Genomic DNA, 54,809 nt, shown 5'->3' with positions numbered 1-54,809 from the left:
TCGGATTGGTATCGGCGTTGAGCTCCAGCCCCCGGGCGATCACGCCCAGGCGGCGGTCCAGCCGCGAGAGCACCGGCTTGAAGTCACGCAACAGCACGGTGGCGAAGTTGCGCACCGCCAGCCGGGACTCCAGCACGTGTTCAGGGACCAGGCTCAGGCCATCTTCGATCTGACCGGCCAGGGTGGCTTCGGCCGACACCGGGTCGCCCCGCTCCAGCCCGTCCCAGCCGTGCTCCAGGTGAGCACGGAACCCGGCCACGATGTCGTCCCGGCGGCGGCGCAGCTCGCGCATGCCATCCAGGAACAGCAACTGCGACGCGCCGGCGGTACCGGCACGGTCGAACAGCACGTCATCAAAGCGCGCCAGCACCGCCGAGAACGACTCGACCAGCCCAGGCAGCACGGCCTCACGGGCCATCTTCAACAACGCCGGGTCACGGCCCGGGTGCCCCCCTACATTGGGCGTGGCGATCATGCGAGAAGGCTCCCCACCTTCACAGGTACTGAGTGCAACATGGATACAACGAACGCCGGCGCACCCCATGCGCCCACGTTCGGAGGATAGGCCGGCCGACCGGTCAGAGACAGTGAAACAGTCGACACTTTAGACCTCATTACCGGTGACCCGGCAGGCCTTGTATCGTAAGCGCAGCAGGACGTGGAAGCGAGTACAGCCACGTGAAGGAAGTCCGCTGATTAGGTGATATTCATCACGCTTTGTCGCAAATTGCACCGAGATCGCCCAAGACCGTGTCACAAACACGGACGACTATAATCGGGGCATCGTGAAGCCTGATTGAGAGACCATGTCCGTTCCCCCCGCGCTGCATGCCCTGGACGCCCGCCGTTCGGTCCCCGCCAAGCAACTCGGCGAACCCGGTCCGGATCCGGACACCCTGCTGCGGATGCTCACCTCCGCCGTGCGCGTGCCCGACCACGGCAAACTGGTGCCGTACCGCTTCCTGCGGATCGCTGGCGATGCGCGTCACAGTCTGGGAGCGTTCCTGGCCGAGCGCGCCTTCCAGCGCGACCCTCAGGTGTCCGCTGCCCAGCTGGACAAGGATCGCCAACGGTTCTCCCATGCCCCGCTGATCATCACCGTCATCGCCAGCCCGCGCCCGAACCCCAAGGTGCCCGAGGCGGAGCAGTTGATGACCGCCGGCTGCGTCTGCTTCGCCCTGCTGCAGGCCGCGCAGGCATTCGGCTTCGGCGCGCAGTGGCTGACCGCCTGGATGGCCTTCGACCCGGCCGTGCATGCCCACCTGGGCCTGGCCGAGGGCGAGCAGATCGCCGGCTTCATCCACATCGGCACGCCGAAGACCGCCGTTCCCGAACGCGAGCGACCGGACCCGGCCGCGCTGCTGCAGGACTGGGAGGGCTGAGATGTCCGCCCTCGCTGCCGGCCCCGGCATGACATCACCGCCGCTGCGCGCGCCGTTGTACCTGGTCGATGCCAGCCTGTACGTGTTCCGCGCGTGGCATTCGATGCCCGATGAGTTCCAGGATCAGCAGGGTTGGCCGACCAATGCCGTGCACGGCTTTGCGCGGTTCCTGCTCGACCTGCTTGAGCGCGAGCGCCCGGCGAACATCGCCATCGCCTTCGATGAAGCCCTGGACAGCTGCTTCCGGCACCGGATCTACGCCGCCTACAAGGCCAACCGCGACCCCGCGCCCGACGCGCTGCGCCGCCAGTTCGCGCACTGCAAGGCGCTGTGCACCGCGCTTGGCCTGCCGGTGCTGGCCCACCACGAATACGAAGCCGACGACCTGATCGGCAGTGCCCTGCATGCGCGCCGCGATGCCGGCATGCGCGGGGTGATCATCTCCGCTGACAAAGACCTCTCGCAGCTGCTGTTCGAACATGACGAACAGTGGGATTACGCGCGCAACCAGCGTTGGGGCATGGCCGGGGTCAAAGCCCGCCACGGCGTGCATGCGCACCAGATCGCCGACTATCTGGCGCTGTGCGGCGATGCGGTCGACAACATTCCCGGCGTGACCGGCGTAGGTGCCAAATCCGCTGCGGTACTGCTGGCCCATTTCGGCAGCCTGGACGTCCTGTACGAGCGCCTGGATGAAGTGCCTTTCCTGCGCCTTCGCGGTGCGGCGCAGATGGCCGTGCGCCTGCGTGAACAGCGCGAGCATGCACTGCTGTGGCGCCAGCTGACCACCATCGCGCTGGATGCGCCGCTGGACGGCGCCGCCGTCGATTTCAGCCGGGGCGTGGCCGATGCACAGATGCTGCAGGGCCTGTGCGATGCACTGCGGTTCGGGCCGTTGACCCGGCGCCGCCTGTTCACCGCCGCCGGCCTGTCCGATTCCTCTTCCGTTGCCAGTGAGTTCGCATGAGCCCCGATACGCAAGCCCCGAAGGTCGTGTTTGAAGGCAAGTACCAGCGCATGGTCGTGCGCGGCACGTGGGAGTACAGCGAGCGCACCCACGCCGGCGGCCTGGCCGCGATCATCATCGCGGTCACCCCGGATGACACGGTGCTGTTCGTCGAACAGTTCCGCGTGCCGCTGCAGGCCAGGACCATCGAAATGCCGGCCGGCCTGGTCGGCGACATCGATGCCGGCGAGTCGATCGAGGTCTCGGCCGTGCGCGAGCTGGAGGAAGAAACCGGCTGGACCGCCGATCACGCCGAGGTGCTGATGATCGGCCCGACCTCCTCCGGGGCCAGCAGCGAGAAAATCGCCTTCGTGCGTGCCACCGGCCTGCGCAAGGTCGGTGAGGGCGGCGGCGATGCCAGCGAAGACATCACCGTGCACGCGATTCCGCGCGTCCGCGCCGCGGCGTGGCTGGTCGAGAAGATGGGCCAGGGTTACCAGCTGGACGCCAAGCTGTGGGCCGGCCTGTGGATGATCGAACACCATCTGGACGGCACCCCGCGTGGCTGACGCGCTTGCCCATCCGCACACGGGTGCGCCACTGCTCGGGCCGGCCGACCCGGCACCGTTCACCGTGCATCAGGCGCAGGGCCGCTCGTCGTTTGTGCTGATCGCTGACCACGCTGGCCAGCGGGTGCCGGCGGCCTTGGCCGACCTTGGCCTGTCGCAGCACGAACGGGACCGCCACATCGGCTGGGACATCGGCATCGCCGGCGTCACCGTTGAACTGGCGCGCCTGCTCGATGCGTGGGCGATCACGCAGACCTACTCGCGGCTGGTGATCGACTGCAACCGGCCGTTGACTTCGCCCACGCTGATGCCGGCGGTCAGCGACCTGACCGTGGTTCCCGGCAACCAGCACCTGTCACCGCTGCAGCGTCAGCAGCGGATCGAGGCGATCCATGCGCCCTACCATGCGCGCATCGATGTCGAGCTGGAGACGCGCCAGGCGCAGGCCCGGCCGACGCTGCTGGTGATGATGCACAGCTTCACCCCGGTGATGAACGACGCTGTGCGGCCTTGGCATGCCGGCGTGCTGTACCACCGCGACACGCGCTTTGCGCTTCCGCTCCTGCAGGCGCTGCGCGAAGAAGGTGACCTGGTGGTCGGCGACAACCAGCCCTACGCGGTCAGCAGCACCAGCGACTACGCCGTGCCGGTGCATGGCGAAGGGCGCGGGCTGGTGCACGTGGAGCTGGAGATCCGCCAGGACCTCATTGCCGATGCCGCCGGCCAGCAGGCCTGGGCGCAGCGCCTGGCGCGCATCTTCACCGCCCTGCAGCCGCAGCTGGAGGCACTGCCGCGCCCGTGATGCATGCGGTGAGCGTGCGATGGCAGCTGGTTCGCCAGACGGGCCAATAGGTCCCGATCGCTGCGGCCTCCGTCGATGGGTTCAACGGCCCGGCCGCAGCCACAGCGCCACGCCCACACCCAGCAGCGCGAACAGGGCCGCGCCGTACTGCGCATGGATCATGCCCTGCAGGGCCGCCTCACTGCTAGCGGCGGCGCTGCCGCGACCGGCGTTGGCCAGCATCACCAGCAACGCCAGGCCCAGTGCGCCGCCAATCTGTTGTGCGGTGGCGGCCATGCCCGAGGCCACGCCCTGTTGCGCGGCGGGCACGCCCTGCCCGGCCACGATCCACATCGCCGTCCAGGTGATGCCCTGGCCGAGGCTGAGCACCACGATGCCCGGCAGCAGCGCCCAGTAGGAAGCGCCATACGGCAACGCGGCGGCGACCGCGGCGATCCCGATCGCGCCGGCCAGCATGCCCACCGTCAGCACCTGACGCGGCGAACGCTGCGCGAGCATGCGCTCGGCGATGCGGATGCCGAACGTGCACACCAGCGTCGGCGGCAGGAACGCCAGGCCCGCCTGCAGCGCGCTCCAGCCGTAGCCATCCTGGTAGTACAGCGCCAGGAAGTAGTACTGCACACCGTAGCTGCTCATGAACAGCATCGTCAGCAGCATCGCCGCACGCAGGCTGCGCAGGCGCAGCAGCGAGAACTGCATCAGCGGGTCGCGGCTGCGGCGTTCGATCTGCACGAAGGCGGCCAGCATCACTGCCGACACGACCAGGCAGATCAGCGTGCGTGGTGCCAGCCAGCCCCACTCCGGGCCCTGCACCAGGGTGGTCACCAGCAGGCTGCCGCCGAGGGTCACGGTGATGCAGCCAGCCAGATCGAACGAGCGGCCCGCCAGCGGCGCCGGATCGCGCGGCAGCCACCAGCCGCCCAGCAGCGCGCAGCCGCCGGCGAACGGCACGATCACCAGCAGCACCGAGGCCCAGCCGAAGCTCTGGGTCAGCACGCCGCCGAGCAGCGTGCCCAAGGCCAGGCCGCCGGCGCTGGCCATCGACCAGATCGCCAGCGCGCGATTGCGTGGCGCGCCTTCGGCGTAGATGGTGTTGATCAGCGCCAGCGTGGCCGGGAACAGCAACGCCGCGCCGATGCCCTGCACCGCGCGGGCGGCGATCAGCAGCCACGCACTGTTGCTGAAACCACCGACCAGCGAGGCCAGCGCGAACAACGCCATGCCCAGCCGATAGACCCGGCGGCGACCCAGCAGGTCAGCCGCACGGCCGCCCAGCAGCAGGCACCCGCCGAACGCCACGGTGTAACCGCTGACGATCCACTGCAGCTGCTGGGCATTGATGCGCAGCTGCGCGCCCATCTCGTGCAGGGCGACGAAGATGATCGTGGAGTCCAGCGCGATGATCAGCTGGGCGGTGGCCAGCAGGGCAAGGGCCAGGCGTGGAAATGCGGGCGCCGGCGCGCCAGCGGGGGACAGGGGGGAGGTCATGCCGACTCGGTACTGCGTAAGAAGGTGGGCAGTCTCATTGATGACGCTGCAGAAATAAACCCGGATACTTCGATATCTGTCATGCATATCCGCATGAATTGGAGGAGCGATGGATCTGAACGCTGTGCGCATGCTGGTGCAGGTGGCCGAAGCACGCAGCTTCACTGTCGCCGCCGGCCAGCTGGGGATCAGCCAGTCCGGTCTGTCACGGGCGATCAGCCGCCTGGAGAGCGCCCTGGGGGTGCGGCTGCTCCACCGCAACACCCGCAACGTCAGCCTGACCCCGGATGGCCGCCAGTTCGTCGAGCACTGCGCGCCGCTGCTGAGCGGGCTGGAGGATGCCGAGCGCCGCCTGGGCGATCGCCCCTCCATGCCGTCGGGCGTGTTGAAGCTGACGGCGCCCTCGATGTTCGGGCGCAAGGTGCTGGTGCCGCTGGCCGGGCAATTGATGGCGGCGCATCCGCAGCTGCAGTTCGAGCTGGTGCTCAACGACCGGCTGGTCGATCTGGTCGAAGAAGGCTTCGATGCCGCATTGCGCACCGGGCCGATCAGCGACGTGCGCATGGTGGCGCGCCCCCTGCGACCATTGAACTGGGTCACGGTCGCTTCCCCGGCCTACATTGCGCAACACGGGCAGCCGGCCACGGTGGATGCGCTGCACGACCATGCCTGCCTGGCCGTGCGCAATCTGCGCAGCGGGCGGCTGGTGGATTGGCAGTTCCGCGAGGCCGAGGGCCAGCTGCGGGAGTTCACCCCGCCGGCGCGGATGGTGTTCGACAGCGGCGATCCGCTGGTGGAAGGGGCGCTGGCCGGGATCGGCATCGTGCAGGTGATGGATTTCGCGGTGGCCGATGCGCTGGCCGACGGGCGGCTGCAGCGGGTGCTGCAGCCCTTTGAGGGCCGCAGCCGGGTGCTGTCGCTGGTTTATCCACCTTCTCGGCAGGCCTCCCCGAAGCTGCAGGTGCTGGCGGAGGCGTTGCTGGGCGGTGATTGGTAACCCGCCGCATCACGACCAACGCTCGTGATCCACCGCGCGACATCACGGGGTGCCACGGTAGGTGCCGACCGCTGGTCGGCACGCGCCATCAACCCGCGAAACGATCCGTCGCCCGCACCAGCGCGTCGACATTCTCCGCTTCGAACGCGGAGTGACCCGAGGCCGGGCTGATCTCCAGCGTCGAGCTCGGCCACGCCTTGTGCAGTTCCCACGCATTCTGCAGCGGGCAGACCACGTCGTAGCGGCCGTGCACGATCACGCCGGGGATGTCGGCGATGCGGTGCGCGTCGCGCAGCAGCTGTTCTTCCACCTCGAAGAAGCCACCGTTGACGAAGTAGTGGTTCTCGATGCGGGCGAAGGCCAGCGCGAACTGCGGGTCCTGATGGCTGTTCACGAAGTCGTCGTCCACGTGCAGGAAGCTGGTAGCGCCTTCCCACACGCTCCACGCCTTGGCTGCGGCCAGGCGGGTGGCTTCATCGTCACTGGTCAGGCGGCGGTGGAAGGCCGAAATCAGGTCGTGGCGCTCCACGGCCGGAATCGGCTCGAGGTAGTGCTCCCACGCATCCGGGAACAGGCGGTTGGCGCCTTCCTGGTAGAACCACTCCAGCTCCCAGCGGCGCAGCATGAAGATGCCGCGCAGCACCAGTTCGGTCACGCGCTGCGGGTGGGTCTGCGCGTAGGCCAGCGCCAGGGTCGAGCCCCAGCTGCCGCCGAAGACCTGCCAGCGATCCACCGTGAGGTGCTCACGCAGTTTCTCGATATCGGCGACCAGGTCCCAGGTGGTGTTGTCCACCAGATCCGCATGGGGTGTGGAACGGCCGGCACCGCGCTGATCGAACAGGATGATCCGGTACTTGGCCGGGTCGTGGAACTGGCGCATTTTGTCGCTGCAACCGCCGCCCGGGCCACCGTGCAGCATCACCACCGGCTTGCCATCGGGATTGCCGCACTGCTCGAAGTACAGCGTGTGGCGGTCATCGACCTTCAGGCTGCCGACGTCGTAAGGGGTGATGGCGGGATACAGCGTACGCATGACAGGAACTCCATGTGGAATGACAGTCGCCGCATCACGCTGCGCGGCGGCCCGGTGGACAGGTCATTCTAGCCTCGGGGTCGCCGCGGGGCCGGCACGCACTCAAGCGGGCAGACAGCCCAGGCTCACCCGGTCGCGCTGTTCAAGATCGCGTTCGGTGGCGACCGACTGGAAACCAGCCTGCTTCAACAGCGCGCGGATCGCATCGCCCTGGTCCCAGCCGTGTTCGATCAGCAGCCAGCCAGACGGCCGCAGGTGCGCTGCCGCACCGTCGATGATCAGGCGGATGTCATCCAGCCCATCGTGGCCGGAGGCCAGCGCGGTGGGCGGTTCGAAGCGCAGGTCGCCCTGGGCCAGATGCGGGTCGTCGCTGGCGATGTAGGGCGGGTTGGTGGCGATCAGATCGAAACGCTCGCCCGCCAGCGGTGCGTACCAGGCGCCCTGGCGGAAGCGGACGTTGCCCAGCGCGTGACGCTCCGCATTGCGCGCGGCGACCGTCAGGGCTTCCTCGCTGAGGTCGGTCGCGACCACCTGCGCCTGCGGACGCTCGCTGGCCAGCGCCAGCGCGATCGCGCCACTGCCGGTGCCAAGGTCGGCGACCCGCAGCGTGGTGTCTTCGGGCAATCGTGCCAGCGCCAATTCGACCAGCAGCTCGGTCTCCGGGCGCGGGATCAAGGTGGCCGGGCTGACCTCCAGATCCAGCGTCCAGAATCCGCGCCGGCCCAGCAGGTACGCCACCGGCTCACCGGCCAGGCGCTTGGCCAGCAGCGCCTCGAAGGCCGCCGCGTGGGCCGGCTCGACCGGATCGGTGGCATGTGCGAACAGCCAGCTGCGCTCACGTTCCAGCACATGCAGAAGCAACAGCTCGGCCTCGTGCCGGCCTTCCACGCCGGGCAGTCGGGAGGCGGCATCGGCAAGCAGCTGGCGGAGGTCTGGCGTGGCGGCGGTCATGGAGGATCAGAGCTGCAGCGGGGGGGCGCAGTGTAGTCCACGGCAGCGCGGGGCCGCTGGCCGGGTGCGGCCATCCGCGACCCGGGCCGCAATTGAATCCAAACATCGAAACACCAATGCGTATTGGTCCCCGCTATCGGTTTCCACCCGAAATCCCGGGTATGTGCCGCCGCCTCCGTCGCGACCGTTCAGGTTGCCATCCCTGCGCATATGCGCAGGCTATTGCGCCGCGGCGCGTGTTCTATCGGAAGGTCATTGCGCTGCAACGGTTCTGACCGATCAGCCGCGCACCATTCAGTGCAGGATCAGTCCACTTTGATAGTCTTTGTCTATCGCATAGATGCAATCAATGGATTGTCCTTATGGGAATGGAGCCGCTAACCTGTGTTGGTCGCTTCACCCACCCCCTTCACCAAGAGGAACAACGATGTCGCTCATCAACACCCAGATCCAGCCGTTCGAAGCCAACGCCTACCAGAACGGCGAGTTCATCAAGGTCTCCGACAGCACCCTGAAGGGTCACTGGTCCGTGCTGATCTTCATGCCGGCCGCGTTCACCTTCAACTGCCCGACCGAGATTGAAGACGCCGCCGATCATTACGCCGAGTTCCAGAAGGCTGGCGCCGAGGTCTACATCGTCACCACCGACACGCACTTCTCGCACAAGGTGTGGCACGAAACCTCGCCGGCCGTCGGCAAGGCCCAGTTCCCGCTGGTCGGCGATCCGACCCACCAGCTGACCAACGCCTTCGGCGTGCACATTGCCGAAGAAGGCCTGGCCCTGCGCGGCACCTTCATCATCAACCCGGAAGGCGTGATCAAGACCCTGGAGATCCACTCCAACGAGATCGCCCGTGACGTCTCCGAGACCCTGCGCAAGCTGAAGGCTGCCCAGTTCACTGCCGCCAACCCGAACCAGGTGTGCCCGGCCAAGTGGAAGGAAGGCGAAAAGACCCTGACCCCGTCGCTGGACCTGGTCGGCAAGATCTAAGCCCCTTCTCATCCCCATCCCCGTCCGCCGGGGATGGGGGTGAACCCAAGCCGGTGCCCCACGCGCCGGTTTCGGTTCACCCCCATGTCGCGCAGATGCACCCGCGGGGTGCGTCGACGCTGTCCCCTTGCCTGATTCAAGGAGTTTTTCGATGTTGGATGCCAACCTCCAGTCCCAGCTGAAGACCTATCTGGAACGTGTCACCCGTCCGATCCAGATCACGGCGCACGTGGATGACGGCGCCAAGTCGCAGGAGATGCTCGAGCTGCTGAACACGCTGACGACGCTCTCCACGCAGATCCGCCTGGACGTGCGTCGCGACAGCAACGAGCGCACGCCGTCGTTCGCGCTGACCACGCCGGGCCAGGACATCCATCTGGTGTTCGCGGGCCTGCCGATGGGGCATGAGTTCACCTCGCTGGTGCTGGCGCTGCTGCAGGTCGGCGGCCATCCGTCCAAGGCCACCGCCGAGCTGATCGAGCAGGTGCGCAATCTTGAGGGTGAGTACCGCTTCGAAACCTATTTCTCGCTGTCCTGCCAGAACTGCCCGGACGTGGTCCAGGCACTGAACCTGGCGGCGGTGCTGAACCCGCGCATCCAGCACGTGGCGATCGACGGCGGCCTTTTCCCGGCCGAGGTCGAAGCGCGCCAGATCATGTCCGTGCCGACCGTGTACCTCAACGGCGAAGTGTTCGATCAGGGTCGGATGTCGCTGGAGCAGATCGTGGCCAAGCTCGACACCGGCAGCAGCAAGCGCGATGCCGAGAAGCTCAGCGCCAAGGCGGCCTTCGATGTGCTGGTGGTCGGCGGTGGCCCGGCCGGTGCGGCCGCGTCGATCTATGCCGCACGCAAGGGCATCCGCACCGGTGTGGCCGCTGAACGTTTCGGTGGCCAAGTGCTGGACACCATGGCGATCGAGAACTTCATCTCCGTCAAGGAGACCGAAGGCCCGAAGCTGGCCGCCGCACTGGAACAGCATGTGCGCGAATACGAGGTGGACATCATGAACCTGCAGCGGGCCACCGCGCTGGTGCCGGCCGGCGATGATGGCCTGGTCGAGATCAAGCTGGAGAACGGCGCGTCGCTGAAGTCGCGTTCGGTGATCCTGTCCACCGGTGCACGCTGGCGCCAGATGAACGTGCCCGGCGAAGATCAGTACCGCAACAAAGGCGTGGCGTACTGCCCGCATTGCGACGGTCCGTTGTTCAAGGGCAAGCGTGTCGCGGTGATCGGCGGTGGCAACTCCGGCGTGGAAGCGGCGATCGATCTGGCGGGCCTTGTGACGCATGTGACCCTTCTGGAATTTGATGACAAACTGCGCGCCGATGAAGTGCTGCAGAAGAAGCTGCGTAGTCTGGGCAACGTCACCATCATCACCAGCGCCCTGACCCAGGAAGTGCTGGGCGATGGCCAGAAGGTGACGGGCCTGGTCTACCAGGACCGCGTCGGTGGCGATTCGCACCGGGTGGAACTGGAGGGCATCTTCGTGCAGATCGGTCTTCTGCCGAATACAGAATGGTTGAAGGACACGGTGGCGCTGTCACCGCGTGGCGAGATCCTGATCGACGACCGCGGCCAGACCAGCGTGCCGGGTGTCTTCGCCGCAGGCGATTGCACGACCGTTCCGTACAAGCAGATCGTCATCGCGATGGGCGCCGGTTCCACTGCGGCACTGAGCGCCTTTGATCACCTGATCCGCACCTCCGTTCCCAAGAGCAGCGGCGCTGTCGCCGAAGCTGCCTGAAACGTTTCGGTTCCCGGTTCGCCGGGAATCTTGTCTGTCTGCTGGGTAGCCACGCCATCACCCGGTCCATTGCCGTGAGAGGTCCAAGGAAATGAACCTACGTGATTTGAAGTATCTGGTGGCGCTGGCCGACCACCGCCATTTCGGCAAGGCGGCCGCCGCCTGCTTCGTCAGCCAACCCACCCTGTCCACCCAGATCCGCAAGCTCGAGGACGAGCTGGGTCTGCCGCTGGTGGAACGCGCACCGCGCAAGGTCATGCTGACCCCGGCCGGGGTGGAAGCGGCCGCGCGTGCCCGCACCATCGTGGCCGAGGTGGAGCAGATGAAGGAAGCCGCACGGCGCAGCCGCGATCCGGAAGCCGGCACGGTGCGGCTGGGAATTTTCCCCACGCTGGGCCCGTACCTGCTGCCGCATGTGATCCCCAACATCCGCGAACGCTTCCCGCAGCTGGAGCTGCTGCTGGTCGAGGAAAAGAGCGACGAGCTGCTGGCGCGCCTGCGCGAAGGCAAGCTGGATGCGGCGTTGTTGGCGCTGCCGCTGGACGATGACCAGCTGCATGCGGAATTCCTGTTCGAGGAGCCCTTCCTGCTGGCCGTGTCCGGGCAGCATCCGCTTGCACGCCGCCAGCATCTGGATGTGCAGGAGCTGTCCTCGCAGAAACTGCTGCTGCTCGAAGACGGGCACTGCCTGCGCGACCAGGCGTTGGCGGTCTGCCGGTTGTTCGGTGCCAATGAAAAATCGGAGTTCCGCGCGACCAGCCTGGAGACGCTGCGCCAGATGGTGGCCGCCGATGTGGGCATCACCCTGCTGCCCACGCTCTCGGTCAAGCCGCCGGTGCCACGATCGGAGAACATCCGGCTGCTGGATTTCAGCGGCGATGACCGTCCCAGCCGCCGCATCGCGATGGTCTGGCGCCGCAGTTCCGCGATGACCGGCTTCCTGGAGCAGCTGGCCCAGCAGTTCAAACGGCTGCCGCGGGGCCTGCTCGCGCTGGAGACCACCGATGTCCCGGGTGCCGGTGAGACACGCAGCGCCCGCGCTGTCTGAGCCGGACTGAACCGCCCGGCGGACCGATACGCCGGACGGGTCGCATCCGTCCACGATTGTCAGCACAATAGAACGAGGCGGTGCCAGCAGGCGCCGCCTTTTTACATGGGTCTTCCACACACGCAAGGAGCTACATCATGTCCACTTCCAGCGGACTGCCCCCCTCGATCATCGTTTCAAGCCACGACATGGACCGCCTGGATGCCATGCTCGAATCCCCCGCCGTGGCGCAGACACCTGCCGCGCTCGCCCTGGCCCAGGAACTCAACCGCGCGACCGTTGTGGCGCCGGACGCGATGCCCGAGGGCACCGTCATGATGCATTCGCGCGTGGAGTGCGAAGATGAGCTGCAGAATGAAAAACACGTGCTGACGCTGGTCTATCCGCGCGAAGCCGATGTTGAACAGGGCAAGGTCTCCATCCTTGCGCCGGTGGGCACTGCCCTGCTGGGCCTGTCAGTCGGCCAGACCATGGATTGGGACGCTCCGGGTGGACGCAAGCTGCGCCTGCGCGTGACCGCCGTCCACCATCAGTCCCACGCCTGATCCCTGCCTGCTGCGTCGCCGCGCAGGCTCCACCGTTCGTCTCAGGAGTTGTAATGAGCACCGTTTCGCTGTCCAAACTCTCCCAGTTGCGTGATCTGTCCGTGGTGGTTGCCGATACCGGCGATTACGAGGCGATCAAGCGCTTGAAGCCGGTCGACTGCACGACCAATCCCACCCTGGTGAAGAAGGCGCTGGATCTGCCGGTCTATGCCGACCTGATCGAGAGCGCGCTGGCCTGGGGCCGCGAGCAGACCGGTGAGCGCGAGACCCTCGTGCACGCGGTGGCCGATCGGCTGACCGTGGGCGTGGGCACCCTGCTCAGCACGCTGGTGCCGGGCCGTGTTTCGACCGAGGTCGATGCGGACCAGGCCCACGATACGGGGGCGACGGTGGCCAAGGCGCGCCAGTTCATCGCGATGTACGAGGCGGCCGGCGTGCCGCGCAGCAAGGTGCTGATCAAGATCGCCGCGACCTGGGAAGGCGTGGAAGCGGCGCGCCAGCTGCAGGCCGAGGGGATCGACTGCAACCTGACGCTGATCTTCAATCCGACCCAGGCCTTGGCATGCAGTGAGGCCGGGGCGTTCCTGATTTCGCCGTTCGTCGGCCGCATCCTGGATTGGTATGTGGCCAACGGGCAGGCGCCGGCCACCATCGATGAAGACCCGGGTGTGGTGTTTGTGCGCGGCGTGTACGCCGAGTTCAAGCGCCGCGGTTCGCCGACGGTGGTGATGGGCGCATCGTTCCGTTCGACGGCGCAGATCGAGGCGCTGGCGGGCTGTGATCGCCTGACGATTTCACCGGAGCTGCTGGAGAAGCTGGATGCCGATCACGGTGAGTTGCCGCGCAGGCTGGTGGCCGGTGCGGCGGAATCCGTGCAGGTGACGCCGATCGATGGGGCGCGGTTTGCGGCCGATCTGGCGGCCGATCCGATGGCGACGGAGAAGCTGGCCAGCGGCATCGATGCGTTCGCGAAGGATCTGGAGGCGTTGCGGCAGACGATCCGCGAGCGGTTGTAAGGGCTGGCGGTTGGATGTACGACAAAAGGCTCCGTTCTGCGGGGCCTTTCGTTTTTGGCTCGTACGGCAACCGCAACCGCTCACTTTCGTTGGGGTTGGCGCGGTGTGGGTGGGTTTGCTGGACGCGCCGTAAACCCATCCCTGGGGGCTCGTGAGCGGCTTGCTCGTTTGTGCAGTCCTGCACAAACGGCAAGACCGGGGTTGGGCGTCCTGCCCAACCCGTCCGGCGCATGCGCCGGACCCATGCCGCTCCAACGGTCCTGCAAACCCACCCACACCGCGCCGTCGACACTTGGCTGGTGCGTTGGGGAGAGCGGTTGAGCAGCGAACCCTTTGCTGTCCGTTGGGCCTGGTAGAGCCGACCTTTGGTCGGCTCTGGGGTATCAGGCATCCACGCCGATGGGGCAGCTGACGCCGGTGCCGCCGATGCCGCAGTAGCCATTGGGGTTCTTGGCGAGGTACTGCTGGTGGTAGTCCTCGGCGTAGTAGTACTCGGGCGCGGGGAAGACGAGCTCGGTGGTGATGGCGCCGTAACCGCTGTCGTTGAGGCGCTGCTGGTAGGCGTCGCGGCTGGTCAGGGCAGCGTCGTGCTGGGCCTGGGTGGTGGCGTGGATCGCGGAGCGGTACTGGGTGCCGGTGTCGTTGCCCTGGCGCATGCCCTGGGTGGGGTCGTGGCTTTCCCAGAAGACCTGGAGGAGGCGCTCGAGGGGGACGATGGCAGGGTCGTAGACGACCTCGACGATTTCGGTGTGCCCGGTCAGGCCGGAGCAGACTTCTTCGTAGGTGGGGTTCGGGGTGACGCCGCCGGCGTAGCCGACCGAGGTGGAGTAGACGCCGGGGATGGTCCAGAATTTGCGCTCCGCGCCCCAGAAGCAGCCCATGGCGAAGCGGATGCGCTCCAGGCCGGTGAAGCTGTCTTTCAGCGGGTGACTGTTGACGTAATGCTGGTTGTGCAGCAGCGGCAGGGGCTGGTCGCGGCCCGGCAACGCTTCTTCCGGGCGCGGCAGGCGCTGCTTGAAGGCGCCGATGCCCAACAGACCGTTTCCAATACCCAACATGGCGTTCTCCTAGGCCGGCAACAGGCCGGCGCTTTCGTCTCCGTCCAATATGGGGTCGTCCGGGGCCGCGCCCAAGTCCAGTTGGGCGACGATGTCTTCCGCTTCAGGACGGGCCAGATCGGGGACGCACACGCGCAGGACGCCGAACAGCGGGAGCTCGCCCATGCCGCCCAGCAGCGATTCGCCGAAGACGAAGGCGGGGATGCCGGCGTCCTCCAGGGCGTGTTTGACCAGATGGGCGTCGAACAGGTTGTCGGCCTGGTAGACCACGTGCATGGGGCGGCTCCGCAGGGCATGGGCCCAGCATACGCCCGGGGGCTGAAGGCGTGCCGACCCACGCGGCCGGGCAAGCCCACCCCCGACAGGCTAAACTGTTGGTCTTTCTGCCTTTTAACTGCGACCGCGCATCATGTCCGAGCCTACCGCCGCCCCCACCGACGCCCTTCCGGAAACCCAGGAAAAACGGGATTTCATCCGTCAGATCGTCCGCGAGGACCTGGCCGCCGGCAAGCATGCCGCGATCAAGACGCGCTTCCCGCCCGAGCCGAACGGCTACCTGCACATCGGCCATGCCAAGTCGATCTGCCTGAACTTCGGTATCGCCGGTGAGTTCAACGGTGTGTGCAACCTCCGTTTCGATGACACCAACCCGGCCAAGGAAGACCCGGAGTACGTGGCCGCGATCCAGGACGATGTGCGCTGGCTGGGCTTTGAGTGGAACGAGCTGCGGCATGCCTCGGATTACTTCGATGCCTATTATCTGGCCGCGCAGAAGCTGATCACCGATGGTAAGGCGTATGTGTGCGACCTCTCGGCCGAGGAAGTGCGCGCCTATCGCGGCACGCTCACCGAGCCGGGCCGTCCGTCGCCGTTCCGCGACCGTAGTGTCGAAGAGAACCTGGATCTGTTCCGCCGCATGCGCGCGGGCGAGTTCCCGGATGGTGCGCGCACCGTGCGCGCCAAGATCGACATGGCCAGCGGCAACATCAACCTGCGCGACCCGGCCCTGTACCGGATCAAGCACGTCGAACATCAGAACACCGGCAACGCGTGGCCGATCTACCCGATGTACGATTTCGCGCATGCACTGGGCGATTCCATCGAAGGCATCACCCACTCGCTGTGCACGCTGGAGTTCGAAGACCACCGCCCGCTGTACGACTGGTGCGTGGACAACGTCGATTTCGCGCACGACGATGCGCTGACCCAGCCGCTGGTCGATCGCGGCCTGCCCCGGGAAGCCGCCAAGCCGCGCCAGATCGAATTCTCGCGCTTGAACATCAACTACACGGTGATGAGCAAGCGCAAGCTGATGGCGCTGGTCACCGAACAGCTCGTGGATGGCTGGGAAGACCCGCGCATGCCGACCCTGCAGGGCCTGCGTCGCCGTGGCTACACCCCGGCGGCGATGCGCCTGTTCGCCGAGCGCGTGGGCATCAGCAAGCAGAACTCGCTGATCGACTTCAGCGTGCTCGAAGGTGCGCTGCGCGAAGACCTGGACAGTGCCGCCGCGCGCCGCATGGCCGTGGTCGATCCGGTCAAGCTGGTGCTGACCAATCTGCCAGAGGGTCACGAAGAGACCCTGACCTTCTCCAACCATCCCAAGGACGAGGCGTTCGGGACCCGCGAGGTGCCGTTCGCACGCGAGCTGTGGATCGAGCGCGAGGATTTCGCCGAGGTCCCGCCGAAGGGCTGGAAGCGCCTGGTACCGGGCGGCGAAGTGCGCCTGCGTGGCGCCGGCATCATCCGCTGCGATGAGGTGATCAAGGACGCCGACGGCACCATCACCGAGCTGCGCGGCTGGCTGGATCCGGAATCGCGCCCGGGCATGGAAGGCGCCAACCGCAAGGTCAAGGGCACCATCCACTGGGTCAGCGCCGTGCACGCGGTGCCGGCCGAGATCCGCCTGTACGACCGTCTGTTCTCGGTGGCCAACCCGGACGATGAATCCGACGGCAAGACCTACCGCGATTACCTCAATCCGGACTCGCGCCGCACCGTCACCGGGTATGTCGAGCCGGCCGCGGCGAGCGCCGCGCCGGAACAGTCGTTCCAGTTCGAGCGGACCGGCTACTTCGTCGCTGATCGCCGCGATCACACCACGGCCAAGCCGGTGTTCAACCGCAGCGTGACCCTGCGCGATACCTGGTCGGCGTAAGCTGCTCCCGGCCGGTGCCTGGCACCGGCCGCCCGATGTCACCTACGCAACCCTGCCATGGCAGGGCCTGCGCTCCAGCTCCCCTGCGACCGGCGCAGCCCTGCGCCGGCGTGCGCGTGGCCGTGTTCAGCGCGGGCACGGCATCCGTGGGCGCGGCCCGATACACTGCCGCTGCTCCATCTTTGAAGAGGTTCATGTCCCGATGCTGTACGCGCAAGTCCATCTCACCCTGCCCGCCTGGATCCACGACCAGATCGATCTGGGCCGTGTCTATCCCGAAGACGCCGACAAGGTCGCGCTGGCGATCGAACTGTCGCGCCTGAACGTCGAGGCGCAGACCGGTGGCCCGTTCGGCGCCGTGGTGTTTGGGCCGGACCATCGCGTGATCGCCGCCGGTGTGAACCGCGTGGTCCCGCATACGACCTCGCTGGCGCATGCCGAAAACATGGCCTACATGCTGGCCCAGCAGCGCCTGCAGACACCGCGCCTGAACGATGTGCTGTCGCCGATCACCCTGGCGACCTCCTCGCAGCCGTGCTGCCAGTGCTACGGCGCGACCATCTGGGCCGGCATTGATCGGCTGCTGATCGGCGCCAGTGCACAGGACGTGGAAGAACTGACCCCGTTCGATGAAGGCCCGCTGCCAGCGGACTGGATCGGCGAACTCAACACGCGTGGCATCGAGGTCGTGCGCGACATCGAGCGCGACGCAGCGCGCGCGGTCCTGCACCAGTATGGAGAAACCAACGGTGCGCATTATTGATACCCGCGCTTCGGGCGCACGTTCGTGAGCGGCCTGCTGTGCCTGTGCAGGCAGGGCTTTGAACCTGAACTGGCCGCCGAGCTGTCCGAACGCGCCGCGTATGCCAACGTGGCCGGCTATGCGCGCACCCAGCGCAATGACGGCTACGTGGTGTTCGTCACCGAGGAAGGCGCGGCGCTGTCCAAGGCCCTGTCCTGGCGCTCGCTGATCTTCGCCCGGCAGAAACTGCAGGTCCTGGCCGAGCTGCCGCAGCTCGATGCCGCCGACCGCATCACCCCGATCATTGCCGCGCTTCAGGGGCAGCAACGCTTCGGCGACATGTGGGTCGAGCATCCGGATTCGGACGAAGGCAAGCCGCTGGCCGGCCTGGCCCGCGCGTTCGGCAATGCCCTGCGCCCGGCGCTGCGCAAGGCCGGCCTGCTGACCGACAAGCCCAACACCGGCCTGCCGCGCCTGCACATCGTGTTCGTCGATGGTCGCCATGCCTTTGTGTGCGTGGCCGATACCCGCGACAGCGCGCCGTGGCCACTGGGCATTCCGCGCCTGAAGCTGCTGCCCGATGCGCCTTCGCGCTCGGCACTGAAGCTGGATGAAGCCCTGCTCACCCTGATGACGCCGGAAGAGCGCGAGTTGCTGGTCAAGCCGGGCATGCGCGCGGCCGACCTGGGCGCTGCACCGGGTGGCTGGACGTGGGTGTTGACCCGCCAGCACGTCAAGGTGATCAGCGTGGACAACGGCCCGCTGCGCGAGCACGTGCTGGAGACCGGGCTGGTTGAACATCTGCGCGCGGACGGCTTCCACTGGCAGCCGGAGACCCCGCTGGACTGGATGGTCTGCGACATGGTCGAACAGCCGCGCCGCGTGGCCGAACGCATGGCGACCTGGTTCCGCGAGGGCTGGTGCAAGCACGCGATCTTCAACCTCAAGCTGCCGATGAAAAAGCGCTGGGATGAAACCCGCCTGTGCCTGGAGCTGTTCCAGGAGCAGGCCGGCAAACCGCTGCACCTGCGCGCCAAGCAGCTGTATCACGACCGCGAAGAAATCACGGTGCTGGCTTCGCCGCTGCGCTGACCGGTAGAGCCGGGCCATGCCCGGCTGGCCGCGCAACGCGCGGCAATGATCGAAGCACGCGCCGGGCACCCGGCGCCCCCACGTCAGATATACGGAGTTTCCATGCGCCGCCGATCCCGCCTCACCCTGCTGCTGACGTTGCTGCCCACGCTTGCCCTGGCCCAGGTCCGCACGCCGCCTGCGGCGGTCAGCGAACCGCTGCGGGAGGTACCGGCCAGCGTGCGCGCGCAGCCGCTCTCGCAGGGTGAGGTGACCCATCAGGTGACGCTGGCCGCACCCGCCGGCGAAGCAGCAGTAACGGTGCGTTCGGTGCAGCCGGTAAGCGTGGTCGGCCAGTACCGCATCGCGTTCGCGGCGCTGGATGTCGACGGCGATGGCTTCATCAGCCGCGCCGAGGCGCAGGCCAACCCGACGCTGGCCGATGAATTCAACGCGCTGGACGTGACGCGGCGCGGCAAGCTGGACCGCGCCGATCTGGCCGGCTGGCTGATCGACTGAGCGCGCCGGTCACAGCCCCGCCGCGCGCTTCCAGAACATGGACACCAGCGGCGGCAGCTTGCCGGCGCAGCCCAGCGCGCGACCGCGCGCCAGGGTCAGATGCATTTCATCGTTGGAGAACACCGTGTTGATCGCATCGAAGCTGTACGCAGCGACGGTGTTTTCACTGCGGCGTTCGCGTGCCCAGCGCTGCAGGCGGTGCGGTGACATCCAGTCCTGGCGCCGCTGCTGTGCGGCCAGCACCATCGTCCGCAATGCGGCGACATCGCGCAGGCCGAGATTGACGCCCTGCCCGGCCAGCGGATGCACCACGTGCGCCGCATCGCCGAGCGCGAGCACGCGGCCAGCGACGTAACCCGTGGCCAGCTGTCGGCGCAGCGGAAAAGCGGCGCGCTTGGAGGCCAGTCTCATCGCCCCCAGCCGGCCGGCAAAGGCATGGGTGAGCTCACGGCCGAAGGCGGCCTCGTCGAGTGCCAGCACGCGCTCGGCCTCGGCATCGGGCAGCGTCCACACGATCGAACTGCGCTGCGCGCTGATCGGCAGCACCGCCAGCGGCCCGGTCACCAGGAAGCGCTGCCACGCAGTGGCTTCATTGTTCTTTTCGGTATCCACGTAGGCAACCACGCCGCGCTGGGCGTAGTCATGCCGGCTGACCTCCAGGCCCGCCAGTTGGCGCAGGGTGGATTCGGCGCCGTCGGCGGCGATGGCCAGCGAGGCCTCGAGCCGACGGCCGTCGTCCAGGCGCAGGCGCACCCCGTTGGCATCCTGTTCCAGCGCTTCCACCCGCGCCGGGCAACACAGTTGCACACCCGCAGCCGGCAGCGCCGCCCACAAGCGGTCCACCAGCAGATCGTTCTCCACGATCCAACCCAGTTGCTCGCGGCCAAGCGTATCGGCATCGAAGCGCAGTTCATCGCCACCGGCCGCGTCCCAGACCCGCATGCGGCGGTAGGCACAGGCACGCGCGGCGGTCACCGCCGGCCACACGCCCAGCGCTGCCAGCAGCTGGGCATTGTCCGGCGCGAAGGCATACACACGCAGATCCGGCTGCTGCGGCTGCCAGGCGGCTGGCTCCCGGCCTTCAACCAGCGTCACCGACAGCCCGGCATCGGCTAGGGCCAGCGCGCAGGCTGCGCCGACCACACCGCCGCCGACCACCACCACATCCTGCGGGCGGCGGCTCACAGGCCGCCCCCGCGGCACAGCGCCGGCACCTGGCCGCGGAAGCCCATCGCGCCGCCGACCAGCATCGACTGCATCGGCGTCGCCTGGGCGGCCAGCAGGCCCAGCGAACGCAGCGGTCGCATCAGCGGCGCCGGGTTGCTGGTCAGCCGCGCCAGCCCACCAGAGAAGGCGATGGTCTGCTCGCGATCTTCGATACGCCGCGTCACGTGTTGCTGCAGCAGCGCATCGCTGCCGACATCGTCGGCCTCGGCAATCAGCTCGGCCAGCGTCAACGCATCGCGCAGGCCCAGGTTGAAGCCCTGCGCACCCAGCGGGTGAATCGTCTGCGCGGCATTGCCGAGCAGCACTGCACGTTCGCCAACCAGCGCCCGCGACAGCACCTGGATCAACGGGTAGGCGCTGCGCGGCCCACTCTCCAGCAGCCGACCGGCGCGCCAGCCGATTGCGCCCTGCAGTCGGCTGACCCACGCCGCATCGTCCAGCGCCATCACCGCCTCGGCCTGGTCACGGGCCACGCCGTGCACCGCGCCGAAGTGACGGTCGCCACGCGGCAGCAATGCGGTCGGGCCGGTGTCGGTGAAGCGTTCGTAGGCCGTGCCATCCGGCGCCCGGGCGGCACGCACGCGCGAGACGAACAGTGTCTGCTCGAAATCATGTTCGTCCACCTCGATGCCCAGGGCCTCGCGCACACCGCTGCGGGTGCCGTCGGCCCCCACCACCAGGCGCGCCAACAGGCAACGCTCGCCACCTTCATCGGCGATGAAGACCTGGCGATAGCCGTCCACCGTCTCGCCGAGGCGCACGAAGCGGGCCGGGCGATAGCGGGTCAGGTGGGTCAGCGTGTCCAGCCGCGCCTCCAGCGCCTGGCCGAAGTCGCGGGCCACCACCACCTGCCCGAACCACGGCCGCTGGTACTGCGCGGCCTCCATCTGCACCCGGCCGAAATCGCCGGCGCGACTGACATGGATACGGGTGATCGCGCCGGGCGCACCGGTCAGCTTCTGCATTACGCCCAGGGCAGTCAGCGCATTGACCGTCGCGGCGGCGAAGCTGAGGTTGCGCTGGTCGAACACCGCCGGCAGCGTGCCCAGCGGCGAAGCCTCGACCAGGCCGACATCACGGCCGGCACGGTCCAGGGCGATGGCCAGGCTGGCACCCACCAGCCCGCCGCCTACGATCACTACATCATGTCGTTCACTCATGCCCGCCATGATAAGGGTTCGCCCGTTCCGGCGGCGTGCGGCGGGCTGCCGCAGCAGGCGCTAGAATGAACGCCTGCCCTCATCCGTCACCGCCATGACCTCCACTGCCCAACGCGCCTTCGTCCTGTCCGTGCTCGTGCTGTTGATGGCGGCCACGCGGGTCAACCATTTCGCGGCGATTCCGGATGCGTCCTGGGCGGTGTTCTTCATCGGCGGCTTCTACCTGCGCCAGTGGACCCGCTGGGCGTTCCCGTTGCTGATGGCGCTGGCGGTGCTGGTCGACTGGATCGTGATCCGCCGCAGCGGGCTGGACTTCTGGCAGCACTACTGCGTCTCCCCCGGCTACTGGATGCTGCTTCCGGCGTACTTCGCGATGTGGAGCGGCGGCATGCTCCTGCGCAGCGGCTACCACGGTGCTACCTGGGCGGCGCTGGGCAAGGGCGCCCTGCTGCTGGTCGCCGCTGTGGCGGTCTGCCATCTTTTCGCACAGGGCGGCTTCTACTGGACCAGCGACAGCGTGGCCGCCCCTACCGTCGATGGCTGGGCAAAGAACTATGGCGACTGGTTCCTGCCGTACCTGTGCACCGCAGCGGTCTACGTCGGCCTGGCCGCGGCGCTGCAGCTGGCGACCGAGCAGGTCGGCAAGCTGCTCCAGGCGCGCCGCGACGTGCTGCACTGAGCGCGGCCGGGCTCCCCCATGGGCAACCGCCTTTCCCGTATCTATACGCGCACCGGTGACGATGGCAGCACCGGCCTGGGCGATGGAAGCCGCGTGGCCAAGGACGACGCCCGGGTGGCCGCCTACGGGACGGTGGATGAAGCCAACTCGGCGCTGGGCGTACTGCTGGCCGTCGGGCTTCCGGACGATGTGCGCACGCTGCTGACGGTGATCCAGCACCAGCTGTTCGATCTGGGCGGCGAGCTGTGCATCCCCGGCCATGCCGCCATCCACGCCGTCGACATCGACGCGCTGGAGCAACAGCTGGACCACTACAACGCCGACCTGCCGGTGCTCAGGGAGTTCATCCTGCCGGCCGGCGGTGAAGCGGCCGCACGCTGCCACCTGGCCCGCACCATCGTGCGCCGCGCCGAGCGCGAGACGGTCACGCTGGCGCGCCAGGAGACGGTCCGCCCGGAAGCGCTGCACTATCTCAACCGCCTGTCGGACCTGCTGTTCGTGCTCGCGCGCGTGCTGGCCCGCGCCGACGGCCACGGCGAGGTGCTCTGGCGCCACGAGCGCCGCCACGCCTGAGCGGCCCTGCCGCCCCACCGGATATTCTGCCCGCATGCTGGTTTTCACCCACCCCGCCTGTCTGCAACACGATCCCGGCCGCGGCCATCCCGAATGCCCGGCCCGCCTGCAGGGGGTGCTGGATGCACTCAAGGCGGCCTATCCGGACCAGCTGGACTGGCGCGAGGCCCCGCCGGCCAAGCTCGGCGAGCTGGCCCGTGTACACGACAGCGAGCTGATCGATCTGGTGCTCATGCCGCAGACCGAGCCGCTGCGTCTGATCGACATGGACACCATGACCTCGCCCGGCTCGGCCAGCGCGGCCCTGCATGCAGCCGGTGCAGGGGTGGCGGCCGTCGATGCGGTGATGCTCGGCAGTGACCCGGTCGCGTTCTGCGCGGTGCGCCCACCCGGCCACCACGCCAGCGCCAGCACGGCGATGGGCTTCTGCCTGTTCAACAACATCGCCATCGCGGCCGCCTACGCCCGCGACCGCTACGGGCTGGAGCGGATCGCCATCGTGGATTTCGACGTCCACCACGGCAACGGCACCCAGGACATCTTCATCGCCGATCCCGGCGTGGCCTACTACAGCACCCACCAGGCCGGCCTGTTCCCCAATTCCGGCCTGCGTCGCGACCGCGGGGCGGGCAACCTGATGAACATCCTGCTGCCGCCGGGCAGTGGCGGCTTCCGCTTCCGCAACACCTGGGCCGACGAGATGCTGCCGGCCATCGACGATTTCCGGCCCCAGCTGCTGCTGATCTCGGCCGGCTTCGACGCGCACATGCGCGACCCGCAGGCCGACCTCATGCTGGAAACCGAGGATTTCGCCTGGATCACCGCCGAGCTGCGCGGCCTGGCCCGGCGCCACGGCGCCGGCCGGATCGTCTCCATGCTCGAGGGCGGATACGACCTGCAGGCCTTGGCCGAGTGCAGCGTGGCCCACGTCGGACAGCTGCGCTGAGGCCGCCCGTTCCGGGCGGTGAATGAACCCGGCCCCCTGCGTCGGTGCGACCTTCATTGCCCCTATGCAAGGGATGGGGCAAGCTACGATCCGTTTTCGCCCGAATCCGATACCGCGTGCGCCGAGCCCTCCGCCTGCTGCCCCTCCCCCTCAGTATCGCCATCTGCCTGCCGGCCCTGGCCGACGACAAGCCGGTGAACTGGGGCCTGTGCCCGGTTACCGACGTGCTGCCCGTCTTCGACGATGCGCCCAAGGCCGACAAAGCCGCGGCCGCCACGCGTGACCAGCAGCCGACCGATATCGAGGGTGACCAACTCACCGGCACCTCCGTGGTGCCCAACTACCAGGGCAATGTCGCGCTCAAGCGCGGTGACCAGTTCCTGGGGACCGACAACCTGAGCTTCGATACCGAGAGCGGCAATTACGTCGCCGAGGGCAACGTCCGCTACCAGGACTCCTCGATCCGGATGAAGGCCCGTCGCGCCGAGGGCAACCAGGAAAGCGACACCCACAAGATCAGCGACATCCAGTACCAGCTGGTGTCCCGCCGCGGCAATGGCGGTGCCGAATCGATCGACCTGCAGGGTGCGGTCGGCCAGATGCATCGTTCCACCTACACCACCTGCGATCCTTCGCAACCGGTGTGGAAGCTCTCGGCGCCGCAGATCGAGGTCGATAACGACGCCGGCTTCGGTACTGCGCGCAACGCCGTGCTGCGCATCGGCAAGGTGCCGGTGCTGTGGGCGCCGTACTTCAAGTTCCCGATCGATGATCGCCGCCAGACCGGCCTGCTCTACCCGCAGCTCGGCCTGTCCGGGCGCAACGGATTCGACTACGCGCAGCCCATCTACTTCAACCTGGCGCCGAATTACGACGACACACTGACGCCGCGCTACATGAGCAAGCGCGGCCTGATGCTGAACAACGAGTTCCGCTACCTGTACGGCGGCGGTCGCGGCGAACTGGTTACCTCCTATCTGCCCAACGACAAGCTGCGCGACAAGGATCGCGGCCAGGTCCAGTATTTTGGCTACCACAACATCGATGCCAACTGGCAGGCGCGCGCCAATCTGGCCTGGGTCAGCGATGAGCGTTATACCGAGGATTTCGCCAGCAAGCTGCTTGGCGTGACCGCATCAACCGTGCACAGCGAAGTGGGGCTTTACGGCACCGGTGAGAACTGGACCGCGGGCCTGATGGCCGACTACTGGCAGCTCACCGATTACACGCTCACCGAAGGCGCGCTTCCGTATGCCCGCCAGCCGCGCGCGTACTTCAACTGGGACAAGCCGCTGCTGCCGTGGCTGGAAGTAGGTGTATATGCCGAAGCAGTGCGCTTCACCCACGACGACATCAATGAAAAGACGACCGACGCCGATGGCGAATATGTGCGCACTGGCGACGTCTACCCGATGTACAACGGCTCGCGCCTGGACGTGAAGCCATATGTGACGCTGCCGTTCGCCGGCGCGTCCTGGTATGTCACCCCGACGCTGGCCTACCGCTACACGGGGTATGAGCTGGACCGCGGGCTGGCCGACCAGACCCGGTTGCGGATGCTCTATGACACGCCGGGTATCGACCCGACCACGGCTACCCCGGAGCAGCTGCGCGGCAACACCTCGCCGCACCGAAGCGTGCCCATCGCCAGCCTCGACGCCGGCATGTTCTTCGACCGCGAAACCGAGATCGGCGGCACCTCCTACCTGCATACGCTGGAGCCGCGCCTGTTCTACCTGCGCACGCCGTACCGCGACCAGGACGACCTGCCGATCTTCGACACGCGCGACTTCACCTTCAGCTGGGGCCAGCTGTTCCGCGATTCGCGCTATACCGGTGCGGACCGCCAGAACGACGCCAACCAGCTGACCATGGCGGTGAGCACGCGCTTCATCAACCAGGAAACCGGCCGTGAGCGCTTCTCCGGCAGCATCGGCCAGATCCTGTACTTCGACGATTCGCGGGTGAGGCTGCCCGGTACCACCTCGCAGGTGGAGCAGGGCAAGTCGGCCTGGATCGCTGATGCCAACTACGCCATTAACGACCGCTGGAACCTGGGCGCCACTTACCAGTGGGACCCGAAGTACAAGCGGGAGGATCTGGCCAGCGTGCGTGCGCGCTACTTGATGTCCAACGATGGCATCATCAACCTGACCTACCGCTACCGCATCAATGCGGCCGCCTCGAGCGCGGCGACCAAGGCAGAGCGCACCCTGCTGGAACAGGCAGACCTGTCCTTCCTGTACCCGATCAACGAGCGCTGGAGCGTGGTGGGCCGTTACTACTACTCCATCGCAGAGAAAGCGCCGCTGGAAATCATCGGTGGCGTGCAGTGGGACAGCTGCTGCCTGGCCGTGCGCGCCCTGGCCCGCCGCTACGTGCGCAACCGCGAAGGTGAGTTGAATAATTCCTTCCAGATCGAGTTCGTGCTCAAGGGCCTGAGCTCCATCGGCCAGAACACGGACCGCACTTTGCGCCGTGCTATTCTCGGGTACTACCGAGACGACCTCTATCTCGTGCCGCCCAGCAACACGGGCGCCCCCACGCGCGACGACTACGATCCGAACCAGATCCCATGACCAAGACCCTTCCCGTCCTACTCGCCTCCCTGCTCGCGGTCTCTACCGTCTCCGCGCCATTGCAGGTGCTGGCCCAGCAGTCCCAGCCGCTGGACCGCATTGCCGCCATCGTTGACGAAGACGTCGTGCTGCAGAGCGAACTGGACCGTGCCGTCCAGAACATCAAAGCGCAGTACGCCGGTCGCGAAAACCAGCTGCCGCCCGATGACGTGCTCAACCGCCAGGTGCTCGAGCGTCTGGTGCTGGTCAAGCTGCAGGTCGCCCGCGCCGAGAGCAGTGGCATCAAGGTCAGCGATCAGGAACTGAACCAGGCGATCAACGCCATCGCCCAGCAGAACGGCTCCACCCTGGATGCCCTGCGCCAGCGGCTGGCCAGCGACGGCCTGGATTTCAACGATTTCCGCAATTCGGTCCGTGACGAGATCACCGTGCAGCGCCTGCGCCAGAGCTTCGCGCAGAGCCGCATCTCGGTCAGCGAAGGCGAAGTGGACGGCGCGCTCAAGCAGCAGGCCACGGTCGGTACCCAGTACCACCTGGCGCACATCCTGATCGGCCTGCCCGAAGGGGCCACCGCCGAGCAGATCACCACCGGCCAGAAGAAGGCCGATGGCGTGAAGGCGCTGCTGGACAAGGGTGAGATCGACTTCAACGCCGCGGCGGTCCGTTATTCGGACAGCCCCAACGCGCTGGAAGGCGGCGACCTGGGCTGGCGTTCGCTGGATGAAATCCCGAATGCGTTCGCCCAGATGATGAAAGACATGAAGACCGGCGACGTGGTCGGTCCGCTGCGTGGCCCGAGCGGCTTCCAGCTGCTGAAGCTGGTCGAGGTGCGTGACGCCAATGCCACCGCCGGCGGTGGTCAGAGCATCACCGAGTACCACGCCCGCCACATCCTGGTCCGCGTCACCGACCAGCAGGACAATGCCGCGGCCAAGGCCAAGATCGATACCCTGCGCGCCCGCATCGTCGGCGGCGCCGAGTTCGACGCGGTGGCCAAGGAATCCTCTGAAGACAACAACAGCAAGGGCCAGGGCGGCGATCTGGGCTGGTTCCCGGTCGATGCGTTCGGTCCGGACTTCGGCAAGCAGGTTGAAGGCGTGGCCGACGGTGGCATCAGTCAGCCGTTCCGCACCGATGCCGGCTGGCACATCGTCCAGCGCGTCGCCACGCGCCAGACCGATGCCACCACCGACAACCAGCGCGCCCAGATCCGTGAAACGATCGGCCGCCGCAAGCTGGAGGAAGAGTACAACCGCTTCCTGCAGGAACTGCGTGGCGAAGCCTACGTGGACATGCGCGGCAACACGCCTGGTGGCGCCGCAGCCTCCACTCCGCCCCAGTCCTGATCGATGCTCCCGCAGCTCGCGCTGGTCCCGGGCGAGCCGGCGGGGGTCGGCCCGGAGCTCTGCCTCCGCCTGATCCAGCAGCCGCGCATCGATTGCCGGCTGCTGGCCTTCGCCGACCCGGATACCCTGCACGCCGCGGCCGCGGCGCTGTCGCTGCCGCTGCAGCTCCTGCCTGAAGACGCCATCGCCCGCCAGCCGGGCGATCTGCCGTTGCGCGCAGTTCCCAATGCGGTGTCCTCGCGCTTCGGCACGCCGGACCCGGCCAACGCCGGGGCGGTGATCGGCGCACTGCGGCTGGCGGGCCAGGCCTGCCTGTCCGGTGAGCTGGCCGGCGTGGTCACCGGCCCGGTACACAAAGCGGTCATCAACGAGGGTGGCATCGCCTACAGCGGCACCACCGAACTGCTGGCCGACCAGGCCCGCACCCCGGTGGTGATGATGCTGGCCAATGACATCGTGCGGGTCGCGCTGGCGACCACCCACCTGCCGCTGCGGGCGGTCGCCGATGCGATCACCGCCGATGGCCTGGCGCTGACCCTGCAGATCGTCCACGACGCCCTGCAGCGGGATTTCGGCCTGGCCTCGCCGCGCATCGCCGTGCTTGGGCTCAACCCCCATGCCGGCGAAGATGGCCATCTGGGCCGGGAAGAACTCGACCTGATCATTCCGCTGCTGGAGCGCCTGCGCGCCCAGGGCATGGACCTGGTCGGACCGCTGCCGGCCGATACGGCCTTCCTGCCGGCCAAGCTGGCCGGGTTCGACACGGTGCTGGCGATGTATCACGACCAGGGCTTGCCGGTGCTCAAGTACAGCGGCTTCGAACAGGCCGTCAACATCACCCTGGGCCTGCCCTACCCGCGCGTTGCGGTCGACCATGGCACCGCCCTGGATCTGGCCGGCCGCGGCGTGGCCGACCCTTCCAGCCTCCTCGCTGCCACCGCGCTGTGCGCCCGGCTGGCGCGCCAACGTACACTGGTGTCATGACTTCTTCGTACTCCTCCTCCGGCGCCCCCGGTTTCTCCGGCCCCGCCAAGAAGCAGCTCGGCCAGCACTTCCTCGCCGACCGCAGCTACATCGACAAGATCGTCCTGGCGGTCAGCCCGAAAGACGGCGACCGGCTGGTCGAGATCGGCCCGGGCCAGGGCGCCATCACCCTGCCGCTGCTGCGCCGCCACCCGAAGCTGACCGTGATCGAGTTTGATCGGGATCTGGTCGGCCCGCTGGCCGCCGCCGCCGAACCGCTGGGCGAGATGACCATCATCCACCGCGACGTGCTGCAGGTGGACTTCACCGAGCTGGCCGCCGGCAGCCCCATCCGTCTGGTCGGCAACCTGCCCTACAACATCTCCTCGCCGATCCTGTTCCATGCGCTGGACCACGCCGCGGTGATCACCGACATGCACTTCATGCTGCAGAAGGAAGTGGTCGACCGCATGGCCGCCGATCCGGGCAGCAAGGTCTATGGCCGGCTGAGCGTGATGCTGCAGGCGTTCTGCAAGGTCACCTCGCTGTTCGTGGTCCCGCCAGGTGCGTTCCGTCCGCCGCCGAAGGTCGATTCTGCGGTGGTGCGGCTGGTGCCACGGGATCCGGCCACGGTCGGCATCCTGGACCGCAAGCGCTTCGCCCACGTGGTCAAGGCCGCCTTCGGGCAGCGTCGCAAGACCCTGCGCAACGCGCTGCAGAACGTGTGCACGCCCGAGCAGTTCGAGGCGGCCGGGGTGCGCAGCGATGCCCGCGCCGAGCAGCTGGACGTGGCGCAGTTCATCGCCCTGGCCAACGTCCCGTACGAGGCGGACGCGCCGCAAGGATGAGCGCGTCACCTCGCGGCCCTCTCCGGCCGCGCGCACGTAGAACCGCCTGACATCCATGACGGGGGCGCTGCCAGCTTGGGCAGCACTCATCTCAACGTGCACAACATTCACTAAACTGCCTGCATGAACGACGCTGCAAACTACGCGATCTCCGTCGAGGTCGCCCCCCGCTTCCTCGATGACCAGTCCACCCCGGAGGACGGCCGCTACGCGTTCGCCTATACGATCCGCATCCTCAACCGGGGCCGCGTCGCGGCACGGCTGGTGGCCCGCCATTGGCGAATCACCGATGCCAATGGCCGCATCGAGCATGTCGACGGCGATGGGGTGATCGGCGAACAGCCTCGGCTGCGCCCCGGTGAAGACTTCCGTTACACCTCCGGTGTCATGCTGGAGACCGAGCACGGCACGATGCAGGGGCACTACGACATGGTGGCCGACGACGGCACCGAGTTCGCCGCCCCCATCGCGCCGTTCGTCCTGACCGTTCCGCGCACACTGCACTGATGGAGGCGCACGCATGAGTGTCTGGGCCATCGGCGACCTGCAGGGCTGCTACGACGTCACCCAGCGGTTGCTGGAAAAAATCAACTTCGACCCCGCCGTCGACACGCTCTGGTTCTGCGGCGATCTGGTCAACCGCGGCGGGCAGTCGCTGGAAACCCTGCGCCTGGTCCATTCGCTGCGCGAGAGCAGCGTGATCGTGCTGGGCAACCATGACCTGTCCCTGCTCGCGGTCGGTGCACGCACCGAGGAAGAGCAGCGCAAGGTCAACCCGGACCTGCTGCGCATCGTGCAGGCCGAGGACCGCGACGAGCTGCTGGAATGGCTGCGGATGCAGAAGCTGGCCCATGTGGACCGCGAGCTGGGCTGGATGATGATCCACGCCGGGCTGGCCCCGAAGTGGACCACCCAGTTGGCCGAGAAGCATGCACGCGAGGTCGAGCAGCAGCTGCACGGCAGCGGCTATCGCAAGCTGTTCCGCAACATGTACGGCGACAAGCCGAGCTGGTCCCCCGGGCTGGCGGGCTACGACCGCTCGCGCGCGATCATCAACCTGTTCACCCGCATGCGTTACTGCACCCCACGGGGCCGGATCGGGATCGAAGACAAGGGCACGCCGGGTACGCAGGAACAGGGGCTGTACCCCTGGTTCGAAGTACCGGGCCGCGCCGAGCGCGATCTGAAGATCGTCTGCGGGCACTGGTCGGCACTCGGCCTGACCATCACCCAGGGCGTGCACGCGATCGATACCGGCGCGGTCTGGGGGGGCAAGCTCACCGCGCTGCAGCTGGATACCGAGGAACTGCGCGTGGTGCAGGTCCCGGGCCGCGATGTGCCCAAACCGGTGTCCGCGCCGCGTCCACCAGCACGGCGGCCGACCGCCGAGGGGGGGGCACAGCCGAACGGGCGGCCTCCGCGCCAGGGGCAAGGCCAAGGGCGTGACCGTGGGCGTGGTGGCCAGGGCCGACAAGGCGGTGGCGCGAAGCCCGCGCAGAACCCAGCGCCGCAGCAGCAGCCGCAGAACAACGACGTCACCAGCGACGCAGAATGATCCGCAGGCCGGTCAGCACGACCGGCCTGCGTGCACCGCCGGCTCAGGCGCGGCGATAATCCACGAAATCGAACGCGAACGCGTGCCGCTGGTCGGCCGCGTGATGTTCGCGCGCCACCTCCACCCACAGGGCCGGATCGACGGGCGGGAAATGGGTATCGGCCAGCACGGTGGTCTGCACCCAGGTCAGGTGCAGATCGGTGGCCTGGGCCATGGCCAGGCGATAGATCTCGCCGCCACCGATGACGCACAGCTCTTCCGCCTCCGCCTGCGCCGCTGCCTGCAACGCCTGCTCGATCGAGCCCACCGCCTGCATGCCCTCGAAGGGCACCTGGCCACTGCGGGTCAGCACCAGATTCAACCGGCCGGGCAAAGCGCGGCCCAGCGACTGCGCGGTCTTGCGCCCCATCAGGATCGGCTTGCCGACGGTCAACGCCTTGAAGCGCTTGAGATCGTCGGGCAGCTTCCACGGCAGGTCGTTGTCACGGCCGATGCCGTGGTCGGTATCCAGCGCGGCGATCAGGGAGAGCTTCATGCGCGTGCCGCTCACACCGCCACCGGCGCCTTGATGGCCGGATGCGGGTCGTAGCCATCGATGCGGATGTCGTCGAACTGGAACCCGAACAGATCGGTCACCTCGGGGTTCAGCCAGAGCGTCGGCAGCGCGCGCGGCTCACGCGCGAGCTGTTCGCGCGCCTGTTCGAAATGGTTCGAGTACAGGTGCGCATCGCCCAGGGTATGCACGAAATCACCGACGCCCAGCCCGGTCGCCTGCGCGACCATGTGGGTCAGCAGCGCGTAGCTGGCGATGTTGAACGGCACGCCGAGGAAGATGTCGCCGCTGCGCTGGTAGAGCTGGCAGCTGAGCTTGCCGTCCACCACATAGAACTGGAACAGGTTGTGGCACGGCATCAACGCCATCTGCGACAGCTCGCCCACATTCCAGGCGCTGACCACGAGGCGGCGCGAATCCGGATTGCGCTTGATCTCGTCCACCAGCCACTGCATCTGGTCGATCGCCCCGCCATCGGCGGTGGCCCAGCTGCGCCACTGCTTGCCGTAGATCGGGCCAAGGTCGCCGTTGGCATCGGCCCATTCGTCCCAGATCCGCACCTGGTTGTCCTTGAGGTACCCGATATTGGTATCGCCTTTCAGGAACCACAGCAGCTCATGGATGATCGAGCGCAGGTGCAGCTTCTTGGTGGTCACCAGCGGGAAGCCGTCGGCCAGGTTGAAACGCATCTGCCAGCCGAACACGCTGCGCGTGCCGGTGCCGGTGCGATCGGACCTTTCCGCGCCGTGCTCCAGCACATGCTCGAGTAACTCCAGGTAGGCCTTCATGCCTTGGCACCTTCAGGGGCGGCCGGCAGCGCCGGCTGCAGGACCGGTGCGCGGCGCGACAGCGCCAGCAGCACCAGACCAAAGGCCACCAGCGGCAGGCTCAGCAGCTGGCCACGGGTGAACCAGTCGAAGGCGAGGTAGACGCCGTTGTCGGGCATGCGTACGAACTCCACCGCGAAGCGGAAAATACCGTACATCAGCGCGAACAGCCCCGCGATCACATAGCGATGGCGCGGCTTGGCCGACACCGCCCAGAGCACCACGAACATCACCAGGCCTTCCAGCACCGCCTCATACAGCTGCGAGGGATGGCGGGCGTACTGGTTGAGCGCACCAGTGGCAAACTCGGCCTTCAGCGTGGCCAGGTCCAAGCCATTCAACGGCGCCGGCAGGCCGCTCGGGAACACCACGCCCCAGGTGCCATCGGTGTACTTGCCCCACAGCTCGGCGCCGATGAAGTTGCCGATGCGCCCGAAGCCCAGGCCCAGCGGGACCAGCGGGGCGACGAAATCCAGGGTGTCGAACAGGTGCAGACGGTGCTTGCGCGACCACCACCATGCGGCGAACAGGACGCCAAGCAGGCCGCCATGGAAGCTCATTCCGCCGTCCCACACCTTGAACAGCAGCAGCGGGTTGTGGAGGAATTCAGAGGTGGCATAGAACAGCATGTAGCCCACACGGCCACCGACGACCACGCCGAGCATCGCGTAGAACAGCAGGTCGGAGAAGCCATTGGCATCCACCCCCGGCAGGCGCCCGGGCGCGATCCGCTTGCGCCCCAGCCACCAGGCGGCGGTGAAGCCGAGCAGGTACATGATGCCGTACCAGTGCACCTTGATCGGCCCGAGCGAGATGGCGATGGGGTCGATATCGTGGAAATAGATCATGAAGGGCGCCTTGCAGGGATGCCGATATTCTAGCGCCGCGCGGGAGCGGCCTCACGGCGGCCCCGATCGCCCGATTGCCGGGCTTCAGCCCAGCATCTGCGGCGTGTCCGGCAGGCCGTCATCGTGTGACCCCGGAACCGGCGGATAGTGCCCGGCCAGCAGGCCCGAGACCTCTTCGATGGCCAACAGCACGGCCTCCTGCAGGGCCCCGTCGCGCAGCCGCTGCTGCATGTGCGCGCAGATGGCCTGCCACTGCGCCTCGCCGATGTGCCCGCGCAGGCCGCGGTCGGCGACCAGCTCGATGGCGTGATCGGCCAGCAGCAGGTAGATCAGCACGCCGTTGTTGTGTTCGGTATCCCAGGTGCGCAGCTGGGCGAAGGCCTGCTCCGCACGCTGGCGGGGACTTACGCCCTGCCACAACGCGAGCAGGGAGAGGTCGGCCTCGACCGCGAACATCACCTGCCCGCCATGCCGGCGCTCACCGGCGGTGATCGCCTCGGTGATGGCCTGCAGCCGCGCTGGCGGAAACGCGCGCGCCATCGACGGCGAGAAAAGGTGTCGCCACCAACGCATCACCAGCCTCCCGAGGCGCCACCGCCTCCTGATCGTCCACCGCCACCGCCCCAGCCGCCTCCACCGCCACCGAAGCCGCCGCCTCCGCCAAAGCCACCGCCGCCCCATCCGCCCCCGCCCCACCCGCTGTTGCGGGCGAACCGGCCGACCTTGCCCGAAGACAGGCCGACGAACAGGCCGATCAGCCCGGCCAGACCGCTGGCCAGCCACAGCGAGGTGAACAGAAAGGCGACCGCCGCCGCGCCGCCGCCGCCCAGCAACGCGCGCACCGGCCGCGGCAACCAGCCGAGGATGGCGCGCAGGAAACTGCCGACGAACAAGCCGATCACCAAGGCGAACGTCCAGCCGTCGCCATCCGGGTTGCGGGTGGCGCGGTGGGTGCTGACCGGGGCGGGCAACGCCTCGCCGTCGATCAGCTTCACCAGCGCGGCGCTGGCGTCGGTCAGGCCGCCGGCGTAGTCATTGGTGCGGAACCGCGGGGCCAGGTACTCCTGGATCACCCTGTTGGCGATCGCATCCGGGATCGCGCCTTCCAGGCCGTAGCCCGGCTCGATGCGGACCCGCCGATCGTCCTTGGCCACCACCAGCAGCACGCCGTCATCCACGCCCTTGCGGCCGATGGACCACTGCTCGAACACGCGCTGGGTGTATTGCTCGATGGTTTCCGGCGCGGTGGTCGGCACCATCAGGATCTGCAGTTGGCTGCCCTTGCGCTGCTGCAAGGCCAAGGCCTGCGCCGCCAGCGCCTGGATCTGGGCCGCATCCAGGGTGCCGGTGGTATCGACCACCGGCGAGGACATCGCCGGGATCGCCGCCTGGGTCTGCGCCCAGACAGGCAACGCCAGCGCCAGGCAGAGCAGCAACAGGCAGCGCAGCAGGCGCATGGTCACCGGCTCAGTTCGCCGGCTGCGGCTGCGGCTGCGGCGCGGGCGCCGGCGGCTGCGAACCGAACTTGACCGCCGGCGGCTGCGAGATCTGCGCTTCGTTTTCCACGGTGAAGTTCGGCTTGGTCGCATAGCCGAACAGCTTGGCGGTGATCACCTGAGGGAACTGGCGGATGTAGGTGTTGTAGTCCTGCACCATCTGGATATAGCGGCCGCGCGCCACGGTGATGCGGTTCTCGGTGCCTTCCAGCTGCGCCTGCAGATCGCGGAAGCCCTGGTCGGACTTCAGGTTCGGGTAGTTCTCGGTGACCACCAGCAGGCGTGACAGCGCACCGCTCAGCTCGCCCTGGGCCTGCTGGAACTGCTTGAGGGAGTCGGCATCGTCGGCGTTGACGTTGACCTGCCCCACGCGTGCACGGGCGTTGGTGACATCGGTCAGGACCTGGCGTTCCTGGTTGGCATAGCCTTCCACGGTCTGCACCAGGTTGGGGATCAGATCGGCGCGGCGCTTGTACTGGTTGAGCACCTCGGCCCAACCGGCCTTGACCTGCTCATCCTTCTGCTGGATGGCGTTGTAGCCACAACCGGACAACAGGGAGGCCAGCACGGCCAGGCACAACAAACGGGAGAACGATCGCATGGCCGGCTCCGGATCTCGATGAACGGGATCCGGAGCATGCCACGTCTGCAGTAAAGCCGGCGTCACCAGCCACGCCCCCTGAGTCAGGGGGCTGCCGCTTCCCCCACCTTCTTACCAGTTGCCGGCACCCGGCACGTGGTGGGCCACGGCGCGGCGGCGCATCAGCAGGTTCAACCATTCCACCAGCACCGAGAAGCCCATCGCGGCGTAGATGTAGGGCTTGGGCACATGCACGTCCAGGCCATCGAGGATCAGCACCGCGCCGATCAGCAGGATGAAGGCCAGGGCCAGCATCTTCACGGTCGGGTTGGCGTCGATGAAGCGGCCCAGCGGGTTGGCGGCCAGCAGCATCACCGCGACCGAGAGCAGGATCGCGGCGACCATCACCGGCACATGCTCGGCAATGCCGACGGCGGTGATCACCGAGTCCAGCGAGAACACGATGTCGATGATGGCGATCTGCGCGATGACCATGCCGAACACGGCAGAGGCCTTGGTGGTGGTCGGATCTTCGTCCTCACCGCCGGTGATCAGCTCGCGGATTTCCATGCCGCCCTTGATGATCAGGAACAGGCCACCGACGATCAGCACCAGGTCGCGGATCGAGATGCCCATCCCGGCCACCGTGAACAGGTTGGCCTGCATGTGTGCCAGATAGGCCAGCGACACCAGCAGCAGGATGCGGGTGATGCAGGCCACGGCGATGCCGAGCTTGCGTGCGAACGGACGACGCGCCTCGGGCAGCTTGCTCACCGCGATCGAGATGAACACCAGGTTGTCGATGCCCAGCACGATTTCCAGTGCGCTCAGCGTCAGAAGGGTCAACCAGACATTGGGGTCGGACAACAGCTCAAGAAACATGGACTTCCATCCTTACAGGGGGGATGACGCGCGTGACGCGTCAGAAGTGGTATGTCAGAAGATCTGCGGCAGCAGGATCAGGACCCAGCACACCAGTACGTTCATCATCAGCACGAACACGGCGGCCGAGCCCATGTCCTTGGCACGACCAGCCAGCTCGTGGAACTCCGCGCCGTAGCGTTCGATCACCGCCTCGATCGCCGAGTTGGCCAGTTCCATGGCCAGCACCAGCAGCACCGAACCGATCATCAGCGCACGCTCCACCGGGGTCTGGCCGAGCCAGAGTGCCAGCGGGGCGAGCACGATCAGCAGGTAGACCTCCAGCCGGAACGAGGACTCATGCAGCCAGGCCGCACGCAGGCCCTGCCACGACCAGACCGCGGCCTTGAAGATGCGCTTGGGGCCGCGCGGCAGGTGCCCGATTTCATCCGCCATGGGCAATCACCCCGGTCGGCAACGCGGGCCGGAACGGCAGGAACAGCACACGGCAGACAGTCATGGGCATCGCTGAATGGGGCAGGCAATCACGCATTTTGCCATAAGCCGGCCAGGGCATTGTCGAAGGCGGCCAACGCCCGCCTATGGTAAAGCGCGGTCCGGCGGCAGCTTCTATGATGACTGCCTACCCGTCCGGGCGCCTTCGGGTGCCATTACAGGAGTCGTCCATGCTGCACCGCCGTGCCCGTCCCCTTCTGCTCGCCCTTGCCCTGGGCGCTGCCCTGCCCGCCCTGGCACGCACCCCGGCCCCCGCCGCGCCGCAGGTACCGACCCAGGTCTCCAATGTGGCCTGGGCCGGCGACATGGCGCAGTTCGCGGCCCAGGACGCGGTCACCCCGCCGCCGCGCGGCGGCATCGAGTTCATCGGCAGCTCCTCGATCCGCATGTGGGAAGGCCTTGCGGCCGATTTCCCGGGCCAGCCGGTGTTCAACCGCGGCTTCGGCGGCTCGGAAGTGCGCGACAGCACCTGGTACGCCGACCGCATCGTGATCCCGTATGCGCCGTGCAAGGTGTTCTTCTACGCTGGCGACAACGACCTCAACAGCGGCCGCAGCCCGGCCCAGGTGCGCGATGACGTGGTGGCCTTCGTGCACCGCGTGCACCGCGACCTGCCCAAGACCACGGTGGAGATCATCTCGATCAAGCCCAGCCCGTCGCGCGCGAACCTGCTGCCGGCGGTGGTGGAAGCCAACGGGCTGATCAAGGCCGCGCTGACCACGCTGCCCAACACCGGCTACACCGATGTCTATACGCCGATGCTCGGCGCCGACGGCCAGCCGCGCGCCGCGCTGTTCCGCGAGGACATGCTGCACATGAAACCCGAGGGCTACGCGATCTGGCGCACGGCGCTGGCGCCCAAGGTGCAGTGCGACTGAGCCGTGCCGGGAGGCGCCGCGCCTCCCCGACTCAGCGGTACTGAATCGTGGCCTGGGTGCCCTGCCCGGGCTCACTGGTCAGGCCGATCTTCCAGCCGAAGCGGTCACACAGCCGGCGTACGATCGACAGACCCAGCCCGGTCCCCTGCGGGCGGCTGGGCTCGGCGCGGTAGAACGGCTCGAAGGCGCGGCTGAGCGCTTCGGCGGACATGCCGATACCCGTATCGCGAACGACCACCTGATCTTCCCCGACCTCCACGTCGATCCGGCCCTCGTCGGTATAGCTGCACGCGTTGCGCAGAAGATTGCTGATCACCACCTGCAGCACCCGCGGCGGTGCGTGCAGCATCACCGGGCCGCTGCTGTGCAGATGAATCTCCACCGGTCGGCCGGCGATCAGCTCGCGGGCGTTGTCCACCTCATGGCGGACGATCTCGTTGACGTCGAACAGTTCGATCTGCGGCTCGACGTCGGCCTCGCGGGCGAGGATCAGGAAGGCGTCGATCACCGCTTCCATGTCGCGTCCGGCGCGTTGGATGCGCTGCAGGCCGCGGCGCAGGCGCGGGGTCATGTCCTCGTCGCCCAGCGCCATGTCGCTGGCCACGCGGATCACGGTCAGCGGGGTGCGCAGCTCGTGGCTGGCATCGCGGGTGAAGTTGCGCTCGCGCGCGACGTGCGCGGTGACCCTGGTGGCCAGCGAATGCAGCGCGGCGGCCAACTGGCGGGTTTCGCCCTGCATGTCGGCCGGCAGTTTGGTCGGCGCCAGATCGGCCGCTTCCGGATGCCCGGGGTCCCAGCGCGAGACGCGCCGGGCCAGCCAGTTGACCGGCGACACCAGGCGTTTCGAGGCGCGGTAGGTGATCCACGAGGCACCATAGACCGCCAGCAGGGTCAGCAGCACCGGCACGATGCCGAACCAGAACGCCAGCATCTCCGCGCGCGAGCGCAGGAACACCAGGTACAGACGACCCTCCGGGCGCGCATCGACCAGCACCAGCTGATCGTCGTCCTTGAGTTCATGGAAACCAGGCGTGAGCGTGCGCAGATTGGCCGGCAGGCTCAGCGGGGATTGGCCGGTTTCGAGCAGGTAACCGCGGATGTTCTGGGTATTGGGTGGGGGCTGCACCGGCGAGGCCTCGTGCAGTTGCCAGTAGTAACCGGCCTCTTCCTGCAGCGCGCTGCTGACCAGGCTGTGCTTGATCACCAACGACACCAGCCAGGCGCCCAGCAGAATGCCCAGACTGGCCAGCACGGCTTGCAGAATGAAGACGATACGGATCTTGCGCGGCAGACCGTGCGGCATTACGGGATCCAGGGCGGTTCGCGGCGATTATAGGTAAGCGTGTCGTGATTCCATCGTGCAAATCATGACAACGGCCCGGCAAATGCCGGGCCGTCATGCGCCAGAGGAACCCGGAGGATCGGCGCTCACGCCACCCGCAGGCGGCCGAGCGGCGATCGACCGCCCATCAGCTCATCGGCTGGGCGATATCGGCAATGCGGTAACCGGCACTCTGCACGGTGTGCAGCAGCGGGCGGTCGAACGGCTTGTCGATGATCTTGCGCAGGTTGTACAGATGGCTGCGCAGGGTGTCCGAGTCCGGCAGGCCATTGCCCCAGATCTCGCGTTCGATCTCCTGGCGGGTCACCACACGCGGCGATTCGCGCATGAGGATCGTCAGCAGGCGCAGGCCGATCGGCGAGAGCTGCAGTTCGGTCCCGGCACGGGTGGCGCGCATGCTGACCGGATCGAGCACGAGGTCGGCGACCTTGAGCACTTCCGAACCCACTTGGCGACGCTCGCGGCGAATCAGCGCACGCAGGCGGGCTTCCAGTTCCTGGATGGCGAACGGCTTGGTCAGGTAGTCATCGGCGCCGAACCCCAGGCCGGTGAGCTTGTCGTCCAGCGTGTCGCGCGCGGTCAGCATCAGCACCGGCGTCGATTTGCGGGCGTCGTTGCGCAGGCGGCGACAGACTTCGATGCCGTCCAGACGCGGCAGCATCAGGTCCAGCACGACCACGTCGTAGCTGTTCTCGGCCGCCAGGCGATAACCGTCCAGCCCATCCTGAGCGTAATCGACTTCAAAGCCGCGCCCTTCCAGGTACTCGCCGATCATCTCGGAAATATTACGGTTGTCTTCGACCACCAGCACCAGGCCGGAGGTTTCCTTTGTCTGACGCATGGGATTCCCTCTTTCTTCAGCTTTGTGAAACATGCCGCATCGCCAGTGGACGTGGTGTGAAGTTCTTCATGCACCGATCAAAGCAGGGGTTTGAGCAGCGGCCAGACGTTCTCAAGCACCTGCGGCTGCGCAGCCGCGGTGGGGTGCAGCCCGTCGGCCTGCATCAGGTTGGGCTTCAAGGCCACGCCTTCGAGCAGGAACGGCAGCAGCGGCACGTCGTACTGTCTGGCCAGCTCTTCGTAGGTCTGGCGCAGGCGCTGGCGGTAGGCCGGGCCGTAGTTGGGCGGCACGTCGATGCCCAGCAGCAGCACCTTGGCGCCGGCCTTCTGGCTGGCCACGATCATCTTTTCCAGGTTGCCGCGCAGCTGGGCCGGGGTCAGCCCGCGCAGCGCATCGTTGCCGCCCAGTTCGATCACCACCACGGACGGCCGGTGCTTCTCCAGCAGGCCCGGCAGGCGGGTCAGCGCGCCGGCGGTGGTTTCGCCACTGATGCTGGCATTGATGATCGCCGGCGGCGGCGTGATCTGTTGTTTGACCCGCTGCTGAAGCAGGGTTACCCAGCCCGACGCGGCCGGGATATTGTGGGCGGCACTGAGGCTGTCGCCGACCACCAGCACCGCCGCACGGGTGTCCGGACCTTTGGCACAGGCCAGCATCGGCATCAGCAGCAACCATGCCAGCAGCCAGCCCATCGAGGCTGCGCGGCCCTTTCCACTTGCTTGGTTCATTGGAGAATCCTCATCGACAGCCTGTCCCCCCGCAGCGCGCCCGTCGCCATCGCCGCCCACAACGTGGGCAAGTCCGCACGTGGCCCGGAGGGTGAAGTCCACATACTGGACAACATTGACATGACCGTCCATGAAGGTGAGAGCGTGGCCATCGTCGGCGCTTCAGGTTCGGGCAAGACCACCCTGCTCGGCCTGCTGGCCGGGCTGGACCTGCCCAGCCACGGCACGATCGCGCTGGCCGGTGCCGAGCTCGGCACGCTTGATGAGGAAGCCCGTGCGCAACTGCGCGCGCGCGAAGTCGGCTTCGTCTTCCAGAGTTTCCACCTGTTGCCGGCGTTGACCGCCGAAGAAAACATCGCGCTGCCGCTGGAACTGGCCGGCCGCGAAGATGCCGCGCGGGTGCGCGAGGTACTGGAACAGGTCGGTCTCGGCCACCGTGCGCGTCATTACCCGCGCCAGCTCTCCGGTGGCGAGCAGCAACGGGTGGCGCTGGCGCGTGCGTTCGTGGCGCGGCCGCGCATCCTGTTCGCCGATGAGCCGACCGGCAGCCTGGACCAGGCGACCGGGCAGCAGATCAGCGACCTGCTGTTCGCGCTCAACGCCACCAGCGACACCACTCTGGTGCTGGTCACCCACGACCTGCGCCTGGCCCAGCGCTGCGAGCGCATCTACCAGCTTGACGGTGGACGCCTGGCCGACACCGTTGCCGGCGTCGGCGCATGAACGTCGTGCGCCACGCGGCGCGTGCGCTGCGACGCGAGTTCCTGGCCGGCGATCTGCTGACCGTATTCGCCGCGCTGGTATTGGGCGTGGCGGTGATGACCGCCGTCGGGACATTGGTCAACCGCGTGACCCTGGCACTGACCAGCAGCGCAGCGGAGATGCTTGGCGGCGACCTTGGCCTGAGCGGCCGGGAAGACATCCCGCAGACCTTCGCCGATGCAGCGCGCGAGCGCGGCCTGGCCAACACGCGCATGGTCAGCTTCCCCAGCGTGCTGTTCCATGGCGATGACAGCCAGATGGCCAACATCAAGGCGGTCGCCGATGGCTATCCGCTGCGTGGCGAACTGCGGGTCAGCCGCAGCCTGCATGACAACGCCAGCGACACCGCAGGAACGCCGCCGCCAGGCGAGGCGTATGCCGATCCGCGGCTGATGCAGGCGCTTGGCCTGCAGGTGGGCGATGCACTGGAATTTGGCGCAGGCACGTTGACGGTGACGCGCGTGCTGCAGGCCGAGCCGGACACCTCCGGTGAGCTGATGCAGCTGTCGCCGCCATTGCTGGTCAACCGCGTCGATGTGGACCGTGCTGGCCTGCTGGGGCCGGGCAGCCGCGCGTCGTACCGGATGATGTTCGCCGGTGAGCCGGCGAAGATCGAGGCCTTCCGCGAATGGCTGACGCCGCAGGCCAAGGGCTACCGCATTGTCGGCATCGCCGATGCCCAGCGTGGTGTGCGCGGTGCATTTGATCTGGCCGGTCGCTTCCTGTCGCTGGCTGCGCTGTTGGCGGTGTTGTTGGCCGGTGTCGCCACCGCGCTGGCCGCCAACCGCTTCGCGATGCGCCGTATCGATCAGGTGGCCATCCTGCGCTGCCTGGGCGCGCGCCAGCGCGACATCCTCACGGCAATGGCGCTGCAGCTGGTGATGCTGGCGGTGCCGGCCTGTCTGGTCGGCATCGGCTTGGGCATGGCGGCACAGGCCGGGCTGGTGCAGGCGCTGGGGGGATTGATTCCAAACCGCCTGCCGCTGCCGCAGGCCACACCGGCACTGAGCGGTGCGGGCATCGGCCTGGTGCTGCTGCTGGGCTTTGGCCTGCCGCCGTTGCTGCGCCTGCGCAGCGTGCCGCCGATGCGCGTGCTCAACCGCAGCTTCGCGGCGCTGCCGCCGAGTTCGATGCTGGTCTATGCCGCCGCGCTGGCCGCGACCGTGGCACTGACCGTGCAGGCCACCGGTGATGTGAAACTGGCCGCGTGGGTGCTGGGCGGGCTGGCCGCGCTGGCGGCGCTGGCCGGCGCGCTCGGTGCCCTGCTGCTGTGGCTGCTGCGTGGACTGCAGCCGCGCCTGCGCGGACGCTGGAAGCTGGGGCTGGCCTCGTTGACGCGACGCCGCGGGCTGGCGGTGATGCAGCTGGTCGGCCTGTCGCTGTCGCTGTGTTCGCTGCTGCTGCTGTCGGTGATCGGTCCGGGGCTGTTGGCGCAGTGGCGCGATCGCTTGCCGACCGATACGCCGAACTACTTCCTGATGAACATCCAGCCCGAGCAGCGCGATGCGGTGCTGGCCACGCTGGGTGGGCTGGGCGTGGCATCACCGGGCATCGAGCCGTTCAGTACCGGCCGCCTGCTGGCGGTCAATGATCGGCCGCCGCAGCGGCAGGCACGCGAGGACAACAGCAACGAGGATGACGATGCCAACCGGCCGGTCAATTTCTCGTGGCGGCATGATTTCCCGCCGGCCAATACGCTGCTCAGCGGGACGTTCTGGAAGGCCGGCAGCACGGCGGCGGAGGCCTCGATCGAGCAGGGCTGGGCCGAGCGCTACGGGATGACGCTGGGCGACACGGTGACGCTGCAGATGGGCGATCAGGAGCGTCGTTTCACGATCACCAGCATCCGCAAGGCGGACTGGGATTCGTTCCGGGTCAACTTCTTCCTGCTGCTCAACGAGGGCGCGGTCGCCGATGCGCCGTACAACCTGATCACCGCGTTCCATCTGCCGCGCGCGCAGGCACCGGCGCTGGCCGGGCTGACGCGGGAGTACCCGAACATTTCACTGTTGGATATCGACGGCATCCTGGAGCGGGTGCGCGAGGTGGTGGATCGGGTGAGCCAGGCGGTGCAGCTGGTGATGGGCTTCAGTCTGCTGGCCGGGCTGCTGGTGTTGCTGGCGGCGTTGCAGGCGACGGCCGGTGAGCGACGTTACGACAGTGCGGTGCTGCGTACGCTGGGGGCGACGCGCCGTCAGCTGCGCGGTGCGGTGCTGGTGGAGTTCGGCGCGCTGGGGCTGTTGTCGGCGTTGTTGGCGGTGGGCGCGGCGGCGCTGCTGGGCTCGGTGGTGGCGCGGCAGGTGTTCGAGTTGACACTGAGTCCGCCGTGGGGGCCGCTGTTGGTCGGCGGTGGGTTGGGCGTGCTGTTGAGCATGCTGGCCGGTTGGTGGGGCACGCGGCGGATTCTGCATACGCCGCCGGCGTTGGCGCTTCGGGAGGCGTGAGTTGGGGCGCCGTTGCATTGAAAGCGACGGCGTCCATGCGTCCACTGCCTGAAGGCTGGCGGGTAGCCCTGCCCAGGACGCGCCGTAAACCCATCCCTGGGGGCTCGTGGGCGCCATCCTTGGCGCCCTGACGGTCCCGGGCAGGGCTACCCGCCATCCTTCTCGATGGATGGCTTTGGGCGGAGGGGCGAGCGCCACGCCGGTTGCGTCTGTGTCAGCGCGCGCGTTCTGTCGATGCGTTTTCCACCCACTGCTGGAAGACCGCGTCGATCTCGGCATCCGCCACGGTCTTGCCGTCCTGGATGTCCTGGGCCTGGGTGAACAGCGGGATGATCATGGCCATGCCGTCGGGTTTGGTTTTCAGGTGCACGCCCGGTGCCTGCCCGAGGAAGTTGTCCCAGCGCTGGCGCACTTTCGCCCAGTAACCCGCGGTGGCGGTCCAGTAGGCGTAGGCGGGGGTGAAGTCCACCTCGGTGGTTTTGGTGTAGTCGTTGAAGCCGAATTCACGGGCGATCGGCGTTTGGCTGCCATCGGTGCCGCGCAGGATCTTGGTGTTGAACTGCTCGTGGGTCCACCCGTTGGGCGTGCGCGTGTGGCGGTTGATCACGGCCAGGGCGTTGTAGTCGCTGCGGCGGGTGTATTCGCGCCGCGGCAGGGGCCGCCAGCTGAGGTCGCTGGTCCATTCGGCGATGCCGTTGTCGTAAGTCCAGCGGCCGGTGCCGCAGTAGCGCGGTGCGTCGCTGACTTCGTAGACGCATTGGGTCCAGGCGCCGGTAGTGAGTGCCGTGGGAATCGGGCGCACGTGCCAGGTCTGGTCGGCGCTGAACTCGAATCGGATCGGTGCCTGGTAGACCCAGTCCTGGCGCCAGTGCTTGGTGACATGGCCGCTCTTCGGTTCGACCAGCAGGTGCTGCAGCGTCACCCGCGTTGGTGTGTCCTCAACCACGATCACCACTTCGTTGCCGCCGGTGCGTACGGCCGGGGCGCGTTCGTAGCCGGGTTTGAGCAGGACGGTTTCGTCGAAGGCGAAGTCGACGGTGTATTCGCCCTGCATGGCCAGGATGCTCGCGTGGTCGCGCGCGGGGTCGGCGGTCGTGGCATGCGCGCTGGCCGTAAGGGCAAGCAGCAGCCCTGCGTGGGCGAGGCAGTGCGTCATTGCAGCTGGATCACCGGCATGCCGTCAGCCGTCCACGGTCCGCTGCGGCGGGCCGCGCTGGCGCAGCAGCAGTCGTCGACCCACAGCTCGCCTTCGGCGCCTTCAACGTTGCCGATCCTGCGCGCGGTGGTGGCGCCCAGGGAGGAAAGCGAGGCCAGGCTGGCGGCGAGTTCGCGACCTTCGCCCACCTGCAGTCGCAGGGCGCACATACGCCAGGCATCGTTGCCCAGGCGCACGGCGAGGCGTCGCCACAGGCGTTCGGCCACGCCGGCGTCGTTGACCGGTTCAGGCCGCGCCGGGAAGGCGGAGACGAGGCGGTCCCAGGCCAGGAAATCGCTGTCGGGCAACAGATACAGGCGCCAGCAGCAGCGGCCGCGGGCGTCGACGAAGCACAGGCTTTCGCGGATACCTTCGCTGTCCACGCCCTGGCAGGCGTGTGCGGACACGGCGTGTTTCCAGCCACCGAGTTCACTGCTGTCCGGCCGGTACAGGCACAGCACGGTGCCCAGCGAGGTCAGTTGCGCGGCCGATGGCAGACCGGCGATGGGGTGGCGGCCCGGTGGGCGGCCAACGGAGAGGGCGCGGCTCATGGCGTTCTACCTGCAATCGGCGGTTGCGGGGGAGACCCTCGACCCACGCCGTGGACCGAAGCCGACGGCGAAGTGTCGAGGGGGAGAGAGCTGGGGGAGGCAGCGCTGTTACTTGGTCAGGATCAGCTTGTCGTTGCTGGTATGACGCAGGCGATAGAAGCGGTCGCCGTGCTGGATCAGGATTTCGCGGCGTCCCTTGAGCAGGGCTTCGCTGTCGATCACTTCTTCCGGCGGGACCACGCGGACCGGACGGTCGCGGAGGGTCAGCGTTTCGGGGCGCAGCAGTACAGCAGCTTGAGTGTTCATCGTCTGGACTCGTTGCGAGGGGCCATTCAAATGATAATGATTCTCAGTTGACAATCAACAACCATTCTCACTTTGATAGATGGCATTAATGATCGAACACCTGGTTTCGATAGTCGCCATCAATCAAATAGCGCGCTCGCGCCCGGCGACAGGGGGTGCAGAGCCGGCTCAGGCAAACACCGCATCCACCTGCTGCCACACGCTTTCATCCAACTGCTCGAACAGCGCCAGTGCGCCCAGGTTCTCTTCCAGCTGGCTGACCCGGCTGGCGCCGAGGATCACGCTGGAGACATTCGGGTTGCGCAGGCACCAGGCGATCGCCAGCTGTGCCGGGGAGACGCCCAGCTGCGCGGCCAGTGTGGTGTAGCGGCGTACCCGCTCCATGCGATCAGTCCCGTCCTCCAGCACCTGCGCCTTCAGCCAGCCCAGCTGTTCCTGGCCCAGCCGGGACTGCGGATCCACCCCGGCGTTGTACTTGCCGGTCAGCAGGCCCGAGGCCAGCGGCGACCAGATGGTGGTGCCCAGACCAGCCTCGGCATACAGCGGCGCGTACTCGCGCTCCACCCGCTCGCGGTGCAGCAGGTTGTACTGCGGCTGCTCCATGGAGGGTGCGTGCAGGTTGCGCGCGCGGGCGATGTCCACCGCCTCCTGGATCTGCACCGCCGACCACTCCGAGGTCCCCCAGTACAGCACCTTGCCCTGGCGGATCAGGGTGTCCATGGCCTGCACGGTCTCGGCGATCGGGGTGTCCGGATCCGGGCGATGGCAATAGTAAAGGTCCAGATACTCCACCCGCAGCCGCTTGAGCGCGGCGTGGCAGGCGTCGGTGACGTGCTTGCGCGACAGGCCGTGCTGGGTCGGGCGCGGCTCGTCCACCGCACCGAAGAACACCTTGCTGGAGACGCAGAAGCCATCGCGCGGCAGGCGCAGGTCGGCGATCACATCGCCCATCACCTGCTCGGCGCGACCGCGCGCATAGCCCTCGGCATTGTCGAAGAAGTTGACCCCGGCATCCCAGGCGGTGGCGATCAGCTTGCGTGCCTCATCGCGGCCGATCTGGTCGCCGAAGGTCACCCAGGCCCCGAAGGACAGGGCGGAGAGCTTCAGGCCGGTGGAGCCAAGACGGCGATAGAGCATGTGGTTCTCCTGCTGCGGGCCCACGACCGGGCCGGATCGATGCCGGTAAGTGTAGAGGGTGGCGCGCACAGGGCGGACAGCGCGATCTCACGGCGCGTGACACGCCACACGGAAACCCGGCCATGCCTTGCCGATACAGGCCCGATCACGACCGATCGCCTCGCGGACGCTGCTTTTCCTTGCCCCGCCCTTGCCGCTGCTCTAGGCTTCCCGTTTTTCGCGGCGCCCCAAGGGAAGTCTCATGGTCGAAGGTTTGGGCAGGATTGGCTTCGGCCTGTTCGGGTTGGCAGTGCTGATCGGCATTGCCTGGTTGTTCTCGAACAACAAGCGGGCTGTCGACTGGCGCCTGGTCGTCACCGGTATCGCACTGCAGATCGCCTTCGCGGCGGTGGTGCTGCTGGTGCCGGGTGGCCGCGATGTGTTCGACGCGCTGGGCAAGGGCTTCGTCAAGGTCCTGGAGTTCGTCAACGCCGGTTCCGGCTTCATCTTCGGCAGCCTGATGGACACCAGCCAGTTCGGTTTCATCTTCGCCTTCCAGGTGCTGCCGACCATCATCTTCTTCTCGGCGCTGATGGGGGTCATGTACCACCTCAACGTGATGCAGATGATCGTGCGCGGCATGGCCTGGGCGATCACCAAGATCATGCGTGTGTCCGGCGCCGAGACCACCAGCGTCTGCGCCAGCGTCTTCATCGGCCAGACCGAAGCGCCGCTGACGGTGCGTCCGTACATCGCCAAGATGACCCAGTCCGAGCTGATCACCATGATGATCGGCGGCATGGCGCACATCGCCGGCGGCGTGCTGGCCGCGTATGTGGGCATGCTCGGCGCCGGCGATCCGGTCGAGCAGGCCTTCTACGCCAAGCATCTGCTGGCCGCGAGCATCATGGCCGCCCCGGCGACCCTGGTGGTGGCCAAGCTGCTGGTGCCCGAAACCGGTACTCCGCTGACCCGCGGCACCGTCAAGATGGAAGTGGAGAAGACCTCCAGCAACATCATCGACGCTGCCGCAGCCGGTGCGGGCGATGGCTTGAAGCTGGCGCTGAACATCGGTGCGATGCTGCTGGCCTTCATCGCCCTGATCGCCCTGATCAACGCCCCGCTGACCTGGCTGGGTGACGTCACCGGCTTGGCCTCGCTCATCGGCCGCCCGACCGACCTGTCCACCCTGTTCGGCTTCCTGCTGGCCCCGATCGCCTGGGTGATCGGCACCCCGTGGGCCGATGCCACCACCGTGGGCTCGCTGATCGGCCAGAAGGTCGTGATCAACGAGTTCGTGGCGTATTCGGAACTGGCCAAGATCATCCGAGGCGAGGTGCCGGGCACGGTACTGTCGGCCGAGGGCCGCCTGGTCGCCACCTACGCGCTGTGCGGTTTTGCCAACTTCAGCTCCATCGCGATCCAGATCGGTGGTATTGGTGGGCTGGCGCCGGAGCGTCGCCACGATCTGGCCAAGTTCGGCCTGCGTGCGGTGCTCGGCGGTACCATTGCCACCTTCATGACGGCGACCATCGCCGGTGTGCTGACGCATTTCAGCTGATATCCGTTCTTTGAGAAACAGACTTTATGAGTAGCAGTGTCGTCGTAATCGGTTCCTTCAATGTGGATCATGTCTGGCGTTGTGAGTCGCTCCCGGCCCCGGGTGCGACCATTGCCGGCCGCTACAGCACCGGTCCCGGCGGCAAGGGCTTCAACCAGGCCGTGGCCGCCCGCCGTGCCGGCGCGCCGACCACGTTCCTGTGCGCGCTGGGCGATGACGCCGGCGGTGCGATGGCGCGCGGCCTGGCCGAGCAGGATGGCTTCGCGCTGACCGCCGAGGCCAGCAGCGAGCCGACCGGCACCGGCGGCATCTATGTCGACAGCCGCGGCCGCAACACCATCGTGATCGGCCCGGGTGCCAACGCCGCGTTGAGCCTGGACTTCGTCGAACAGCAGCGCGCGCTGCTGGCCGGCGCCAAGGTGGTGCTGGCGCAGCTCGAATCGCCGGTGGAAACCATCGAGGCCGCCTTGGCGATCGCGCGTGAGGCCGGTGCCACCACCGTGCTCAACGTGGCGCCTGCCGATGCGCCCTCCAGCATCGGCCTGCTCAAGCTGGCCGATGTGCTGACCCCGAACGAGACCGAGTTCGCTGCCCTGCTTGGCCGTCATGTCGGCGAGCGCGTGGATGCCAACGACGTCGCCGCACTGGATGGGGCCAGCCTGCATGCGCTGTGCCGCAAGCTGGTCGGCAATGGCACCGTGGTGGTGACGCTGGGGTCGGTCGGTGTGTTCGTGTCGCACGCCGATGAGAACCTGCGTGGCGATGCCCAGCCGTACTACCGCGTGGGCGCCGAGCAGGTGCAGGTGCTGGACACCACCGGTGCGGGGGATGCGTTCAATGGTGCGCTGGTGGCCTCGATCGCGCAGGACCCGGAGGCGGCGTTTGCCCGCCACGTGCGTTTCGCCAATCAGTTCGCCGGTCGTTCGACCGAGAAGGAAGGCGCCGCCGCGGCGATGCCACACTTCACCCCGGGTGATGCCGAGAACAAGTAAGCGTCACCGCTGTGGATACCAAGAGGCCAGCGTTCGCGCTGGCCTTTTTTTTTGGTTTTTCTCCCAGCGTCTCGCTGTGGATCTGGGTGCGTCTTCGCTGGGGTCTGCCGCGAGCGTGAGGGCCCATGGTCTGGACACGTGGGGCGCGATGGCCTTGTGGGCGAAATCAAGGAGGAGGGGGCGGCCGCAGGGCGCGCCCGGGGGACATTCGCCGGCAAGGGCATCGCGCCCCAGCGCCCGACCCACTGGCCGCCGCAGCCGCAGCCGCAGCCGCAGCCGCACCCGGAGAATCTCAGTCGCCTGCACTCAGCCGATACGCCCCAACGAGGGCGGCACGCAACGCGTGATCCACAGCGCCAGCGCGCCGACCAACAGCCCGGCCAGTACGTCCAGCAGATCGTGCTGCCAGGTGGTGAGCGTCGAAATCAGGATCAGGCCACAGGCGCCGTGCCACAGCCAACGCAACCCTGCCGCATCCGCCGGCAACGACTGCCGCCATGCCTGCCAGACCACCACCAGCACCGCGGCGTGCAGCGACGGCGCCATGTTGAAGGGCGCCTCGAACGCGCGCAGTTGTGCAAACAGCAGGCCCGTCGCGCCGTCCGGCTGCGGCACCACACGCACATTGCCGGTCGGCCAGCACACGAAGGCAAGCATGCAGGCGGCCTGCACCAGCGCGATGGCCAGCGCATGGCGGCGCAGGGCCGATCGGGTCGGGCACAGGAAGAATGTCAGCGGGTACAGCAGATTCAACGCCAGGTAGGGCCAGATCGTCCACGGCCAGAACGGGATCGCCTCGTCCCACCAGCCGTGCAGGCTGTAGGTATGCGCCTGGCTGGCCGCCAAGTGGTTCGTCCAACTGTAGCCATGGATGAACATCGCACCGAGCAGCAGCATCCACAGCATCGCCTCACGCCAGGGCGGTTGAGGGATAGAAGCGCTGGCAACAGGCGGCGTAGGCACGCGCGCACCGTAGCAGAAGGTGGCGCGCCTGTTTGCCGGTATCCTTGCGTTTTCGCGGATACACGGACTGTACGCAGTGGCAGCAGCAGGCAGTCAGGAACACCCAGGCACGCACGCGGCCGACCCGCGCTGGACACGCAATCCGGCCTGGGCGCTGTTTTCGCAGACCCATGCGCAGCGCCAGCTGCTGCTGGTATCCGGTGGCGCTGACGAACTGTACGTGGTCGATGAGGCCGATTCGCCGACGGTCATCGAGCGGATTCTCGGCCACTGGGAAAACGACACCCTGGCGATGCTGCACGACGATGCCGACTGCGGCCCGGCGGTCCGCCAGTTGATACGTCTCGGTGTCCTGGCACCGCTGGCGGCCGTGCGCAGGGTGCGACGCTATGCAATCGACTGGCTCGGCGAACCGCTGCCCGGGTTGGCCGACGCCTTCGACCGGCATGCCAGCGCGGATCTGCAGCGCGTCGATGCCGTCGCTGATGCCGACCTCCTCGTGCTGGTCAGGCACGGGCTGGGCTGGGAACAGGCCTTGGCCCGCTACCGCACGCAGATGCCGACACAACCGCATCTGTTGCTCGACCTCACCTATCACCACACGCTGGCTCTCGGCCCCTATGTGGTGTCCGGGCAGAGCGCTTGCGTGTATTGCCTGGGCAACCGGGTGCTGCGCCGCTGGGGCGAAGCACCCGTGCCGGCAATGCCGGCGGTCGCAGCGCAACCGGCACGGATCGCAGCGCTGGTCGCCCCGTTGCTGGATCAGCCGGCGCTGTTGCTGGGCTATCTTGAACGCAGCGTCTGGCTCGATCTGCATCGCCTGCATGGCGAACGCGACCGGGTGCTGCGCCTGCCGTGGTGCCCCGCCTGCCAGCGCGGCGAGGCGTCACTGCCGCCCCCGCTGTCATTGCCTTGGGGCACCGGGCACCCGTGATAATGTGCGTCACGCGCCGGGCGTTTCCGCCTCGGTCAACGGAGTGACCTCATGTATCGCCTGCCGACCCAGTTCGATGCCAGTGCCTCACGCCAGGACCTTGCCGCGGCCGGCGGCGGTTCGACGTCGACCACCTGCAGTTCCTGCGTCGTCACCCTGCTCGGCACCTCGGTGCTGTCGGCGGTGGTGCTTGGCAAGCTCGACCCCGTAACGCCTGCAGCCATCAGTGGCGACGCGCACGCCACGGTCGCCAGCGTCGACACCCGTACGGACCTGCACCCCCAGCCCCCTGCGTTGCCGCAGGCACCGATCAGCGCTGCGACGCCGGACCGTCCGGAGACACCTGTCGCTGTCGTGCCGGTGGCCGGATTGAGCCGCACCAGTCGGGTGTTGCTGGGGCTGTTCGCCTTGCCGCTGGCCGCGCTCGGCGGCGGCATTTTCGGCACCGCCAACCCGATATTCGGCCTGTTCGTCGCCGTCGGGCTGTATGTCGGGATTTACGCCCTCGTCTACGAGCGCTCGGGGCGTTCGCTCGGGCGCGGCATCGGCATCGGCATCGCCCTGCTGCTGGGCCTGTTCGCGGTCGGCGCCTTCGAGATGATGCTCTGGCTGAGCGTGATGAAATGAGCCGCGCCGCCATGCAGGCGGCGCAGCCGGAAACGCCCACGCTGTCCTCGCACCTGTTGCAGGGCGCGGCGCGTTCGCGCTGTGGTCTGGTGCGCCTGGCGCAACCGATCGAGCTCAACCCCTGTGATGCCACCGGCCCGTTGTTCGAGGGACGGCGCGTGCACAATGCCGCCACCCCGGCCGACCCGGCCAACCCCTGGCAAGGCGTTTCCGGCGCGGTCGCCCTGGATGCCGAGGCGGCCGCCGATGGTGCGGTCGCCGAGGCACTGGAGCGGCTGGCGGCAGCGCAGGCGGATGTCGAGGTGCGTCGGCGTGATGCGCTGACGCCTGCAGAGCGCCTGGACGAATCGGCCTTCGCCTTGTTCTCGCCACGCCAACGCGCCACGCCCGGCTTCCCGTGGCCGATGCCGGAGCACGATGACGATCTGTTCGCGGCGGTCTATGCGCTGGATGACAACCGGGTGGCCTGGGTACCGCAGGAACTGGTCGGGCTGGGGCCGCGCCGTGGCCAGGCGCGCTTGCCGTCGACGTCCAGTGGACTGGCAGCCTGGCGGGATGGCCGTGATGGCGCCTGGCTGGCGCTGCTGCGGGCGGCCCAGGAACTGCTCGAGCGCGATGCACTCGCGGTGACATGGCTCAATGGCGTGGCGGGCCGGAGGATCGCGCTGCCACCGCACTGGCACGCCCATGCAGACGCACGCGGCGGCGAACTGCAGGCCTTCGACCTGACCCAGCACTGGAATCCGCACCCGGTGATCGCGGTCGCCGGCGGCATCCCGTTTGAAGGCCGCCCCCGCCACGTGCTGGGCATCGCCTGCCGTGCCGATCCGGGCGAGGCACTGCACAAGGCGCTGCTGGAATGGCAGCAGGCGCTGACCTTTGCCGCGCATCTGTGTGGCCGCGAAAGCGCCCGGCTGCCGCGCGAACCGGCCGCGCTGCGCAGCTTCGATGAACACGCCGCGTTCTATACCCTGCGCCCGGACCTGTGGCCGCAGGTGGCGCTGCTGAGGGATGGAGGCGAGAGCACGCTGCACCTGCCGCCGCCGGCCTCGGTTGTCCGCCCGCCAGCGGCGCGAGCGATGGCCGAGCTGGATCTGCTGCGGCGCCGGCTGGGCAGTGCGGGAGTGGCGATGTACTACCGCGAGTTGACCACCCCCGATGTGGCGGCGGCGGGGCTGAGGGTGATGCGGGTGCTGTCGCCGCAGCTCAGCGGCCTGCATGCCGACGAGCGTGCGCCGTTCCTCGGTGGCCGTTGTCAGGACATTGCATGGCGTTATCCCGGCGTGCCGCACAGTGGCGCGTTTCCCAATCCCTTTCCGCATCCCTTGGGTTGATGCACGAGGACCGCATGCCGTCACCCCCCTCCCCTTGGGACGATGCCCCGCTGTTCCATCTGTTCTGGCACAACGGCGAGCTCAATCCTGCGCGCGCCGAGGTGATGCGCACGCGGATCGCCGAGGATGCCGCGCGTGCCTGGTCGCCACCGCGGCCGTTGCATGCGGCCGCCGGCATTGCCCTGCCGGACCCGGTACATCCCGGCGATGCCCTGGCGCAGCGCCGCAGTGGCCGCCGTTTCGGTGACGCGCGCTGGGGCGCCAAGGAACTGGGGCGCGTGCTGGCCCCGCTGCGGGCCCGGCCCGGCGACACTGACACCCGACGCCTGCCGTCCGGCGGAGCCAAATACCCGATCCAGGCCTATGCGGCGCTGTACGGCATTGACGATGTGACCGCCGCAGACCCGGGCATCCATTGGTATGACCCGCTTGAACATGCGCTGGCACCGGTGGCGCCCTGCCCGCCGTGGCCGGCGCTGGCCACACTGCTTGGCGTGGAGTGGCCGGAGCGGCCAGGGGCGGTGCTGTTCCTGATCGCCGAGCCGGGCGGAACGCTGGCCAAGTACGGCGAGCGCGGCGGCCGCTTCGTGTTGATCGAGGCCGGGGTCTGGCTGGGGGCGCTGGGCCAGGAAGTGGCGGCAATGAACGCCGCCGGCTGCGCGATCGGCTCGTTCGACGACGCCGCCGTGCTGGCCCTGCTCGGGCTCGACCCGCAGCGTCATCTGGCCGTGCTGGCCTATGCGTGTGGTCCCGCGCCATGAACAACCGCCGGTGTCGCAACGCCGGCTGCGCAGGGCGTAACTGCCCAGCATCCCCGGCCAGTGGGGGCGGCGGAAGCAATCGTCAAGCATATGCTCATGACTGGAGCGCATCAGGCCCTTCCGGATCGGCCTGAACGGGTATCGCTGTCTGCGTGGTTGCCGGCCAGCGGCCGGCACTACAATGCGCGCATGCAGATTGGCCCCTACAACATCCAGCCCAATGTGGTGCTGGCGCCGATGGCCGGTGTCACCGACAAGCCCTTCCGCCTGCTGTGCAAGCAGCTGGGCGCGGGCCTGGCCGCCTCGGAGATGACCATCTCCGATCCACGCTTCTGGAACACCCGCAAGTCGCTCCACCGCATGGACCATGCCGGCGAACCGGACCCGATCAGCGTGCAGATCGCGGGGACCGAGCCGCAGCAGCTGGCCGAGGCGGCGCGTTACAACGTGGACCACGGCGCGCAGATCATCGACATCAACATGGGCTGCCCGGCCAAGAAGGTGTGCAACGCCTGGGCCGGTTCGGCGCTGATGCGCGATGAGGATCTGGTCGCGCGCATCCTGACCGCGGTGGTCAACGCGGTGGACGTGCCGGTCACGCTGAAGATCCGCACCGGCTGGGACTGCGACCATCGCAATGGCCCGCTGATCGCCCGCATCGCCGAAGACAGCGGCATCGCCGCGCTGGCCGTGCACGGGCGTACCCGCGACCAGCATTACACCGGCACCGCCGAGTACGAGACCATCGCCGCGATCAAGGCGGCGCTGCGCATTCCGGTGATCGCCAACGGCGACATCGATTCACCGCAGAAGGCCGCGCAGGTGCTCAAGCAGACCGGTGTGGACGCGGTGATGAT

The 54,809-nt window shown here is 67.6% G+C and carries 57 protein-coding genes (2 of these 57 cut by a window edge); 33 read left to right on the top strand and 24 right to left on the bottom strand.

What is annotated here, in order from left to right; all coding sequences use genetic code 11:
- On the bottom strand, window positions 1–475 hold the 5' end (the start) of the coding sequence (locus tag AC13F7_RS16765; RefSeq protein ID WP_483002264.1) for a DUF1631 domain-containing protein. It extends 1,847 nt beyond the left edge of the window; the window shows 475 of its 2,322 coding nt (coding positions 1–475); its start codon is at window positions 473–475; the stop codon falls past the left edge of the window.
- 331 nt (window positions 476–806) lie between these two features.
- Between AC13F7_RS16765 and AC13F7_RS16760 the strand changes: the two genes are divergently transcribed.
- The 4 genes from AC13F7_RS16760 to AC13F7_RS16745 are packed head-to-tail and all read left to right on the top strand — an operon-like array spanning window position 807 to window position 3,699.
- The gene (locus tag AC13F7_RS16760; protein WP_483002262.1) at window positions 807–1,382 is read left to right on the top strand and encodes a nitroreductase family protein; all 576 of its coding nucleotides are present in this window, start codon (window positions 807–809) and stop codon (window positions 1,380–1,382) included.
- Between the two features lie 28 nt (window positions 1,383–1,410).
- Window positions 1,411–2,349, top strand: a complete 939-nt coding sequence (locus AC13F7_RS16755; RefSeq protein ID WP_483002334.1) for a 5'-3' exonuclease — start codon at window positions 1,411–1,413, stop codon at window positions 2,347–2,349.
- Window positions 2,346–2,897, top strand: coding sequence for an NUDIX hydrolase (locus AC13F7_RS16750; RefSeq protein ID WP_483002260.1), 552 nt, complete (start codon window positions 2,346–2,348; stop codon window positions 2,895–2,897). Before AC13F7_RS16755 ends, AC13F7_RS16750 begins: the two co-directional genes overlap by 4 nt.
- Complete coding sequence (locus tag AC13F7_RS16745) at window positions 2,890–3,699, top strand: N-formylglutamate amidohydrolase (RefSeq protein WP_483002258.1); 810 nt, start codon at window positions 2,890–2,892, stop codon at window positions 3,697–3,699. Before AC13F7_RS16750 ends, AC13F7_RS16745 begins: the two co-directional genes overlap by 8 nt.
- Before the next feature lie 81 nt (window positions 3,700–3,780).
- Here AC13F7_RS16745 and AC13F7_RS16740 read toward each other — a convergent pair whose 3' ends face one another.
- The gene (locus AC13F7_RS16740) at window positions 3,781–5,187 is read right to left on the bottom strand and encodes an MFS transporter (protein ID WP_483002256.1); all 1,407 of its coding nucleotides are present in this window, start codon (window positions 5,185–5,187) and stop codon (window positions 3,781–3,783) included.
- Between the two features lie 109 nt (window positions 5,188–5,296).
- On the opposite strand from AC13F7_RS16740, the gene AC13F7_RS16735 reads away from it, so the two are divergent.
- Window positions 5,297–6,184, top strand: coding sequence for a LysR family transcriptional regulator (locus tag AC13F7_RS16735; RefSeq protein ID WP_481470389.1), 888 nt, complete (start codon window positions 5,297–5,299; stop codon window positions 6,182–6,184).
- 88 nt (window positions 6,185–6,272) lie between these two features.
- Here the strand turns inward: AC13F7_RS16735 and pip are convergent, their stop codons facing one another.
- Together pip and prmC are read right to left on the bottom strand one after the other, a co-directional pair.
- A complete protein-coding gene (gene pip / locus AC13F7_RS16730; RefSeq protein ID WP_483002254.1) occupies window positions 6,273–7,217 on the bottom strand; it encodes a prolyl aminopeptidase in 945 nt (314 codons plus the stop codon).
- A 102-nt stretch (window positions 7,218–7,319) separates the two neighbouring features.
- The gene (gene prmC, locus AC13F7_RS16725) at window positions 7,320–8,168 is read right to left on the bottom strand and encodes a peptide chain release factor N(5)-glutamine methyltransferase (protein ID WP_483002252.1); all 849 of its coding nucleotides are present in this window, start codon (window positions 8,166–8,168) and stop codon (window positions 7,320–7,322) included.
- 427 nt (window positions 8,169–8,595) lie between these two features.
- Between prmC and ahpC the strand changes: the two genes are divergently transcribed.
- From ahpC to AC13F7_RS16700, 5 genes are all read left to right on the top strand, one after another.
- Window positions 8,596–9,159, top strand: coding sequence for an alkyl hydroperoxide reductase subunit C (gene ahpC / locus AC13F7_RS16720; protein ID WP_123728411.1), 564 nt, complete (start codon window positions 8,596–8,598; stop codon window positions 9,157–9,159).
- 151 nt (window positions 9,160–9,310) lie between these two features.
- On the top strand, window positions 9,311–10,903 hold the full coding sequence (ahpF, locus tag AC13F7_RS16715) for an alkyl hydroperoxide reductase subunit F (RefSeq protein WP_483002250.1): 1,593 nt from the start codon (window positions 9,311–9,313) through the stop codon (window positions 10,901–10,903).
- Between the two features lie 91 nt (window positions 10,904–10,994).
- Window positions 10,995–11,951 (top strand): DNA-binding transcriptional regulator OxyR, encoded by a 957-nt coding sequence (oxyR, locus tag AC13F7_RS16710; protein WP_483002248.1) that lies wholly within the window; start codon window positions 10,995–10,997, stop codon window positions 11,949–11,951.
- Between the two features lie 137 nt (window positions 11,952–12,088).
- A complete protein-coding gene (rnk, locus tag AC13F7_RS16705; protein WP_483002246.1) occupies window positions 12,089–12,496 on the top strand; it encodes a nucleoside diphosphate kinase regulator in 408 nt (135 codons plus the stop codon).
- Window positions 12,497–12,549: 53 nt separating this feature from the next.
- On the top strand, window positions 12,550–13,512 hold the full coding sequence (locus AC13F7_RS16700) for a transaldolase (RefSeq protein WP_483002244.1): 963 nt from the start codon (window positions 12,550–12,552) through the stop codon (window positions 13,510–13,512).
- 383 nt (window positions 13,513–13,895) lie between these two features.
- On the opposite strand, the gene msrA is transcribed toward AC13F7_RS16700, so the two are convergent.
- A complete protein-coding gene (msrA, locus tag AC13F7_RS16695; protein WP_483002332.1) occupies window positions 13,896–14,549 on the bottom strand; it encodes a peptide-methionine (S)-S-oxide reductase MsrA in 654 nt (217 codons plus the stop codon).
- Between the two features lie 30 nt (window positions 14,550–14,579).
- A complete protein-coding gene (locus AC13F7_RS16690; protein ID WP_483002242.1) occupies window positions 14,580–14,846 on the bottom strand; it encodes a putative signal transducing protein in 267 nt (88 codons plus the stop codon).
- Window positions 14,847–14,979: 133 nt separating this feature from the next.
- Here AC13F7_RS16690 and AC13F7_RS16685 point away from each other — a divergent pair, with 133 nt between their 5' ends.
- From AC13F7_RS16685 to AC13F7_RS16670, 4 genes are all read left to right on the top strand, one after another.
- Window positions 14,980–16,728 carry a glutamine--tRNA ligase/YqeY domain fusion protein gene (locus tag AC13F7_RS16685; RefSeq protein ID WP_481470386.1) on the top strand — a complete coding sequence of 583 codons (1,749 nt, stop codon included), beginning with the start codon at window positions 14,980–14,982 and terminating at the stop codon, window positions 16,726–16,728.
- A 202-nt stretch (window positions 16,729–16,930) separates the two neighbouring features.
- On the top strand, window positions 16,931–17,491 hold the full coding sequence (locus AC13F7_RS16680; protein ID WP_483002240.1) for a nucleoside deaminase: 561 nt from the start codon (window positions 16,931–16,933) through the stop codon (window positions 17,489–17,491).
- Between the two features lie 24 nt (window positions 17,492–17,515).
- On the top strand, window positions 17,516–18,562 hold the full coding sequence (gene rlmM / locus AC13F7_RS16675; RefSeq protein ID WP_121042813.1) for a 23S rRNA (cytidine(2498)-2'-O)-methyltransferase RlmM: 1,047 nt from the start codon (window positions 17,516–17,518) through the stop codon (window positions 18,560–18,562).
- 102 nt (window positions 18,563–18,664) lie between these two features.
- A complete protein-coding gene (locus tag AC13F7_RS16670; protein ID WP_481468767.1) occupies window positions 18,665–19,060 on the top strand; it encodes an EF-hand domain-containing protein in 396 nt (131 codons plus the stop codon).
- 9 nt (window positions 19,061–19,069) lie between these two features.
- Here AC13F7_RS16670 and AC13F7_RS16665 read toward each other — a convergent pair whose 3' ends face one another.
- Both AC13F7_RS16665 and ubiH read right to left on the bottom strand, forming a co-directional pair.
- On the bottom strand, window positions 19,070–20,245 hold the full coding sequence (locus tag AC13F7_RS16665) for a UbiH/UbiF family hydroxylase (RefSeq protein WP_483002237.1): 1,176 nt from the start codon (window positions 20,243–20,245) through the stop codon (window positions 19,070–19,072).
- On the bottom strand, window positions 20,242–21,447 hold the full coding sequence (gene ubiH, locus AC13F7_RS16660; RefSeq protein WP_483002235.1) for a 2-octaprenyl-6-methoxyphenyl hydroxylase: 1,206 nt from the start codon (window positions 21,445–21,447) through the stop codon (window positions 20,242–20,244). Before ubiH ends, AC13F7_RS16665 begins: the two co-directional genes overlap by 4 nt.
- A 94-nt stretch (window positions 21,448–21,541) precedes the next feature.
- Here ubiH and AC13F7_RS16655 point away from each other — a divergent pair, with 94 nt between their 5' ends.
- The 9 genes from AC13F7_RS16655 to AC13F7_RS16615 all read left to right on the top strand — a co-directional run bounded on the left by AC13F7_RS16655 (window position 21,542) and on the right by AC13F7_RS16615 (window position 30,936).
- The gene (locus AC13F7_RS16655; RefSeq protein ID WP_483002233.1) at window positions 21,542–22,126 is read left to right on the top strand and encodes a hypothetical protein; all 585 of its coding nucleotides are present in this window, start codon (window positions 21,542–21,544) and stop codon (window positions 22,124–22,126) included.
- Between the two features lie 18 nt (window positions 22,127–22,144).
- The gene (locus AC13F7_RS16650; protein WP_481468761.1) at window positions 22,145–22,699 is read left to right on the top strand and encodes a cob(I)yrinic acid a,c-diamide adenosyltransferase; all 555 of its coding nucleotides are present in this window, start codon (window positions 22,145–22,147) and stop codon (window positions 22,697–22,699) included.
- Window positions 22,700–22,733: 34 nt separating this feature from the next.
- Entirely contained in the window at window positions 22,734–23,645 is a 912-nt protein-coding gene (locus AC13F7_RS16645; protein ID WP_483002231.1) for a histone deacetylase family protein, read from the top strand.
- Between the two features lie 116 nt (window positions 23,646–23,761).
- Complete coding sequence (lptD, locus tag AC13F7_RS16640) at window positions 23,762–26,224, top strand: LPS-assembly protein LptD (protein ID WP_483002229.1); 2,463 nt, start codon at window positions 23,762–23,764, stop codon at window positions 26,222–26,224.
- The gene (locus AC13F7_RS16635; protein ID WP_483002227.1) at window positions 26,221–27,570 is read left to right on the top strand and encodes a peptidylprolyl isomerase; all 1,350 of its coding nucleotides are present in this window, start codon (window positions 26,221–26,223) and stop codon (window positions 27,568–27,570) included. Before lptD ends, AC13F7_RS16635 begins: the two co-directional genes overlap by 4 nt.
- Window positions 27,571–27,573: 3 nt before the next feature.
- On the top strand, window positions 27,574–28,554 hold the full coding sequence (gene pdxA, locus AC13F7_RS16630; protein WP_483002225.1) for a 4-hydroxythreonine-4-phosphate dehydrogenase PdxA: 981 nt from the start codon (window positions 27,574–27,576) through the stop codon (window positions 28,552–28,554).
- Window positions 28,551–29,381 carry a 16S rRNA (adenine(1518)-N(6)/adenine(1519)-N(6))-dimethyltransferase RsmA gene (gene rsmA / locus AC13F7_RS16625; RefSeq protein WP_152154483.1) on the top strand — a complete coding sequence of 277 codons (831 nt, stop codon included), beginning with the start codon at window positions 28,551–28,553 and terminating at the stop codon, window positions 29,379–29,381. The genes pdxA and rsmA overlap by 4 nt, the downstream gene beginning before the upstream one ends.
- Before the next feature lie 123 nt (window positions 29,382–29,504).
- Window positions 29,505–29,888, top strand: a complete 384-nt coding sequence (gene apaG / locus AC13F7_RS16620; protein WP_121042792.1) for a Co2+/Mg2+ efflux protein ApaG — start codon at window positions 29,505–29,507, stop codon at window positions 29,886–29,888.
- A gap of 13 nt (window positions 29,889–29,901) precedes the next feature.
- Entirely contained in the window at window positions 29,902–30,936 is a 1,035-nt protein-coding gene (locus AC13F7_RS16615) for a symmetrical bis(5'-nucleosyl)-tetraphosphatase (protein WP_481468752.1), read from the top strand.
- A gap of 43 nt (window positions 30,937–30,979) precedes the next feature.
- On the opposite strand, the gene AC13F7_RS16610 is transcribed toward AC13F7_RS16615, so the two are convergent.
- The 8 genes from AC13F7_RS16610 to AC13F7_RS16575 all read right to left on the bottom strand — a co-directional run bounded on the left by AC13F7_RS16610 (window position 30,980) and on the right by AC13F7_RS16575 (window position 36,557).
- Window positions 30,980–31,471 (bottom strand): dihydrofolate reductase, encoded by a 492-nt coding sequence (locus AC13F7_RS16610; RefSeq protein WP_483002223.1) that lies wholly within the window; start codon window positions 31,469–31,471, stop codon window positions 30,980–30,982.
- Between the two features lie 11 nt (window positions 31,472–31,482).
- Window positions 31,483–32,277: a thymidylate synthase gene (locus AC13F7_RS16605; protein ID WP_483002221.1), complete on the bottom strand. Its 795-nt coding sequence runs from the start codon at window positions 32,275–32,277 to the stop codon at window positions 31,483–31,485.
- Complete coding sequence (gene lgt / locus AC13F7_RS16600; RefSeq protein ID WP_483002219.1) at window positions 32,274–33,164, bottom strand: prolipoprotein diacylglyceryl transferase; 891 nt, start codon at window positions 33,162–33,164, stop codon at window positions 32,274–32,276. The genes AC13F7_RS16605 and lgt overlap by 4 nt, the downstream gene beginning before the upstream one ends.
- Window positions 33,165–33,248: 84 nt before the next feature.
- Window positions 33,249–33,737, bottom strand: a complete 489-nt coding sequence (locus tag AC13F7_RS16595) for a TPM domain-containing protein (protein WP_483002217.1) — start codon at window positions 33,735–33,737, stop codon at window positions 33,249–33,251.
- Window positions 33,737–34,621, bottom strand: a complete 885-nt coding sequence (locus AC13F7_RS16590; protein WP_483002215.1) for a TPM domain-containing protein — start codon at window positions 34,619–34,621, stop codon at window positions 33,737–33,739. Before AC13F7_RS16590 ends, AC13F7_RS16595 begins: the two co-directional genes overlap by 1 nt.
- A gap of 10 nt (window positions 34,622–34,631) precedes the next feature.
- Entirely contained in the window at window positions 34,632–35,261 is a 630-nt protein-coding gene (locus AC13F7_RS16585) for a LemA family protein (RefSeq protein WP_483002213.1), read from the bottom strand.
- Window positions 35,262–35,372: 111 nt separating this feature from the next.
- On the bottom strand, window positions 35,373–36,122 hold the full coding sequence (locus AC13F7_RS16580) for a TerC family protein (protein WP_123728386.1): 750 nt from the start codon (window positions 36,120–36,122) through the stop codon (window positions 35,373–35,375).
- Between the two features lie 54 nt (window positions 36,123–36,176).
- Complete coding sequence (locus AC13F7_RS16575; RefSeq protein WP_019182439.1) at window positions 36,177–36,557, bottom strand: diacylglycerol kinase; 381 nt, start codon at window positions 36,555–36,557, stop codon at window positions 36,177–36,179.
- A 230-nt stretch (window positions 36,558–36,787) separates the two neighbouring features.
- Here AC13F7_RS16575 and AC13F7_RS16570 point away from each other — a divergent pair, with 230 nt between their 5' ends.
- Window positions 36,788–37,495, top strand: a complete 708-nt coding sequence (locus tag AC13F7_RS16570; protein WP_483002210.1) for an SGNH/GDSL hydrolase family protein — start codon at window positions 36,788–36,790, stop codon at window positions 37,493–37,495.
- Between the two features lie 31 nt (window positions 37,496–37,526).
- Here AC13F7_RS16570 and AC13F7_RS16565 read toward each other — a convergent pair whose 3' ends face one another.
- The 3 genes from AC13F7_RS16565 to AC13F7_RS16555 all read right to left on the bottom strand — a co-directional run bounded on the left by AC13F7_RS16565 (window position 37,527) and on the right by AC13F7_RS16555 (window position 40,406).
- A complete protein-coding gene (locus AC13F7_RS16565; protein WP_481468737.1) occupies window positions 37,527–38,798 on the bottom strand; it encodes a sensor histidine kinase in 1,272 nt (423 codons plus the stop codon).
- Between the two features lie 166 nt (window positions 38,799–38,964).
- A complete protein-coding gene (locus tag AC13F7_RS16560; RefSeq protein WP_019182442.1) occupies window positions 38,965–39,678 on the bottom strand; it encodes a response regulator transcription factor in 714 nt (237 codons plus the stop codon).
- 77 nt (window positions 39,679–39,755) lie between these two features.
- Window positions 39,756–40,406: an arylesterase gene (locus tag AC13F7_RS16555; RefSeq protein WP_483002208.1), complete on the bottom strand. Its 651-nt coding sequence runs from the start codon at window positions 40,404–40,406 to the stop codon at window positions 39,756–39,758.
- A gap of 48 nt (window positions 40,407–40,454) precedes the next feature.
- Here AC13F7_RS16555 and AC13F7_RS16550 point away from each other — a divergent pair, with 48 nt between their 5' ends.
- The gene (locus tag AC13F7_RS16550; RefSeq protein ID WP_481468775.1) at window positions 40,455–41,129 is read left to right on the top strand and encodes an ABC transporter ATP-binding protein; all 675 of its coding nucleotides are present in this window, start codon (window positions 40,455–40,457) and stop codon (window positions 41,127–41,129) included.
- Window positions 41,126–43,612 carry an ABC transporter permease gene (locus AC13F7_RS16545; RefSeq protein ID WP_483002206.1) on the top strand — a complete coding sequence of 829 codons (2,487 nt, stop codon included), beginning with the start codon at window positions 41,126–41,128 and terminating at the stop codon, window positions 43,610–43,612. Before AC13F7_RS16550 ends, AC13F7_RS16545 begins: the two co-directional genes overlap by 4 nt.
- Before the next feature lie 214 nt (window positions 43,613–43,826).
- Here AC13F7_RS16545 and AC13F7_RS16540 read toward each other — a convergent pair whose 3' ends face one another.
- The 4 genes from AC13F7_RS16540 to AC13F7_RS16525 all read right to left on the bottom strand — a co-directional run bounded on the left by AC13F7_RS16540 (window position 43,827) and on the right by AC13F7_RS16525 (window position 46,801).
- Window positions 43,827–44,768, bottom strand: coding sequence for a DUF6607 family protein (locus AC13F7_RS16540; protein WP_483002204.1), 942 nt, complete (start codon window positions 44,766–44,768; stop codon window positions 43,827–43,829).
- A complete protein-coding gene (locus AC13F7_RS16535) occupies window positions 44,765–45,358 on the bottom strand; it encodes a Hemin transport protein (RefSeq protein WP_483002202.1) in 594 nt (197 codons plus the stop codon). Before AC13F7_RS16535 ends, AC13F7_RS16540 begins: the two co-directional genes overlap by 4 nt.
- A 108-nt stretch (window positions 45,359–45,466) precedes the next feature.
- Entirely contained in the window at window positions 45,467–45,664 is a 198-nt protein-coding gene (hemP, locus tag AC13F7_RS16530; RefSeq protein WP_019182448.1) for a hemin uptake protein HemP, read from the bottom strand.
- Window positions 45,665–45,832: 168 nt separating this feature from the next.
- Window positions 45,833–46,801: a potassium channel beta subunit family protein gene (locus AC13F7_RS16525; RefSeq protein WP_483002200.1), complete on the bottom strand. Its 969-nt coding sequence runs from the start codon at window positions 46,799–46,801 to the stop codon at window positions 45,833–45,835.
- Between the two features lie 241 nt (window positions 46,802–47,042).
- Here AC13F7_RS16525 and AC13F7_RS16520 point away from each other — a divergent pair, with 241 nt between their 5' ends.
- Both AC13F7_RS16520 and AC13F7_RS16515 read left to right on the top strand, forming a co-directional pair.
- A complete protein-coding gene (locus tag AC13F7_RS16520) occupies window positions 47,043–48,341 on the top strand; it encodes a NupC/NupG family nucleoside CNT transporter (protein WP_346472083.1) in 1,299 nt (432 codons plus the stop codon).
- A gap of 26 nt (window positions 48,342–48,367) precedes the next feature.
- The gene (locus tag AC13F7_RS16515) at window positions 48,368–49,333 is read left to right on the top strand and encodes a ribokinase (RefSeq protein ID WP_483002198.1); all 966 of its coding nucleotides are present in this window, start codon (window positions 48,368–48,370) and stop codon (window positions 49,331–49,333) included.
- A 306-nt stretch (window positions 49,334–49,639) separates the two neighbouring features.
- Here AC13F7_RS16515 and AC13F7_RS16510 read toward each other — a convergent pair whose 3' ends face one another.
- Window positions 49,640–50,239, bottom strand: a complete 600-nt coding sequence (locus tag AC13F7_RS16510; RefSeq protein ID WP_483002196.1) for a phosphatase PAP2 family protein — start codon at window positions 50,237–50,239, stop codon at window positions 49,640–49,642.
- A gap of 133 nt (window positions 50,240–50,372) precedes the next feature.
- Here AC13F7_RS16510 and AC13F7_RS16505 point away from each other — a divergent pair, with 133 nt between their 5' ends.
- The 5 genes from AC13F7_RS16505 to dusB form a co-directional block, all read left to right on the top strand.
- Complete coding sequence (locus tag AC13F7_RS16505) at window positions 50,373–51,230, top strand: hypothetical protein (protein ID WP_483002194.1); 858 nt, start codon at window positions 50,373–50,375, stop codon at window positions 51,228–51,230.
- 51 nt (window positions 51,231–51,281) lie between these two features.
- Entirely contained in the window at window positions 51,282–51,857 is a 576-nt protein-coding gene (locus tag AC13F7_RS16500) for a hypothetical protein (RefSeq protein WP_346472087.1), read from the top strand.
- Window positions 51,854–53,191: a YcaO-like family protein gene (locus tag AC13F7_RS16495; protein WP_483002192.1), complete on the top strand. Its 1,338-nt coding sequence runs from the start codon at window positions 51,854–51,856 to the stop codon at window positions 53,189–53,191. The genes AC13F7_RS16500 and AC13F7_RS16495 overlap by 4 nt, the downstream gene beginning before the upstream one ends.
- 14 nt (window positions 53,192–53,205) lie before the next feature.
- The gene (locus AC13F7_RS16490) at window positions 53,206–53,952 is read left to right on the top strand and encodes a SagB/ThcOx family dehydrogenase (RefSeq protein WP_483002191.1); all 747 of its coding nucleotides are present in this window, start codon (window positions 53,206–53,208) and stop codon (window positions 53,950–53,952) included.
- A 189-nt stretch (window positions 53,953–54,141) separates the two neighbouring features.
- Window positions 54,142–54,809 carry the 5' portion of a tRNA dihydrouridine synthase DusB gene (dusB, locus tag AC13F7_RS16485; protein ID WP_481468715.1) on the top strand. 325 nt of this gene lie beyond the right edge of the window, so only the first 668 of its 993 coding nucleotides appear in the window; its start codon is at window positions 54,142–54,144; its stop codon lies off the right edge, out of view.

It is taken from the genome of Stenotrophomonas sp. K-6, assembly GCF_056861555.1.
Note: the sequence above shows the minus strand (reverse complement) of the source record. Positions and strands in the feature narration are given on the sequence as shown.

Bases quoted from the DNA above. Each gene is read 5' to 3' on its own strand.
- AC13F7_RS16735 (WP_481470389.1), top strand. From the start codon at position 5,297: ATGGATCTGAACGCTGTGCGCATGCTGGTGCAGGTGGCCGAAGCACGC.
- AC13F7_RS16700 (WP_483002244.1), top strand. From the start codon at position 12,550: ATGAGCACCGTTTCGCTGTCCAAACTCTCCCAGTTGCGTGATCTGTCC.
- AC13F7_RS16655 (WP_483002233.1), top strand. From the start codon at position 21,542: ATGACCTCCACTGCCCAACGCGCCTTCGTCCTGTCCGTGCTCGTGCTG.
- AC13F7_RS16750 (WP_483002260.1), top strand. From the start codon at position 2,346: ATGAGCCCCGATACGCAAGCCCCGAAGGTCGTGTTTGAAGGCAAGTAC.
- AC13F7_RS16510 (WP_483002196.1), bottom strand. From the start codon at position 50,239: ATGCTGTGGATGCTGCTGCTCGGTGCGATGTTCATCCATGGCTACAGT.
- AC13F7_RS16590 (WP_483002215.1), bottom strand. From the start codon at position 34,621: ATGCGCCTGCTGCGCTGCCTGTTGCTGCTCTGCCTGGCGCTGGCGTTG.
- AC13F7_RS16540 (WP_483002204.1), bottom strand. From the start codon at position 44,768: ATGACGCACTGCCTCGCCCACGCAGGGCTGCTGCTTGCCCTTACGGCC.
- AC13F7_RS16555 (WP_483002208.1), bottom strand. From the start codon at position 40,406: ATGAACCAAGCAAGTGGAAAGGGCCGCGCAGCCTCGATGGGCTGGCTG.
- AC13F7_RS16500 (WP_346472087.1), top strand. From the start codon at position 51,282: ATGTATCGCCTGCCGACCCAGTTCGATGCCAGTGCCTCACGCCAGGAC.
- lgt (WP_483002219.1), bottom strand. From the start codon at position 33,164: ATGATCTATTTCCACGATATCGACCCCATCGCCATCTCGCTCGGGCCG.
- ahpF (WP_483002250.1), top strand. From the start codon at position 9,311: ATGTTGGATGCCAACCTCCAGTCCCAGCTGAAGACCTATCTGGAACGT.
- AC13F7_RS16570 (WP_483002210.1), top strand. From the start codon at position 36,788: ATGCTGCACCGCCGTGCCCGTCCCCTTCTGCTCGCCCTTGCCCTGGGC.
- AC13F7_RS16605 (WP_483002221.1), bottom strand. From the start codon at position 32,277: ATGAAGGCCTACCTGGAGTTACTCGAGCATGTGCTGGAGCACGGCGCG.
- oxyR (WP_483002248.1), top strand. From the start codon at position 10,995: ATGAACCTACGTGATTTGAAGTATCTGGTGGCGCTGGCCGACCACCGC.
- AC13F7_RS16690 (WP_483002242.1), bottom strand. From the start codon at position 14,846: ATGCACGTGGTCTACCAGGCCGACAACCTGTTCGACGCCCATCTGGTC.
- AC13F7_RS16490 (WP_483002191.1), top strand. From the start codon at position 53,206: ATGCCGTCACCCCCCTCCCCTTGGGACGATGCCCCGCTGTTCCATCTG.
- AC13F7_RS16635 (WP_483002227.1), top strand. From the start codon at position 26,221: ATGACCAAGACCCTTCCCGTCCTACTCGCCTCCCTGCTCGCGGTCTCT.
- apaG (WP_121042792.1), top strand. From the start codon at position 29,505: ATGAACGACGCTGCAAACTACGCGATCTCCGTCGAGGTCGCCCCCCGC.
- AC13F7_RS16615 (WP_481468752.1), top strand. From the start codon at position 29,902: ATGAGTGTCTGGGCCATCGGCGACCTGCAGGGCTGCTACGACGTCACC.
- AC13F7_RS16760 (WP_483002262.1), top strand. From the start codon at position 807: ATGTCCGTTCCCCCCGCGCTGCATGCCCTGGACGCCCGCCGTTCGGTC.
- ahpC (WP_123728411.1), top strand. From the start codon at position 8,596: ATGTCGCTCATCAACACCCAGATCCAGCCGTTCGAAGCCAACGCCTAC.
- AC13F7_RS16685 (WP_481470386.1), top strand. From the start codon at position 14,980: ATGTCCGAGCCTACCGCCGCCCCCACCGACGCCCTTCCGGAAACCCAG.
- AC13F7_RS16740 (WP_483002256.1), bottom strand. From the start codon at position 5,187: ATGACCTCCCCCCTGTCCCCCGCTGGCGCGCCGGCGCCCGCATTTCCA.
- AC13F7_RS16560 (WP_019182442.1), bottom strand. From the start codon at position 39,678: ATGCGTCAGACAAAGGAAACCTCCGGCCTGGTGCTGGTGGTCGAAGAC.
- pip (WP_483002254.1), bottom strand. From the start codon at position 7,217: ATGCGTACGCTGTATCCCGCCATCACCCCTTACGACGTCGGCAGCCTG.
- AC13F7_RS16595 (WP_483002217.1), bottom strand. From the start codon at position 33,737: ATGCGTTGGTGGCGACACCTTTTCTCGCCGTCGATGGCGCGCGCGTTT.
- pdxA (WP_483002225.1), top strand. From the start codon at position 27,574: ATGCTCCCGCAGCTCGCGCTGGTCCCGGGCGAGCCGGCGGGGGTCGGC.
- AC13F7_RS16680 (WP_483002240.1), top strand. From the start codon at position 16,931: ATGCTGTACGCGCAAGTCCATCTCACCCTGCCCGCCTGGATCCACGAC.
- AC13F7_RS16495 (WP_483002192.1), top strand. From the start codon at position 51,854: ATGAGCCGCGCCGCCATGCAGGCGGCGCAGCCGGAAACGCCCACGCTG.
- AC13F7_RS16515 (WP_483002198.1), top strand. From the start codon at position 48,368: ATGAGTAGCAGTGTCGTCGTAATCGGTTCCTTCAATGTGGATCATGTC.
- AC13F7_RS16645 (WP_483002231.1), top strand. From the start codon at position 22,734: ATGCTGGTTTTCACCCACCCCGCCTGTCTGCAACACGATCCCGGCCGC.
- prmC (WP_483002252.1), bottom strand. From the start codon at position 8,168: ATGACCGCCGCCACGCCAGACCTCCGCCAGCTGCTTGCCGATGCCGCC.
- AC13F7_RS16585 (WP_483002213.1), bottom strand. From the start codon at position 35,261: ATGCGATCGTTCTCCCGTTTGTTGTGCCTGGCCGTGCTGGCCTCCCTG.
- AC13F7_RS16670 (WP_481468767.1), top strand. From the start codon at position 18,665: ATGCGCCGCCGATCCCGCCTCACCCTGCTGCTGACGTTGCTGCCCACG.
- AC13F7_RS16545 (WP_483002206.1), top strand. From the start codon at position 41,126: ATGAACGTCGTGCGCCACGCGGCGCGTGCGCTGCGACGCGAGTTCCTG.
- AC13F7_RS16650 (WP_481468761.1), top strand. From the start codon at position 22,145: ATGGGCAACCGCCTTTCCCGTATCTATACGCGCACCGGTGACGATGGC.
- AC13F7_RS16755 (WP_483002334.1), top strand. From the start codon at position 1,411: ATGACATCACCGCCGCTGCGCGCGCCGTTGTACCTGGTCGATGCCAGC.
- AC13F7_RS16610 (WP_483002223.1), bottom strand. From the start codon at position 31,471: ATGAAGCTCTCCCTGATCGCCGCGCTGGATACCGACCACGGCATCGGC.
- rnk (WP_483002246.1), top strand. From the start codon at position 12,089: ATGTCCACTTCCAGCGGACTGCCCCCCTCGATCATCGTTTCAAGCCAC.
- AC13F7_RS16565 (WP_481468737.1), bottom strand. From the start codon at position 38,798: ATGCCGCACGGTCTGCCGCGCAAGATCCGTATCGTCTTCATTCTGCAA.
- AC13F7_RS16580 (WP_123728386.1), bottom strand. From the start codon at position 36,122: ATGTTTCTTGAGCTGTTGTCCGACCCCAATGTCTGGTTGACCCTTCTG.
- AC13F7_RS16520 (WP_346472083.1), top strand. From the start codon at position 47,043: ATGGTCGAAGGTTTGGGCAGGATTGGCTTCGGCCTGTTCGGGTTGGCA.
- AC13F7_RS16525 (WP_483002200.1), bottom strand. From the start codon at position 46,801: ATGCTCTATCGCCGTCTTGGCTCCACCGGCCTGAAGCTCTCCGCCCTG.
- ubiH (WP_483002235.1), bottom strand. From the start codon at position 21,447: ATGAGTGAACGACATGATGTAGTGATCGTAGGCGGCGGGCTGGTGGGT.
- AC13F7_RS16575 (WP_019182439.1), bottom strand. From the start codon at position 36,557: ATGGCGGATGAAATCGGGCACCTGCCGCGCGGCCCCAAGCGCATCTTC.
- AC13F7_RS16535 (WP_483002202.1), bottom strand. From the start codon at position 45,358: ATGAGCCGCGCCCTCTCCGTTGGCCGCCCACCGGGCCGCCACCCCATC.
- hemP (WP_019182448.1), bottom strand. From the start codon at position 45,664: ATGAACACTCAAGCTGCTGTACTGCTGCGCCCCGAAACGCTGACCCTC.
- rsmA (WP_152154483.1), top strand. From the start codon at position 28,551: ATGACTTCTTCGTACTCCTCCTCCGGCGCCCCCGGTTTCTCCGGCCCC.